Source organism: Arthrobacter sp. AG258 (genome assembly GCF_004364695.1).
Classification (GTDB): Bacteria; Actinomycetota; Actinomycetes; order Actinomycetales; family Micrococcaceae; genus Arthrobacter.
This window is the reverse complement of the sequence record NZ_SOBI01000010.1, coordinates 56748-113252: the sequence shown is the minus strand read 5'-3', so window position 1 is coordinate 113252 and position 56505 is coordinate 56748. Positions and strand designations below refer to the sequence as shown.

Sequence of the window (56505 nt, the reverse complement as noted above, 5' to 3'; positions counted from 1 at the left end):
GTCTGCCCCACGTTCACGATGGACATGTACAAAAGCCACAGGGCAAGGAACGCCAGCAATGGAACCCAGGGCGGTCCGGCCTGGGGGAGCCCGGCGACGAGCAGCGCCGAGACCGCCAGGCCTGCGGCGCAGACACCGCGCAGCAGCCGGTCGGAATACCGCCAACGGAACAGCGTGGGCCGGGACAACCGGGAAAACGCGGCCAGGAAGTCCGGCACCGGAAGGAGGCCGCGCTCTCCGAGCAAGGCCGGGAACTGGTTCAGCGTGGACAGGAACGCAACGAAGTACAACGCTGCGACGCCCCGTTGCAGCACCTGCCGGGCAAATTCATACTCCGGCGCATCGAACCAGGTGAGCCAGTCCACGGTTTCCACGTTACGCCCGGCCGCCCGGCGGTCAAGGCGCAGCAGGCCCGGCCGCGTGCGGGATACTTAACGGATGCAGCCACGCAGAATCGTCCTCCTCGGATCCACCGGTTCCATCGGCACCCAGGCGATCGACGTCGTCGACGGCGCCCCGCACCTGTTCGAGGTGGTGGCACTCAGTGCCGGTGGCGGCAACCTTGAACTGCTGGCCCGCCAGGCGGTCCACACCGGCGCCGCCGTGGTGGGCATCGCCGCCGGTGACCCCGGCCGGCTGGAATCCCTTATCCGGGAAGCAGCAGCCGCCGCCGGCCGTCCCGGGTACCGCCCGGAAATCGCGGCCGGACCTGACGCCTCGGCCCGGATCGCCGCGGTGGAAGCGGATGTGGTCCTCAACGGCATCACCGGTTCCATTGGCCTGGCGCCCACCCTTGCGGCACTCCGCTCCGGGGCCACCCTGGCCCTGGCCAACAAGGAATCGCTGATCGTTGGCGGCAGCCTGGTCAAGGCTGCGGCCAAGGAAGGCCAGATTGTGCCCGTTGACTCGGAACACTCGGCGATCGCCCAGTGCCTGCGCGCAGGTACGGCAGCCGAGGTGGACCGGCTCATCCTGACCGCCTCGGGGGGGCCTTTCCGCGGCAGGAGCCGGGAGCAGCTGCATTCCGTCACGCCACGCGAGGCGCTGGCGCACCCCACCTGGGACATGGGGGTCATGGTCACCACCAATTCGGCCACCCTGGTCAACAAGGGACTGGAAGTCATCGAAGCCCACCTGCTGTTCGATATCCCGCTCGACCGGATCGATGTGGTGGTGCACCCGCAGTCCGTCGTCCATTCGATGGTCCAGTTCGTTGACGGCTCCACCATTGCCCAGGCCTCCCCGCCGGACATGCGGCTTCCGATTGCCCTTGGCCTGGGCTGGCCGGCCCGGGTACCCATGGCCGCGCCCGCCTGCGACTGGACCCAGGCCGCCACCTGGACCTTTGAACCCCTGGATGCTGCAGCCTTCCCGGCCGTTGACCTTGCCAAGGACGCCGCCAAGCAAGGCAGCACCTTCCCTGCTGTTTTCAATGCGGCCAACGAAGAGGCCGTTACGGCGTTCCATGCGGGCCGGATCCGGTTCACCGACATCGTCGATACCGTGGACGGGGTGCTCAGCGAACATTCAGGTTCCTCCGGGCTGACAGTGGAGTCGGTGCTGGATGCTGAAAGCTGGGCACGCGCCCGCGCCCACGAACGTTTAGCAGTCAGCAGTCTCTAGGAAGCAGCAGCACCTCCATGACCCCTGTCCTACTTTTCATCCTCGGCGTCGTCTTCGTGGCCGTCGGCATTGCCGTGTCCATCGCCCTCCACGAGGTGGGGCACCTGGTGCCGGCCAAGCTCTTCAAGGTGCGCGTCACCAAGTACATGATCGGCTTCGGGCCCACCCTCTGGTCACGCCGCAAGGGTGAAACCGAGTACGGCGTGAAAGCCGTTCCGCTGGGCGGCTACGTCTCGATGATCGGCATGTACCCGCCCAACAAGGAGGACGGCTCGGTCCGGCCCTCCAGTACCGGGATGTTCCAGACGCTGGCTACGGAAGCCCGGTCACTAGCCCACGAAGAGGTAGGACCCGGCGACCACGACCGCGTCTTCTACCGGCTGCCGGTCTGGAAAAAAGTGATCGTGATGCTGGGCGGGCCGGCCATGAACATGGTCCTCGGGGTGGTGCTGACGGCCGTCCTCCTGATGGGATTTGGCATTGCCACCGCCACCACCACCATCTCCGACGTCTCCAAATGCCAAGTGGCCGCAGGGCAAACCGTCGATCCCGACTCTGCCGACTGCCAGTTGACCCCCGCGGCAGCGGCGGGGCTCAAACCCAATGACACCATCACCTCCTTCGACGGCAAGGCCGTCACCAGCTGGGACCAGCTGACGGAGTGGATCCGCGCCTCTGCCGGCAAGGAAGTGGCCATCACCGTTCAGCGGGACGGCGCTGCCGTGTCAACCACGGTGACGCCGGTCCTGTCTTCCCGGCCCGTGATGGGCGCCGACGGGCGGCAGGTCACCGATGCTGCCGGCAACCTCCAGTACCAGGACGTCGGTTTCCTTGGCATCGGCGCGCAAACGGCGCTCGTGTCCCAGCCGGCGTCGTCCGTCCTGCCCATGGCCGGAGAGAACATCCGGCAGGTGGCCGGCGTGGTGTTCAACCTGCCCGCCCGTGTGGTGGGCGTAGCCAAGGCCGCTTTCAGCGAGGAACCCCGGGACCCCAACGGCCCCATCAGCGTGGTGGGCGTGGGCCGGGTGGCCGGCGAGGTTGCCGCCATGGAAGCTGTCCCGCTCCAGTCCCGGCTCGCCACCCTCGTGGGCCTGCTGGCTGGCCTGAACTTCGCACTGGCCGTATTCAACCTCATCCCGCTGCTGCCCCTTGACGGCGGCCATGTGGCCGGAGCCCTGTACGAAGGAGCGCGCCGCGCCGTAGCCAGGCTGCGCGGCCGGCCGGACCCGGGAGCGTTCGACATCGCGAAACTGCTGCCCGTGACCTACGTCGTGGCGGCTTTGTTGATGGGCATGAGCGCCCTATTGATCTACGCGGACATCGTCAAGCCCGTCAATCTGTTCTGACATCAGCCGATTTAGGCTGACTTTGCTAAATCAGTCAGATTTGATTGATTGTTATGAATCACCCGCCTATGGTTGATCTATGTTCGTAATGACGATCGACCAGCGTGGCAGCACGGGTGACCTGGACCGGGTCCCGGGTTTCATTGAGCAGATCGCGCGCCTCGAACCTGCCGGGGCCGGCAGGCCGGCTTTCGAGCGGTCGGTCGGCGACGAAGTCCAAGGGGTGGTGCGGGACGCTGATGCCGTCGTGGACATCGCCCTGTACGCGCTCCGCGAAGGGCACTGGTACGTCGGCATCGGCGTCGGAACCGTGACGCTGCCGGCGGGTGCCAGCCCGCGGGAAGGCACCGGTACCGCGTTCGTGGCTGCCCGGAAGGCCGTTGAGCGCGCCAAGGCCGCCGCTTCCCAAGTGCCGGTGTCAGTGGTGGCCGGCATCATGGCGGGGGAGGCGGGCGGGAATACCCCGGCCGGGGAAGGGGAGCGGACATGCGCCAAAGCCGAAGCGGTGCTCCGGCTGCTGGGCCGCCTGGTCCAAGAGCGGACGGAAGCCCAGTGGCGGGTGGTTGACGCGCTGCGGCACCTGGACGCCGGCGCGCCCGGAGCCGGCCGGCCTGGTCCGGCCCGGCACGGCAGCCAAAAGCAGGTGGCCAGGGAACTTGGAATATCGGAGCAGTCCGTGAGCCGTACCGTGCTTCGCTCCGGATGGCAGGAAGAATGGGCAGCACGGCCGGCCGCATCGCTGCTGCTTGATCTCGCCCAAGCACAGGTGGTCCCGGCCGTACAGGAAACCGGAGCCGGCGATGGAGGAGTCAAGTGACCGCAGTGTGGGTGGCCGTGGCCTTGGCGGTGGCAGGTTTCGTGGGATGGCCGGTGACGGCCTTGGTGTTCAAGCTCGCCAGGACCATTGACGACAAAACCGATGCCGCCACGACGGCAACGGACGCCGGCTCCGCTGCCCAGGACCCGTCCGCCGACGTCACGGTGGACGGCGAGCTGACGGCGCAACCCGGGCCGGCGACGTCGAACGGAACGGACGCAGCAGCGTCGGCTCCGGGCCAGCGCATCCTGCGCGGCGGCGCCATCATCGGCGTGCTGGAACGGCTCGGCGTATGCCTTGCCATCCTGGCCGGCCAGCCGGTCGCCATCGCCTACATCGTCGCGATCAAGGGCCTCGGCAGGTTCGCTGAACTCAAGGAGACCCCTGTGGCCGCGGAGCGCTTCATCATCGGAACCCTCACCTCCATGCTCTGGGCGGCAGGAATCGCAGCCACCGCCAAAGTCCTTTTCCTGCAGTAAACGTCCACCGCGTCCTCGAACCGGGACAGCCCGGATGGGTACGAAGGCAGGCATGGCGATAGGGTAGCCGTATGACAGTTTTTGCCGTTGAGTACGTTTACGCCGCCAACTCCACCGAAACCCGCAACGAGGTCCGGCCCGCGCACCGCGAATGGACAGGCGGCTTGGCGCAGGACGGTGTCATCGTGGCCAGCGGACCCTACGGCGACGGGGCCGGTGCCCTCCTGATCTTCACGGCAACAGACGAAGCTGCCCTGAACTCGATCCTTAAGCAGGACCCGTTTGCCGCGGCGGGCGTCATCGCCGGGACCCGCATCACTGAATGGTCACCGGTCACCGGCATGCTTGCCGGGCTCGCCGCGTAACCGCATCCCTACCCTTTCAACCCAAGGAGTCCACGTGACCTCGGTCAGCCTGGGAATGCCGTCAGCACCGCCGCCCGTCCTGGCACCCCGCCGCAAGACGCGCCAGATCAAAGTCGGCTCGGTAGGCGTGGGATCTGATTTCCCCATCAGCGTGCAGTCCATGACCACCACGCCCACCACGGACATCAACGCCACCCTCCAGCAGATTGCTGAGCTGACGGCGTCCGGCTGCGACATCGTGCGCGTCGCGTGCCCGTCCGCAGACGATGCCGAGGCGCTGCCCATCATCGCCCGCAAGTCCCAGATCCCGGTGATCGCAGACATCCACTTCCAGCCCAAGTATGTCTTCGCCGCCATCGAGGCCGGTTGCGCGGCAGTGCGCGTGAACCCCGGGAACATCCGGAAGTTCGATGACCAGGTCAAGGAAATCGCGGCCGCCGCGAAGGACCACGGCACCTCGATCCGGATCGGCGTCAATGCAGGCTCCTTGGAACCGGGCATCCTCAAGAAGTACGGCAAGGCCACCCCCGAAGCGCTCGTCGAGTCCGCTGTCTGGGAAGCGTCCCTTTTCGAGGAACACGGCTTCCACGACTTCAAGATCTCGGTCAAGCATAACGACCCCGTGATCATGGTGGCCGCCTACGAAATGCTCGCCGAAAAGGGCGACTGGCCGCTGCACCTCGGCGTCACCGAGGCCGGCCCCGCGTTCCAGGGGACCATCAAGTCCGCCACCGCGTTCGGGGCCCTGCTGTCCCGGGGGATCGGTGACACCATCCGGGTGTCCCTGTCCGCCCCGCCGGTGGAGGAAATCAAGGTGGGCAACCAGATCCTCCAGTCCCTCAACCTTCGTCCCCGCAAGCTGGAAATCGTCTCCTGCCCCTCCTGCGGACGGGCCCAGGTGGACGTCTACACTTTGGCCGAGCAGGTCACCGCCGGGCTGGAAGGGATGGAGATCCCGCTGCGCGTCGCTGTCATGGGCTGCGTCGTGAACGGTCCGGGCGAGGCCCGCGAAGCGGACCTCGGCGTTGCGTCCGGAAACGGCAAGGGCCAGATCTTTGTGAAGGGCGAGGTCATCAAGACTGTCCCTGAGAGCCAGATTGTTGAGACACTGATCGAAGAGGCCATGCGTATCGCGGAAGAGATGGGGGAGGCCGATGGCGAAGATGCTGTCAAGGGTAGCCCCGTGGTTAGCGTCTCGTAGGGACGATCCCGACCCTGCGGGTATTTCCGTCCGAACGCTTGACGGCCAGGACACCGCGGCGCTGACCAGTCTGGCGCAGCAGGATCCCGTTACCAACGTGTTCATCCTGGCGCATTTGCGCGCCACGGGCACCGCAGCACCCACTGCCGGAGGCGCCGGCGTTCTGGGCGTGTTCGACAACGGCGTCCTTTCCGGTGCCTGCTGGGCCGGGGCAAACCTGGTGCCGGTCCAGCTGGACCCCGCCCTTGCGTCGCTGGTAGCCGGGGCCGCGAACAGCTCCGGGCGCCGGTATGCGTCCGCCTTTGGGCCTGCGGAGGCAGTGCTGGCCCTTCATGCGGAACTCGCCCAACTGGGCCACCGTGCCCACGAAGTGCGGGCGGACCAGCCGCTGATGGTCATCGCGGAGCGGCCACGGGTCCAGCCCCACCCGGGTTTGGCCCAGGGCAACTTGGCCGACTTTGACCGTATCCTTCCGGCCTGCGCCGCCATGTTTGAGGAAGAAGTAGGATACTCGCCATACTTGGGCGGCCGGGAGTTCTACAGCCGCCGGGTGGAAGGCCTCATCCGGCAGGGCCACTCCCTGGTCCACCTGAACGAGGCACATGAAGTGGTTTTCAAGGCCGAACTGGGGGCCGTCACCGCGGACGTCACCCAGGTCCAGGGTGTGTGGATGAATCCCCGGTACCGCGGCCAGGGGCTGAGCTCCGGCTACATGTCCGCCGTGGTGGAAAGAGCGCAGAAGATCGCGCCCGTGACCAGCCTGTACGTCAACGGCTTCAACACCAAGGCCCGGTCCACGTACGAACGTGTCGGCTTCCGGCAGGTGGGTACGTTCGCTACAGTTCTTTTCTAGCGGCGTCCGCCGGAGGAGAACTGAAAATTGGGGGAAAAATGAAGAAGACCGTGCTGGGAACATTCGGGGCTTCTGCCCTCCTGGCCATGGCGGTATCCGGGTGCGGGGGACCGGCCGCCCCGCAGGCCGCGGATTCCCCGACCGCAGCGCCCGCGGCGTCACAGACCACAGCCGCCCCAACTCCCGCGGCAACGCCCACGCCTACCGCCAAGGCCTATACGTCCGAACAGCTTGCTGCCATCGTGGGGCAGGTCAGGGACTCGGCGGACCGCAGGCTGACAGTCCTGCCCGCCGTTGATATCACCAAGACGCTGGACCAGACCAAGACTATGCTCGCGTCGATCGACGTCAAGCCCGCGGAGTGCAAGGAACTCGCAGCTGCCAGCGCCGTGCCGAACGTCGATGGCGCCACCATGGCCATCGGCATGAGCACCGACGCCGGCACAGGTGCGGCGACCGCGCTATCGCTGATCGCCGGCCTGGACCAGAGCCTGCTGGGCAAGGTGGCCAGCTCCGCGGACCAGCTGGCCAAGTGCTCCTCCATGACCATGACGGCCTCGGGCATGGAGGTCTCGGTCACCGTGAAGGCCCTGCAGGGCGTGGGCTCTGTTCCCGGCGTCTTCGCATATCGTACGGACGCCACCTTGCCGGACGGCCGTACGCAGTCCACGGTCACGGCGCAGGCGGTGCAGCAGGGCGTGGTGCTCACTTCCGTCGCCTCCGGGGGCGCGAGCGAGGACGACGCCGTCCAACGGGCCGGTGCGCTCCTCGACTCGGCTGCTGCCCTGGTCAAATAGGGCCGGTGAGGTAGCGCTGCACCGTGGGTGCCACCAGCCGCACCACATCATCCGCGGGTGCTGACGCGAGCGGTTCCAGCCGCACCACGTAACGGACCATCATCAAACCCACGATCTGGCTTGCCACGAGGCTTCCGCGCAGCGCCACTTCCTGCGGCGGCCCGGGAACCGAAGCCGTGATCCTGGTGATCACCCGGCGTGCCACCGCCTCCCGAAGCTGCGACGTCCTGGCCGTGGACCCGATGGTTCCGCGCAGGAAGGCCAGGAGGCCGGCCTGGGCGGGGCTTTCCCAGAGCCGGAGGACCGTGCGGACCATCAACTCGGCCCGCTGGTCAGGGTCCGATTTCGCCATGCCCGCAAGGACCTGCTCCGGGTCGGCAGGCAGTTCCACGCTGAGGGCAAAGAGTTCGTCCTTGCCGTTGAAGAAATGGTGGATCATGGCCGGATCCACTCCCGCGGCGCGGGCCACCTGGCGCAGGCTGGTCCCGTCAAAGCCGTGTTCGGCGAAAAGCCTCCGGGCGGCGTCGAGGATGTGGTCGCGGGACGCGGTGGCGCCCACGCGGCGTCCGCGGCGCCCGAAGCCCGCCGGGCGCCCTGAAGCCTTCGAGCGGCCGGCGGAACCCGCCGGACTCCCTCCCGGATCCGCTGGCCCGGGAAAGGTCACGCTGTCCGCCGGCGGAGCGTCAACGCGGCAAGCACCAGCACGCCGAGTGAGATGCCGGCCATGGCCGCCGCGTCCTGCCACAACCGGCTGGTTGCCTCAGTATGGGCGGCGACCTCTTGGAGGGCGTCCACCGAGTACGTCAGGGGGAGCACGTTGGAGATGGCTTCCAGTACGTCATTCATCCGGTCCCGGGCAACGAACAGTCCACACAACAGGATCTGCGGCACCACCACTACCGGCATGAACTGGACGGCCTGGAATTCGGTCCTGGCAAAGGCCGAACAGAACAGGCCCAGCGCGACGCCCAGGACGGCGTTGATCACCGCGATCAGCACCACGTAGCCGGGGGCGCCGGCGATGTCCAGGCCAAAAATCCAGTAGGCCACCGCTGTAGCCACCAGTGACTGGAGTGCGGCCATCAGGGAGAAGGCCATGCCGTACCCGAACAACAGGTCCGCCTTGTGCACCGGCGTGGTGAGCAGCCGCTCCAAGGTCCCGGACATACGTTCCCTGAGCATGGTGATGGAGGTGACCAGGAACATCACCACGAACGGAAAGATCGCCAGCATCATCAGGCCAACCCGGTCGAACGTCCGGGGAACGCCCGGCGGCAGCACCTCATTCTCATAGAGGAAGTACACCGCCGTGAGCAGCAGCGCCGGGACCACCAGGATCAGGGCAATGCTGCGGTGGTCGTGGCGGAGCTGGCTGAGCACCCGGCGGGTGGTGGCGAGCATCATCAGGATATCCATCAGTGCACCGTCCCTTCCGGGCGGGACGATGCCACGGCTTCCGCTTCATCGGCTGTCCCGGCGTGGTCCGCGTTCCGGATAATGGCCAGGAAGGCCTGTTCCAGGTTGCTGCTGTGTCCGCGCCTGCTGAGCTCGTCCGGCGTGAGTTGGGCGAGGAGCCGGCCCTCCCGCAACAGCAGCAGCGTGTCGCAGCGGCTGGCCTCTTCCATGACGTGGCTGGAGACCAGGAGGGTTGTCCCGGCCCGTGCCATGGCCCGAAACCGTTCCCACAGGTCGGCCCGGAGGACAGGGTCCAGGCCGACGGTGGGCTCGTCCAGCACCAGCAGGCGGGGGTGGGCCACCAGTGCGCAGGCCAGGGAGACGCGGTTGACCTGGCCGCCGGAGAGGTCGGCGGCCTTGCGCCGTGCCAGTGCGTCGAGGCCGACGGCGGCAATCGCCTCGGCCACGTCGGCTTTCCCTTTCCGGTGCATGGCACCGAAATAGCGGACGTTCGCTTCGACGGTCAGGTCCGGATAGACACTGGGGGACTGGGTGACGTACCCAACCTGCCGCCGCAAGATGGCACTGCCCGCCGGCAGGCCCAGCACCTCGACGGTGCCGCCGGCTATGCGCTGCGCTCCCACGATGGTGCGCATGAGCGTGGTCTTGCCGCTTCCGGAGGGTCCCAGCAGACCGGTGATGCGTCCTGCGGGAATGCTGAAGTTCAGCCCGGCCAGCACGGTACGCCGTCCCAGTTTCACGGTCAGTGAGGACGCCGCGACGGCCGGGATGGCCTGCCGGCGGACCTCCGCCAGGGGTGCTTCCGGGTGGGCCATAACGCCTCCGTCACCGCGCAGGGCTTCCCCTGACGGATCCGCCGGGGAATTCATCACCTGGTGAATTAAATGTAGGCCGGGGTGGCCGAGGGGGCAAGGGAATCCTCCGGCGCCGAAACACTTGTCAAACGTGTTCACCATCACATAGGTTCAATCTAGCTGCGCTGGAAGTGGGGTGGGCGGTCTCACCAGTCCTCACCAGTACTTAGGCGATAACGGCGTTGGGCCACGCCCGGATGCGATGACCAGCCTCACTGGGGGGCCAGGGGCTTTGTATTTTCCGGGCGTGGCCCTACTGTTTCCCGGCGCAGCGGGCTTCCCGGCCCGGGCGGCCTGCCCCTCCAGTCAGTGCCGCAGGGTGTGTGCCGGTAGATTAGTACCCAGACGAATTGTCCGGCCCTGCTGACCCAGCACTTCCCCAGAAACGGATACCACCCGTGGTCCTACGACTGTCCCAGTTTTTCCTTCGCACGCTGCGCGAAGACCCCGTCGATGCCGAGGTTGCCAGCCACAAACTGTTGGTCCGCGCCGGCTACATCCGCCGCGCGGCTCCCGGAATCTACACGTGGCTTCCGCTGGGGCTGAGCGTCCTGCGCAAGGTCGAGGAGATCATCCGCCAGGAAATGGCCGCCATCGGCGCCCAGGAAGTGCACTTCCCGGCACTCCTCCCGCGCGAGCCGTATGAGGCCACCAACCGATGGACCGAGTACGGTGAGGGCCTGTTCCGGCTCCAGGACCGCAAAGGCGCCGACTACCTGCTGGCTCCCACGCACGAGGAAATGTTCACGCTCCTGGTCAAGGACCTGTATTCCTCCTACAAGGACCTCCCGCTGAGCCTGTACCAGATCCAGAACAAGTACCGCGATGAAGCACGCCCGCGTGCGGGCCTCCTGCGCGGCCGTGAGTTCATCATGAAGGACTCCTACTCCTTCGACGTCGACGACGCCGGCCTGGATGCCAGCTACGCAGCCCACCGGGGCGCCTACCTGAAGATCTTCGAACGCCTGGGCCTCGAGGTGGTTCCGGTGGCAGCCACCGCCGGTGCCATGGGCGGGTCCAAGAGCGAGGAATTCCTGTTCCCCACCGAAATCGGGGAGGACACTTTCGTCCGTTCCGCCGGCGGGTATGCAGCCAACGTTGAGGCCGTCACCACCGTGGTTCCCGACGAGATCGACTTCAGCAACGCCCCGGCCGCCGAAGTCCTGGACACCCCGGATACGCCCACCATCGAGACGCTGGTGGCGGCTTCGAACCAGATTGCCCCGCGGGCAGAGGCCGACGGCGGCGCCTGGAGCGCCTCTGACACGCTGAAGAATGTGGTCCTCGCCGTGACGCTGCCCACCGGCGAGCGGCAGCTGGTGGTCATCGGCGTTCCCGGTGACCGCGCCGTGGACCTCAAGCGCGTGGAAGCCAACATTGGTGCGTTCCTGCCGATCGCGGGCGAGATCGGCCTCGAGCAGGCCGGCGAGGAAGACCTCAAGAAGCAGCCCCTGATCGTCAAGGGCTACCTGGGCCCCGGCCTGTCGCTCGACCAGCCGCTCCTGGGTACCGAGAGTGCCACCAAGCTGCTGTACCTCGTGGACCCGCGCGTGGTCAGCGGAACAACGTGGATTACCGGCGCCAACCAGGCAGGCAAGCACGTCTTCGGCCTGGTGGCCGGACGCGACTTCACCTGGGACGGCGTCATCGAGTGCACCGAAGTCCGCGCAGGGGACCCCTCACCTGACGGTTCCGGCCCCCTGGAGACGGCCCGCGGCATCGAGATGGGCCACATCTTCCAGCTCGGCCGCAAGTATGCCGAAGCCCTTGACCTCAAGGTCCTGGACCAGAATGGCAAGCAGGTGGTGGTCACCATGGGCTCCTATGGCGTCGGCGTCACCCGTGCCGTTGCCGCGCTTGCCGAAGCCAACCATGACGAGCGCGGCCTGGTCTGGCCCCGCACGGTGGCTCCGGCCGACGTCCACGTCGTGGCCGTGGGCCGCGGGGACGAAATCTTCCAGGCAGCGGAAAAGTTGTCCGCAGAACTCGAAGAGGCCGGCCTCTCCGTGATCTACGACGACCGCCCCAAAGTCTCGCCCGGCGTGAAGTTTGGCGATGCCGAGCTTGTGGGCGTGCCCACCATCCTGGCCGTAGGCCGCGGACTGGTGGACGGCGTGGTGGAGATCAAGGACCGCCGCAGCGGCGAGGCCGAGAACGTTGCAGTGGACAAGGCCGTCGACTACGTGGTCAACGCCGTCCGCAACCGGTGATCTCCGGCTTCGAGTCGATCCAGCTCACCACCATCATCCTGATCGTGGTAGCTGGGTTCGCGGCCGGCTGGGTTGATGCGGTAGTGGGCGGGGGAGGCCTCATCCAGCTTCCGGCGCTGCTGCTGGTTCCCGGCATCGCGCCGGTGCAGGCATTGGCCACCAACAAGATGGGCTCCATCTTCGGAACCGCCACGAGTGCAGCGACGTACTACCGGCGGGTGGGACCAGACCTTCGGACCGCCGTTCCCATGGCAGCCATTGCCTTGGCAGGCAGTTTTGGCGGCGCCAGCCTGGCCGCTTCCCTGCCCGCCGGGGTGTTCAAGCCGATCATCGTGGTGGCGCTGGTCGCCGTCGCACTCTTCACCGCGCTGAAGCCCACTGTGGGCGAGCTGACGGCGCTGCGGCACGACGGCCACAAGCACTACGTCGTCGCCTGCCTCATCGGTGCCGTGATCGGCTTCTACGACGGACTCATCGGTCCCGGGACGGGGTCCTTCCTGGTCATCGCCCTGGTGTCCGCCATGGGCTACGCGTTCCTGGAGGCCAGCGCCAAAGCCAAGATCGTGAACATGGCCACCAACGCCGGTGCGCTGCTGTTCTTCCTGCCGCACGGGTCCATCCTGTGGGGCCTCGGCCTGCTGCTCGGGGCAGCCAACATGGCCGGCGGCTACCTTGGCGCCCGCACCGCTGTGAACCAGGGCAGCAAGTTTGTCCGGGTGGTCTTCCTGGTGGTTGTCGCCGCGCTGATCGTCAAGCTCGGCTACGACGTCTGGGAGGACAACTTCGCCTGACCGGTGCGCAAAACTGCTCCTCGTGGCGGAACCCGCCCGGGCGTAGCATGCAGGTATGGCACCCGGGGATGACGAGTACGCACCGGCACTCGCGGCCGCGGCTAGGCACACCCAAGCCTGGCTGGCCAGCCTTCCAATCCGGCCTGTGGGGCCCAGCCTGCACGCGTCCGAGCTTGCCGCAGCCTTTGGCGGGCCGCTCCCGGACGCCGGCATGCCGGCGGCAGAGGTCATCGACCTGCTTGCCGCCGCGGCCGAACCTGGACTCATGGCCATGCCCGCGGGCCGGTTTTTCGGCTGGGTGATCGGCGGCACCCTTCCCGCTGCCCTTGCCTCGGACTGGCTGGTCAGCGCCTGGGACCAGAATGCCGGCCTGCGCTATGCCACTCCGGCCACGGCTGCCATAGAGGAAGCCGCCGGCACCTGGCTGCTGGACTTGTTGGGGTTGCCCGGCGCCGCGGACGTCGGGTTCGTCACCGGCGCCACCATGGCGAATTTCACTGGCATGGCTGCCGCCCGGTGGCGGCTGCTGACCGGCGCAGGCTGGGACCTGGACCGCGACGGGCTGTCCGGCGCACCCCGGATCCGCTGCTTCGTGGGCAAGGAGCGCCACGACACCGTGGACCTCGGCCTGCGGTACCTTGGGCTGGGACAGCCGACGGCGGTGGACGCCGACGGTCAAGGGCGCCTGGTCCCTGCCGCGCTGGATGCCGCACTCGCGTCCGGCACGGGACCCGCCCTGGTGTGCCTCCAGGCCGGGAACCTGCACTCCGGCGCCTTCGACCCGTTTGCGGACGCCATCGCCGTCGCGCGCAAGCACGGGGCGTGGGTGCACATCGATGGTGCGTTCGGATTGTGGGCGGCTGCCGCGCCGGAACTGCGGCACCTCACCGCAGGCTTCGAGGAAGCAGACTCGTGGGGCACCGATGCCCACAAGACCCTGAACGTGCCCTATGACTGCGGCATTGCGATTGTCCGGGACGCCGCGGCGCTCCGGGCCGCCATGGGCCTGCACGCCAGTTACCTCGTGCACGACGCCGAAGGCCCGGGGGACCCGTTCGAGAAGGTCCCGGAGTTGTCGCGGCGCGCCCGCGGAGTGCCGGTCTGGGCAGCCCTGAAAAGCCTGGGCCGCGATGGGGTCGCAGCCCAGGTGGCCGGGCTGGCGGCTGCTGCCGCCGCGATCGCCGACGGCCTGGCAGCGCTGGACGGCGTGGAGGTCCTCAATGACGTCGGCTACACCCAGGTGTGCATCGCGTTCGGAGACGACGAGACCACCCGTGCGGTGACGGCCCGCATCATCGAGGACGGGAAAGTATGGATGTCCGGTTCGCGTTGGCAGGACCGCGACATCCTCCGCGTCTCCGTGAGCAACTGGCATACCGGCGGTGGGGACGTCGCCACCGCCGTGGAAGCTGTCCGCTCAGCCCTGGCCGCCGTGCGGAATTCGTGACCATTTCCGGGGCGGGACGTTCCGGCCGGCTGCCGGCTCCTATCCGCCCTGGCCCGGCTCCGGCAGGGCATGGGGGTGCGGCAAGCTCTCCAGGGTGCCCCCGGCCAGCGTGCTGGCAACCCAGAGCGACCGGGCCAGGTCGCCGTCGTGCCCGTGCGCGGCGTACCACAGCGCGTTGTCCACCTCCCTGGCGATGCCCCATTGCCGGGCCGCGTCCGGGTCGAGGCCGGCGGCCGTGCTGAAGTCGTGGCACCGCCGGAGCAGGGCGCGGCCGGCATCTTTTGCCGGCAGATCCGCCAGGCGGTTCCACAGCAGGGGCGCGACGGCGAATTCCGGCTCGCCGATCATTGGCTGCGGGTCGATGGCCGCGTAACCGTCCCGCCCGTGTGGCCCATCCGGTGCCGCAGTCCCGGGACGGGCCAGGACATTCAGGAAATGCAGGTCTGTGTGGACCAGCAGGTCCCGGGCAGACCTCCGCCCGACCACGCCGCGGGTCTGGCACACTTCCAGGGCGGCTTCCAGCAGCCAGCGGGGAAAAGGCCGTCCAAGCTGCTCCCAATCCGCGGGAAAGTCGTCGCTCCACTGCTCCGCCCGCGCTGCAATGTGGCCGAACTCCAGCCACTGCGGGCGCTTATCCGGGACCAGCCCCAACTGCCGGACCAAGGCACCCCACACCGGGACGGCGTCGTCCACCGGCAGGGCAGCCAGCGACCGCCCGGCGTCAAGGCGTTCCAGGAGCATGGCGCATGACCCGGTGTCCGAGGCCAGCAGGGTCACGGCGCCCAGCCCGTTCCAAAGCGCCAGCGCATGGCGCTCCACCATGGCCTCGTCGTGGGGAAAAGCGATCTTGAGCGCCGCAGGGCAGCCGTCCTCCTGCCGGACCGGGACCACCATGCCGCCGTGCCCGCTCCAGGGGAGGCTGGCGGGGGCCAGGTCGACCTCAAGGTGCCACTGCGCCAAGCGGTCCTCCAGCAGCCCGGTCAAGGCGCCGATCCAGGCCCGGCCGGCGCTGGTGCGTGCGTACCGGGACTCGAGGTCCGGAGGGATGGAGACTGCCTGCGCCCTGGTCACCGGATCAGACAACGCCCGAGGCGCCGAGCAGGTTGCCGATGAGGAACGTCGCAGCCAGCGCCAGGGCCCCGCCCACCACCACCCGGACGGCCGCCTTGGTTCTTGACCCCCCGCCAATCCATGCCCCCAGGGCTCCCGTCAACGCCAGGGCCACCAAAACCGACACGAACGTCAACGGGATCCGGAGCTCCGGCGGCGGAAGGAGAATAGCCAGCATGGGCAGGATGGCGCCGATGGTAAAGGCGAGCGCCGAGGCGAACGCCGCGTGCCAGGGACTGACGATATCCGTTTCGTCAATGTTCAGTTCCGCGGACAAGTGTGCTGCCAGGACATCATGGGCCGTAAGTTCCCGGGCCACCTTGGCTGCAGTCTCGGGGGTCAACCCCTTGGCCTGGTAGATGGCGGTCAACTCGGCCAGTTCCGCGTCCGGTTCTTCCGCCAGTTCCCGGCGTTCCTTCTCGATGAGGGCCCGCTGGCTGTCACTTTGGCTGCTCACGGAAACGTACTCGCCCAACGCCATGGACACCGCACCGCCCACCACGCCGGCGACACCCGCTGTGAGGATGGGGCCGGACGCGGCGGTGGCACCTGCCACGCCCACCACGATCGCCGCCACGGAGACGATGCCGTCGTTGGCGCCCAGGACACCGGCACGCAGCCAGTTCAGCCGGTGGGCTGTATCGTCGCCGTGGGGTTCGGTCTCACGGTGGCGGTTCAGCTCCGGGGTTTCCGGGGTGGTGCCCCGGGCGTCGGCCGGTTCGTCCGCGTTCATGCCTTCAGCAAACCACCCCGGACGCTCCGGTGCCACCCCTCCGGCGTGGTCCCCTGCGAGCCGGCGCCTTCGGGAGTCAACGGTGCACAGTTTGCGGTCAGGATGGTGTGGGGGATGCCGTGGCGGATTCGCCGCCACGAAGCGCAGGCAGTTGCCCCACGTCCAGGATGAGGCCTGGAACCGGTCCCGGGTCTGCGCCCCACCGCGCGGCCCGGACCGCCGTGGACTCGAGCGCCCCCAGGGCCCAGGCCCGGTCCTGGCCCTGGGTCAGTGCCACGGCATCGCCGTAGGCCGCCAAGGTTGACGCTTCGATCCGGCCCAGCCCCGCCACAGGTGCGGCCAGGAAGCCGCCATCGAGGATATAGCCCGGCTGCTGCGGCACGGGTGCTCCGCAGGCACGCCGGAAGCGTGCTTCCGCGGCCGCGGCAAGGCGTTTGTGCTGGCCCAGGAATTCAGACGCAGGGCCCGCCTCCGCCGGTGCGAGGCGGGGGAGGGCCGCCTGGTAGGCATAGATGGCCTGCTGCTCGGCGACAGTTACGGCTGCCAAGGCCTGGCGCGCGCCGGCAGGAGCGCCGGACCCGATGGACTCCGGCGCGGCCGCAGTGGCAGGTGGCGCCACGCAGGGTGACGCGCCGGCGGCAGCCCCGGAAGCATCCGCGTCGGGTAATGGTGCCGTGCCCTGCGGCGCCGGCAGCCCGGCCGCCGCAGCGAGCCTCCCGGCCGCGAGCAGCTGGGCTGTGCCGGTCCCGGCCAGGAGGCGGGCCAAGCCGCCGTCGGCCTCGCCTGCGTCCCTGATGCGGACGCGGCCGCTCGCGGCGAGTGCCTGGACCACCTCTGCCGCCCCCTTGGCAGGGGTGGCAGAGGCTGGCGACGGGGACCCCGACCCCTGCGCGCCAGCTTCGGGGGAAGGGGACTGGAGGGCCCTGGCCTGGATGGTCAGCAACGTCACAACGGCGTCCACCGTGGTCGAATCCACGGCGCCGTCGGCCGTCAGGCCCTGTCCCGCAGCCCGCAGTTCCAGGGCGTCCGTGAGCGCCGCCGCCCGGGCCTGCTCCGAAAAGGAAAGAACCGCCGGCGCGGGCTTTTCCGCGGGAACCATGGCGAAACCGAGGCTCAGGACAACCAGCGCCGCCAAGGCGAGGGCGGCAACACGGAACGGACGCAGGCTCGGGTGGCTGTCATGGCGGCGGTCATTCACAACAGACCATGGTGTCACGCTGCGGGGGAACCCCGGTGCACCACTGGGCCGGTAAAATAGCTACGCTAGTAAACACACATCATCTATAGGGAGGGCGGCCGGCATCGTGAGCAATGCAGAAGCCACGGCTTCACCAGACCACACCGGTACGGGAAGCGGATCCGCACCGGCCCACAACCCGGAAGCCGCCCGGCTCCGGGCTCTTTTGGAGCCCGCCGTCCTGGCCAACCGGCTCTACCTTGAGGACGTGGCCATCAACATCGCCGGCTCGCACCGGGTGGTCAACGTCGTGGTGGACCTCCCGCAGGAGGAAACGGGCGGTGTCAGCCTGGACGTCATTGCCGACATCTCGAAGGTGCTCTCCGACGTCCTGGACAACGACCCCAGCGCCGACACGCGCCCGTACGACCTCGAGGTGTCCTCGCCCGGCGTCGGGCGTCCCCTGACCGAACCACGCCACTGGCACCGTGCCCGTGGCCGGATGGTCAAGGTCAACGTGGTCCAGGGTGAGAACGTCACCGGGCGCATCCAGTCGGTGGACGACGACGGCGTGACCCTGGTCCCCGAGGTCGCCGTCAAGAAGGGCATGAAGCCCCGGCAGGGCGAACCCGTAAAGCTTCCTTTCGACAGGATCCGCAACGGAAAAGTCGAGATCGAATTCAGCCACCTCTCCGGGGATGGTCTGGAACCTGAACACAATGGACCTTCCGAGGAGGCCTGATGGATATTGACATGAGCGCACTGAGGCTTTTGGAGCGTGAGCGTGAAATCCCGCTGGACCTCCTGATCCCCACCATCGAGCAGGCGCTCCTGGTGGCCTACCACAAGTCGCCCGGCGCCTTCGAAAAAGCGCGTGCCGAGCTGGACCGCAAGAGCGGCCACGTGACCATCTGGGCTGTCGAAATTGACGACGACGGCGCTCCGATCGGCGAATTCGAGCACACCCCCGAAGGGTTCGGCCGGATCGCTGCCAGCACTGCGCGCCAAATCATCCTGCAGCGGCTCCGCGACGTCGAGGATGACAACGTCCTGGGCGAGTTCAAGGGCCGCGAGGGCGAGCTGGTGTCCGGCACCATCCAGCAGGGCAACAACCCGCACATGATCCAGGTCAACCTCGGATCGCTGGAGGCGCTGCTGCCGCCCCCGGAGCAGGTCCCCGGGGAAAAGTACATCCACGGCAACCGCCTGCGCGCCCTGGTGATCGACGTCCACCGCGGCACCAAGGGTCCGTCAGTCACGCTGTCCCGCTCGCACCCGGGCCTGGTCCGGAAGCTTTTCGAACTCGAAGTGCCCGAGATTGCCGACCACTCGGTGGAAATCGTGGCACTGGCACGCGAGGCCGGACACCGGACCAAGATTGCCGTGAAGGCGAACACTCCCGGGATCAACGCCAAGGGCGCGTGCATCGGGGAAATGGGATCGCGGGTCCGGGCTGTCATGACCGAACTCAACGACGAAAAGATCGACATCGTCGATTTCAGCGAGAACCCGGCGACCTTCATCGCCAGCGCCCTCTCGCCGTCGCGCGTGAATTCCGTCACCATTACCGACGAAGCAACCCGGTCCGCCCGGGTGGTGGTCCCCGACTACCAGCTGTCCCTGGCCATCGGCAAGGAAGGCCAGAACGCCCGCCTGGCGGCAAAGCTGACGGGCTGGCGGATCGACATCGTCTCCGACGCCGCGGCCCCCCGCGACAAATAACGTTCAAGGCAGGGTGGCTGCCGGACTCCGGCAGCCACCCGGTTTCGGGCAGAAGGGCCCAAAGGGGCTAGAATAGATAAGACCGCGCCTAACGGCCGGCAGCCGTGTGCCCTGTGCATGCCAGTTTTCCGGGACTCCGGAGGCGGGTATTCGAGGGCCAGCAGAATGAACGTCAGGACGATGACCGTGGCAGAAGTGCTTTCCACCGGGAGTCAGCCCGAACGTACCTGCATCGGATGCCGGAAGAAAGGCCTGCGGTCGCAGTTGCTCCGGCTCGTCGCCGAAGGCAGCGGGTTAACCGCTGTCCTGGTGGATGAACGACGCCGGATGTCTGGCCGGGGTGCATGGCTGCACCCCAGCCAATCGTGCCTGGCTCTGGCGATCAAGCGGCGAGCATTCGGACGTGCCCTTCCGGGCGCGACCGGAACAGCCGCCGTCGAACACTGGATCATGTCAGGTCCGAACGTTGACGCCGCCCCGGTGGCTGCAACACCAACCGTCCAACCTGAAAGCGGGTCAGAAATCTGATGGAAACCCGATGAGTTCCCAGCGATGAGTGCGTAACGATGACAACTTTGTTGCGCTCTGCAATGGGCCCCTTCGCATCAACAGCGGCTGGGGTCCGCAGTAAGAAGTAGACGGTTCGTGCCTGGCTCGGTGCGGACCGAGACAGGAGAAATGTGGCCAAGGTCCGCGTACATGAGCTCGCCAAAGAGCTCGGTATAACTTCCAAAGATGCAGTGACAAAACTGCAGGAACTGGGCGAATTCGTTCGCTCCGCCTCATCCACCATTGAGGCCCCCGTTGTGCGGAAACTGCGCAACGCCTTCCCCGACGCCGCTGCCAAGTCGGCAGCCCCTGCCGCGACGCCCGCAGCCGCCCCCAAGGCGCCCGCACCCGCAGCAGGATCACGTCCTTCAGCACCCGCACCCGGCCCGGCCGCGCCCAAGGCTCCGGCCCCCGCGGCACAAGCACCGGCAACGCCTGCCCAGGCTGCCCCGGCAGCTCCCGCAGCTGAAACCCCCGCGCCGGCCGCCCCCGCGGCTCCGTCCACGGGAGCCAAGCCCGGCGCCCGCCCTGCCCCGAAGGCAGAGACCCCGGCTCCCTCCACCCGTCCGGGTGGTTCCACGCCGGGTGCCTCCAGCCCCCGGCCCGGCGGTCCCCGCCCGGGCAACAACCCCTTCGCCACCTCACAGGGCATGCCCCGTGGCCGCGGCGGAGACGGTGAACGCGCTCCGCGTCCGGGCAACAACCCGTTCGCCACCTCACAGGGCATGCCCCGACCGGGCGGCGGCCGCGACGGCGACCGTCCCGGCGGTCCCCGTCCCGCAGCCGGTGCCGGTGGACCCCGTCCCGGTGGTCCGCGCCCCGCAGCCGGTGCCGGTGGACCCCGTCCCGCGGCAGGTGCCGGTGGACCCCGTCCCGGCGCCCCGCGCCCCGGCGGTCCCCGTCCCACTCCCGGCATGATGCCTAACCGCACCGAGCGTCCCGCACCCGCAGGTGCCGGCCGTCCCGGCGGCGGCCGCGGGCCCGGACGCCCCGGCGGCGCTCCCGGTACCGGTGGCCCCGGTGGCGGCGGCGGTGCTCCCGCCGGTGGCGGGTTCGGCAAGGGCGGCCGCGGCCGCGGTGGCACCCAGGGTGCCTTCGGCAAGGGCGGCGCAGGCCGTGGCAAGCAGCGCAAGTCCAAGCGCGCCAAGCGCCAGGAACTTGAGCAGATGAGTGCCCCGTCGCTGGGTGGCGTGAGCGTACCCCGCGGCGACGGCAACACTGTGATCCGGCTCCGCCGCGGCTCGTCCATCACGGACTTCGCCGACAAGATCGAGGCGAACCCCGCTGCACTGGTGACCGTACTGTTCCACCTTGGTGAAATGGCTACCGCCACCCAGTCCCTGGACGAAGACACCTTCGCCCTCCTCGGCGAGGAACTGGGCTACAAGCTCCAGGTCGTCTCCCCGGAAGACGAAGAACGCGAGCTGCTCTCCAGCTTCGACATCGACTTTGACGCCGAACTCGAAGCCGAAGGCGACGAGGAACTTGAGGCACGTCCTCCGGTAGTCACCGTCATGGGTCACGTCGACCACGGTAAGACCCGACTGCTCGATGCCATCCGCAAGTCCGACGTCATGGCGGGCGAACACGGTGGCATCACCCAGCACATCGGTGCCTACCAGGTCACGCACAACCACGAAGGCGACGACCGGAAGATCACCTTCATCGATACCCCGGGCCACGAGGCGTTCACCGCCATGCGTGCCCGAGGTGCCAAGGTCACCGACATCGCCATCCTGGTGGTCGCAGCGGACGACGGCGTCATGCCCCAGACCGTTGAGGCGCTCAACCACGCCCAGGCGGCCAACGTACCGATCGTCGTGGCAGTGAACAAGATCGACAAGGAAGGCGCCAACCCGGAAAAGGTCCGCGGCCAGCTGACCGAGTACGGACTGGTTCCCGAGGAATACGGTGGCGACACCATGTTCGTGGAAGTTTCTGCCCGCCAGAACCTCCACATCGACGAGCTGCTCGAGGCCGTCCTGCTCACCGCGGACGCTGCCCTGGACATGCGCGCCAACCCGAACAAGGACGCCCGCGGTATCGCGATCGAAGCCAACCTGGACAAGGGCCGCGGTGCGGTTGCCACCGTCCTGGTGCAGTCCGGCACCCTGCGCGTCGGCGACACCATCGTGGCAGGCACGGCCCACGGCCGCGTCCGTGCGATGTTCGACGACGACGGCAGCGCCCTGACCGAGGCAGGCCCGTCCCGCCCCGTGCAGGTGCTGGGTCTGTCCAACGTCCCGCGCGCCGGTGACACCTTCTTCGTGACCGCTGACGAGCGCACCGCCCGCCAGATCGCCGAGAAGCGTGAAGCCGCCGACCGCAACGCCGCCCTGGCCAAGCGCCGCAAGCGGATCAGCCTGGAAGACTTCGACCAGGCCGTCGCCGAAGGCAAGATCGACACCCTTAACCTCATCCTCAAGGGTGACGTGTCCGGTGCCGTGGAAGCCCTCGAAGACGCGCTGCTCAAGATCGACGTCGGCGAAGGCGTGCAGCTGCGCGTCATCCACCGCGGTGTGGGTGCCATCACCCAGAACGACGTCAACCTGGCAACGGTCGACTCCGCCGTCATCATCGGCTTCAACGTCAAGCCCGCCGAGCGGGTTGCCGAACTGGCAGACCGCGAAGGCGTGGACATGCGCTTCTACTCCGTCATCTACGCAGCAATCGATGACATCGAAGCAGCCCTCAAGGGCATGCTCAAGCCGGAGTACGAAGAAGTCCAGCTTGGCACCGCCGAGGTCCGCGAAGTGTTCCGCTCCTCCAAGTTCGGAAACATCGCCGGCTCGATCGTCCGCTCGGGCATCATCCGCCGCAACGCCAAGGCACGCGTCACCCGCGACGGCAAGATCATTGGTGACAACCTCACGGTCGAGTCGCTCAAGCGGTTCAAGGACGACGCCACCGAGGTCCGCACGGACTTCGAATGTGGTATCGGTCTTGGCTCGTACAACGACATCACCGAAGGCGACATCATCGAGACCTTCGAAATGCGCGAGAAGCCGCGCGTCTAACTCTTGTTAGTCCGTGGCCGGGGCCGTTGGATTTTTCCGGCGGCCCCGCCCCTTCGCTGGGCGGCTTGGGATCTTCGATCCCGCGCCGCCCAGCTTCGGCAGGCCCGATGCCACTCCCGGGCCGCCGGAAAAAATCCAACGGGTGCGTCATCGGCCCGCTTGGGTGCGTGGCATCCAGACCCTGGGCGCGTTGGCTGTCGTTTGCGCCGCCGTCGTACGTCCCAAATTTTTCTTCTTTAGGAGTTGTTCATGGCTGATCCGGCACGTGCTGCCAAATTGGCGCAGCGGATTAAGGTTGTTGTTGCTGAGGCTCTGGGCCGGAAGGCCAAGGATCCCCGGCTTGAGGGCATTACTGTTACCGACGCCCGGGTGACCAATGATCTGCAGCACGCCACTGTTTACTACACGGTCTTCGGTGACGAGGCTGTCCAGGCCGACGCCGCCAAGGGGCTTGAAAAGGCCAAGGGTGTGCTGCGGCAGGAAGTCGGCCGGAACATCACCGTCCGGTTGACCCCCACCCTGGAGTTCGTGGCAGACCAGATCCCGGTCAACGCTTCGAACCTCGAGGAACTCCTGCGGGAAGCCCGCAAGCGTGACGCCGAAGTGGCCGCGCTGGCCGCCAATGCGCAGCACGCCGGTGACGCCGACCCCTACAAGTCCGACGACGTCGACATCGACGAAGACGACTTCGACGAAGAGGAAACCGACCTCAGCAGCGACGGCGACGTCGACGAGGACAGCAACAAGTAAGACACCGGCCTCAGCAGCGACGGCGACGTCGACGAGGACAGCAACATGCAGGACGCCAGCAGGGCCCGGGAGCTGATCCCGGGCCCTGCTGCTTTTAACCCATCAGTGCTGCATCCCTAGTGCAGGTCAGCTTTGATGACCTTCCCGGACGGCGGCTGCGAGGGATCCCCGAGCGCGTCAGCCGTGGCGTAGAGCGTGTTGCCGCTGATGTCGACGTCCGCGGGCATGTTTACAGCCAGGAACTGGGAACGGCTGCCCTCACACGTGAACTTCAGGATCTCGCCGCCGAACAGGGACGCCACATACACATCACCATTGCCGGCGACCGCCAGGCCCGTGGGGCTGAGAATGTGGTCCGCCCAGAGGTCGGTGTCACCGTTCCACGGGTTGATCTTGAAAATCGCACCGCGGGCACCAAGCTCCGGTCCTTCCGGTCCGCCCGGCAGGGATGTCACATATAGCATCCCGTCCGGGCCGATCACCACATCGGTAGGCACGGGCTCGAAGGCGTACTTGTGCCCTACCACGCAGTCCGGAACCGTCATGGTGTTCCCCTCCATGTCCACAGGGATCTTCAAACCCGCCGGAATGGTGGCCGGCCGTGGCGGCAGGACGGCGATTGTATCGATGTCGCCGTTCTTCAGGTTCACCTTGAGCACGGCGTTCATCCCTGCGTCGGCCACATAGGCGGTGTCATCCTTGACCGCCAGGGCATAAGGGTGGGAGTCAACCGTGCCTTTGTACTTTGCCGGCGGGAACGCGGGCCAACCGGCCAGGCACTGATCGCTGACGTCACGGCCAAACCCGTAGCGCTGGTCTCCGTCCGGGTTGTGGCGCCGTTCGTAGTCGGCAAAATTGGCGATGGTGTCCACATCGCCCTTGGCGTCGATCGACTTGAGGTATCCGTGCAGTGCGGCGGGGTCTCCCTGGCCGGCGCCCACACTTTCAAGGTAATACGTGGTGCTGCCGTGGGTGTCGGAGCCGGCCACCTCCCAGCCCTGGGGCGTCTCGGTCGCCAGGTCCTTCGTGGCGCCGTCCCTGCTGATGCGGGTGAGTTTTCCGGCAAAGTCCTGGGACACCAGGACCGATTTTCCGGTCCCTGCAGCGACATGCAGGGGAGAGACGAGTTCATCTGCAAGGACATCGTAGTCGTGTGTGCGGGTGGATGCAGAGGCGGGGCCAGCGGACGCCATGGCGGCGGCGGTGGCCGCGATACAGGCTAAGAGTGCGAGTCTTTTTTTCATTGGGATCTCCGGGTGCGGGGCCCTTGACGGGCTGGATAGGAAGCCTCCGAGGAGGCGAAATGTTCCCCCGCGCGCAAGCGTAGGCTCCTACCAGCGGGTAGTCGTTGGGGGAATCCCCCCTGCGTTGCCCCCTTTCTATCCCCCAACAGCGCCCGCGTGGCTAGGATCGTGCTATGACCTCGGACGAGCACGGCATCCCCTCCACGTACCTCGAGCAGGCAGTGGACCTGGCAACGCGGAACGTCGGCCTGGGCGGGGGACCGTTCGCTGCCGTGGTGGTGACCCCCGACGGGAAAGCCCACGCCGGTGTCAACCGCGTCACCCGGGACAACGATCCCACCGCCCACGCGGAGGTCGTGGCCATCAGGGCAGCGGCGGCGGCAACGGCAAACTTCGACCTCACCGGATCCGTGCTCTACGCAAGCTGCGAGCCGTGCCCCATGTGCCTGGCCTCGGCCCTGTGGGCCAGGATCGGCCATGTCTACTTTGCCGCAGACCGGCACGGGGCGGCGGCTGCGGGCTTCGATGACGCCCTCTTCTACGACTACTTCAACGGCACCCGGCCGGACCTGATGCCGGTCACCCGTGGTGACATCCCGACGTCGGACCTCCCCTTCCAGGCGTGGGGCGCCTTCGCCGGCAGGAAGGACTACTAGCCATGGAAACCGCACTCATCGCCTGCCCTGCCTGCGGAAAGACCAACCGGGTGCCGGTCCGGGCAGTCGGTCATCCGCGCTGCGGCAACTGCAAGGCTGACCTTCCGTGGATTGTGTCTGCCGGCGACCCGGACTTTGCCGCGGTCGCCGAGCAATCGGCAGTGCCGGTGCTGGTGGACTTCTGGGCCGCATGGTGCGGGCCCTGCCGGATGGTCAGCCCCGTCCTGGACAAGCTGGCGCGGGAGCGGCCGGGAAAGATCAAGCTTGTCAAGGTGGACGTGGACAGGTCTCCCGGTTTGTCGCGGCGGTTCGATGTCCAAGCCATTCCGACACTGATGGTGATCGTGGACGGCAAGGTGGTGGCCCGCCAAGCCGGCGCCGCACCGGCGGACGTCTTGCGTTCCTGGCTGGACCGGGCTCTCGCCGGCGCGCAAACCTGACGCCGGCCGCCAGGTCTTGCGGGCGCCGCTACCGGGACGCGGCAGGAAGCCGCGACACGCCCTCAAGGAGTTCCTGCTTCCGGCCGCACAACGCGATCCGCACCCAACCCTCGCCAATGGAGCCGAATGCGGTCCCCGGCGCCAGCGCCACACCGGCGTCCGCCAGGAAGCGCCGCACCCAGGCCCGCACATCGCCGCCGGTCGCGTGGGACAGATCGGCCCACAGGTAGAACGCACCCTGCGCCGGGAGGAAACGGATCCCCTTGGCAGCCAGTACCGCTGAGGCGGCATCCCGGTTCTCCCGGTAATGCCGATGTGCGTGCCGGACGTAGTCCTGCGGCCCGGTCAGGGCGGCGAGCGCCGCATACTGCGGGGCGGACGCCACACACGACACGATCGACTCCATGACGTTGTCCATTTTCTGCTTGAGGCCCGGCGGGCAGATGAGCGCGCCAATCCGCAGTCCGGTGAGGCCGTACGTTTTCGACAGCGTCAGGGAGGCGAACACGCGGGCCCCCTCCGGGGAGCCGGCGTCGAACCGTGCCGGGCTCACGTGCGGCACATCGTAGGTGAACGCCTCGTAGCACTCGTCGGAGATGACCCAGAGATCGTGCCGGCGGGCCAGGTCCATCAGGTCCCGGACCAGGTCCTCGCCCAGCACGGCCCCCAGCGGGTTTGACGGTGAGTTGAGCACCAGCACCCGGGTGCGGCCGGTAATGAGGGCCTCGACGTCGGCCACCCGGGGTTGGAAGTTGTGGTCCGGGTGCAGCGGGTACTGCACGGGCACGGCATTGAGCAGCCGGCTGGTCATGGCAAAGGTGGGATAGCCCGGGTTGGGGATCAGGATCTCGTCGCCCGGGGAAAGCAGCAGGCTCATGGCCAAGTGCAGGCCCTGCTGCGCGCCGGACACCACGTATACCTGGTCGGCCCCGACATCGACGCCCTGGTCCTGGCGGAACCTGGCCGCGAACGCCTCCCGCAGGGCCGGGATCCCCGCGTTCGGCGTGTAGTTGGTTTCATCGCGGTCCAGGCAGGCAATGCCGGCGTCCAGGACGTGGCGGGGGAGCGGGAAGCCGGGCTCGCCGATGCTCAGCACCAGCGCGTCCGGGGTGCGCCAGGCGGCCTCGGTGATCTCGCGGATCTGGTTGACGGGCACGTCGCGGACGTGGGCGGCAAGCTCGGGCATGCCAGCCATCCTAGCCGTCCATGTCCGCCCTCCGCATGGCGTGCGGGCGCCCCAACCTGCGCCGATATACTGGGAGGCGTGCTTTCTGGACTGGTGATAGTGGACAAGCCGCAGGGATGGACCAGCCATGACGTGGTTGGCCGGATGCGGCGCCTCGCAGGTACCCGGAAAGTGGGGCACGCGGGAACCCTCGACCCCATGGCCACCGGCGTCCTGGTTCTCGGTATCAACAAGGCCACCCGGCTGCTGACCTATATCGTGGGCACCTCCAAGACCTACACGGCCACCATCCGGCTGGGCCAGTCCACCGTGACGGACGACGCCGAAGGGGAGGTCACCGCCACGGCCGGCACGTCCGGGGTGGGCGAGCAGGCAATTTACGACGGCGTCGCAGCCCTCACCGGCAGGATCGAGCAGGTGCCCAGCAGCGTCAGCGCCATCAAGGTCAACGGCGAACGCGCCTATGCACGGGTGCGCTCCGGCGAGGACGTCAAGCTGGCCGCCCGCCCCGTCACCATCCACCGGTTCGAGGTCCATGCCGTCAGGCGGGATCCGGACGCGGACGTCATCGACCTCGATGTCACGGTTGAATGCTCCTCCGGCACCTACATCCGTGCCCTCGCCCGGGACCTCGGCAACGCCCTCGGCACCGGCGGGCACCTCACCGCCCTCCGGAGGACCCAAGTGGGCCCCTACTCGCTGGACCAGGCGCGGACCCTCGAAGAGCTCGCCGAAGAACTCACCATCCTGGAAATGTCGCACGCCGCCCGGGCCCTGATGCCCAACCGTGAGCTGACCGCGGAGGAAACCACGGAAATCTCCTTCGGCCGGCGGATCGCTGCCGGGGCCGCCCCCGGCACCGCGGGCACCGCCACGGCGGAACACCCGGCCGCAGCCTTCGCCCCGGACGGCACCTTGGTGGCCCTCCTCGCCGATGCGGGCAGCTACGCCAAACCGGTGCTGGTCTTTGCCCCCGGCACCGGCCCGGCCGCGACCGCCGCCGCGGAGGCATAGGCGTGGATGCATACTTCTGGATCATCCTGGTGGTCGGCCTAGTGTCCACGGTGCTCTGCCTCGGTGCCGGAATCCTGAAGAAAGCGCCCAACGACGTCACCATCCTCTCCGTCGCCGCGGTTGAACTGGCTCTCGTGGTCTACCTGGTGGGTTCCATCGTGCGGGTCATCGCCGGCGAACACATCGCAGGCGAAGCCTGGGAATTCTGGGGCTACATGGCCACCGCCATGCTCCTGCCCCCGGCAGCGGCGTACTGGTCCATCCTGGAACGGACGCGGTGGAGCAACTTTGTCCTGGCCGCCGTCGGCGTCACCGCACTGGTGATGGCCGCGCGGATGAACCAGATCTGGTACTGAAGTGGAAGAAGCAAAACAAATGAAAGACCAGCAGGCCCGCCCGGCCGAGGACGCACCCGCCCGCAACACCCGCAATACCGGGCCCGGCAGGCTGCTGATCGCGGTCTATGGGGTGTTCGCGATCTCCGCCACGGCCCGCGCCGGGTACCAGATCCTCACCAAATTCTCCGAGGCCCCGCTGGCCTACCTGCTCTCGGCCTTCGCCGCCCTGGTCTACGTAGTGGCCACCGTCTCCTTGGCCAAAGCAGGCAGCACCTGGTTCAAGGTCTCCGTAGCGGCCGTCCTGGTGGAACTGGCGGGTGTCCTGGTGGTGGGGACCCTGAGCGTCCTGGACTCCGTGCAGTTCCCGCACGAGACCGTCTGGTCGCTGTTCGGCCGCGGCTACGGCTTCATCCCGCTGCTGCTGCCCATCCTCGGGCTGGCGTGGCTGTACCGCCGCCGCCCGTCCCAGGCCAAGGCCGCGCAGTGAATCCGGGTAACCTTGAAGAGTTCCGCGGCCGGCCTGGCTCCGGGACACAGATTTTGCAGGCAGCTTAAGGCGAGGGTGATGGTCTACATCTGGAACGATCCGTCCGATGTCCCGGCGGACTTCGGCCCATCCGTTGTCACGTTCGGCAATTTCGATGGCGTTCACCGCGGCCACCAGCAGGTGCTCTCCCAGTTGATCCGCTCGGCCCGCCTCGCGCACGCCAAGGCCGTGGCCGTCACCTTCGACCCCCACCCTGCGCTGATCCACCGCCCCGAGGCCGCGCCGGAACTGATCATGGGCCTGGAGGACAAGCTGGAGGCCCTGGGCGAGCTCGGCCTGGACGCCGTCCTCGTGGTCAAGTACTCCCTGGACCTCGCCAGCCTGACGGCCGAGGAATTCGTGGAGCAGTACCTGGTGGACTGCCTGCACGCGAGCCACGTTGTCATCGGCCACGATGCCCGCTTCGGCCGCGGCAACTCCGGTGACCTGGACACCATGAAGGCGCTGGGCAAAAAGTTCGGCTTCGATGTCCAGGTGATCAGCGAATTCGGCTCAGAGGGCTACCCGCTGCACGGCGACGAAGCCACCGACCGGCGCTGCTCGTCCACCTGGGTGCGCGAGGCGCTGCAGGAGGGCGACGTCGCCACCGCTGCCGCGGTGCTGGGCAGGGCCCACCGGATGCGCGGCGAAGTGGTCCACGGTGCCGCCCGCGGCAGGGCGCTCGGTTTCCCCACCGCAAACCTCGCCTCCAATGCCTCGGGACTGATCCCGGCCGACGGCATCTACGCAGGCTGGCTGGTGGACCAGGCCGGAACGCGCTGGCCGGCGGCGATTTCGGTGGGCTCCAATCCCACGTTCGACGGCGTCAGCCGGCAAGTCGAGGCACACGTCATCGACCGGCCCAAGGAAGCCGTGGAGGACTTCGATCTGTACGGCCAGACAGTGATCGTGGAATTCGTCGAACGGTTGCGGGGCATGGTGGCCTATCGTGGCCCTGAGGCCCTGGTGGAACAGATGCGGCTGGATGTGGCGCAGGCCCATCAACTCCTCGCCGCCCGCTGACAGCACTGCCGGGGCCCTAACAACGAAAGGCAGTGCGTGTCCGTCGAAAAGAACACCCGCAAGCTCGATGAAGGGATTGTCCGCGACTTCAGCTCGCGGATGAGCTACGCCTCCTACCTGCAGTTGCCCACGCTGCTTAGTGCCCAAAAGCCGGTCAGCGAGCCGGAACACCACGACGAGATGCTGTTCATCATCCAGCACCAGACCACCGAGTTGTGGCTGAAGCTGGTCCTGCACGAGCTGCGCAGCGCCGCCGCCTGGCTGCGGGCCGACGACCTCGGTTCGGCGCTGAAGGGCATTGCCCGGGTCAAGCACATCCAGAAGACCCTCACCGAACAATGGTCCGTACTGGCCACCCTGACCCCCACCGAGTATTCGCAGTTCCGCGGCTTCCTGGGGAATTCCTCGGGCTTCCAGTCCGCCCAATACCGGGCGGTCGAATTCGTGCTGGGAAACAAAAACCGCAAGATGCTGCCGGTCTTCGAATCCGATCCCGAGGCCCACGCCATGCTGGCGGAACTGCTTGCGGCCCCCAGCATCTACGACGAGTTCCTCGCCTATCTGTCCCGGCACGGATTCGACGTGCCCGCTTCCGTCCTGGACCGGGACGTGACGCGCGCCCATGAGTTCACCCCGGACCTGGTCCCACTCTTCAAGCACATCTACGAAAACGCGGCAGAGAACTGGGCCGCTTACGAGGCGTGCGAGGAACTGGTGGACCTGGAGGACAACTTCCAGCTCTGGCGGTTCAGGCACCTGCGAACCGTTCAGCGGACCATCGGCATGAAGACAGGCACGGGTGGTTCCAGCGGGGTCACCTTCCTGCAGAAGGCGCTGGAGCTGACATTTTTTCCGGAACTATTTGCCGTCAGGACGGAGATCGGACAATGAGCATCCACCAGGACGGCCCCACCGGCGTGACCACTGAGGCGCTCCACCGCCGGGCGGCGGAGCTGGACCGCCAAGACCCGCTGGCAACGTACCGGGACCATTTCATCGGAACGGACACCCCGCTGTCCTACCTTGACGGCAACTCCCTGGGCCGGCCCCTGAAACGGACCGCCGACGACGTCGCCGCCTTCGTCCGGAACGAATGGGGCGGCCGGCTCATCCGCGGCTGGGACGAACAGTGGCTCGCCATGCCGCAGGCCATCGGAGACCAGCTGGGCCGCGCCGTCCTGGGCGCGGCCCCGGGACAAACGATCATTGCCGATTCCACCACCGTGGTGCTCTACAAGCTGCTCCGCGCCGCGCTGGCCGCCGTGCCGGACCCGGACCGCAACGAGCTTGTGCTCGATACCGGGAACTTTCCCACGGACCGCTACCTGGTGGAGGGCATTGCCCTGGAAGAGGGGCTGACCCTCCGGTGGATCGACCCCGATCCGGCAGCCGGGGTGACCCTTGACCAGGTGCGCCAGGCCACCGGGCCGCGGACCGCCGTCGTGCTCCTCAGCCAGATCGCCTACCGTTCAGGGCACCTGGCTGACCTGCCCGGAATCACCGCGGCAGTGCACGACGCCGGCGCCTTGGTGGTGTGGGATCTTTGCCACTCCGCGGGGTCGGTAGAGATCGGCCTGGACGGCGCGGACGTGGACTTCGCCGCCGGCTGCACCTACAAGTACCTCAACGGCGGCCCGGGCTCACCCGCCTTCGCGTACGTCAACGCCCGCCACCTGCCGGCGCTCAACCAGCCCATCTGGGGTTGGATGGGCCGCAAGGACGCTTTTGAGATGGCCGCCGGCTATGAACCGGCGGCAGGCATCCGCGGCTTCCTCAGCGGCACCCCCGCCATCTTCGGCATGATCGCCATGCAAGGCACCCTGGACCTCATCGAGGAAGCCTCGATGGCTGCCATCCGGACGAAGTCAGTGGCACTGACCGCCTTCGCCATCGATGTCTTCGACGCCTGGCTCGCCCCGCTGGGTGCCGAACTGGCTTCGCCCAGGGACGCGGGGGAGCGGGGCGGCCACATCACCGTGGACCACCCGGACTTCAGCAAAGCCACCGTGGAAGCGCTCTGGGACGGCGACGTCATCCCGGACTTCCGCTCACCGCACGGGATCCGGGTGGGGTTGTCGCCGCTGAGCACCAGCTTCGCCGAGGTCCTCGACGGCATGGCCGCCATCCGGGACCGGCTGCAGGGCTGACGCCCGGCGCCGGAGCGGGCCGCGTGTCCGCCCGGACTGTTTCGACAAGGTTAGGCCCGGCCCGGTAAACTGGACGATGGATCCGGCTGCAGTCCGTGGCGGCTGGGTCCTGTCGTTGCGGCTTTCCCGGGTTTCCGGGACAGGACGTGCATGGCAGACCCGGCAGTGAACTTCTGACCTGGGCCCTCACGGCACATTCCCAAGGAGTTATTGTGGCACTTGACGCCGCTGTAAAGCAGTCCATCATCAAGGAATACGCAACCGCCGAAGGCGACACCGGTTCACCCGAGGTCCAGGTTGCCGTCCTGACCCAGCGGATCAAGGATCTGACTGAGCACATGAAGGAGCACAAGCACGACTACCACACCCAGCGCGGTCTGCTGGCCATGGTTGGTCGTCGCAAGCGTATGCTGAGCTACCTCAAGAAGACTGACATCGCCCGCTACCGTACGCTCATCGAGCGTCTCGGCCTGCGCCGCTAGTCTGGCTTTGGGGCGGCCCTTTCCCTCCGGAACGGGCCGCCTTCTTCAAATGAAAAACTAAACAGGAGGATCAACCGCATCACGCATTCGCGGTCCTCGGTAGTGATCCCCGGGAACGGCTTCGTTGACTGAAGCCGGCGGCCCGTGGGTCTCGATCGATGACCGGGTGCAAGGGCCAGTAGACAGATGCTGGGCTGGGTTGATGCGGCTGGACTTCCGTGAAACAGAAACGGAGGTGACTCTCTTGGAGGGTCCCGAAATCCAGTTCTCAGAGGCTGTCATTGACAATGGCCGCTTCGGCAAGCGTGTAATCCGCTTTGAAACCGGCCGCCTCGCCAAGCAGGCCGCCGGCGCAGCCATGGTGTACATCGACGACGACACCGCCCTGCTGTCCGCCACCACCGCAGGCAAGCACCCGCGTGAAGGCTTCGACTTCTTCCCGCTGACGGTCGACGTCGAAGAGCGCATGTACGCTGCCGGCCGCATCCCGGGCTCGTTCTTCCGCCGCGAAGGCCGCCCGTCCACCGAAGCCATCCTGGCCTGCCGCCTGATGGACCGCCCGCTGCGCCCGGCCTTCATCAAGGGCCTGCGCAACGAGGTCCAGATCGTCGTCACCGTCCTGGCCATTAACCCGGACGAGCTCTACGACGTTGTGGCCATCAACGCCTCGTCCATGTCCACCCAGCTCTCCGGCCTGCCGTTCTCCGGCCCGATCGGCGGCGTCCGCGTTGCCCTCGTCGCCGACGAGCACGGTTCGCAGTGGGTTGCGTTCCCCAAGCACTCCCAGCTGGAGAACTCGGTCTTCAACATGGTGGTTGCCGGCCGCGTTGCCGGCGACGACGTCGCCATCATGATGGTTGAAGCCGAAGCCACCGACAACTCCTGGAACCTCATCAAGGAACAGGGCGCCACCGCCCCCACCGAAGAGGTCGTGGCCGAAGGCCTCGAGGCCGCCAAGCCGTTCATCAAGGCTCTCTGCGACGCCCAGGCCGATCTCGCCGCGCGCGCCGCAAAGCCCACGGTCGAGTTCCCGGTCTTCCTGGACTACGAGGACGACGCTTACGCCGCCGTCGAATCCGCTGCCGCCGACAAGCTGGCAGCTGTCTTCCAGATCGCCGACAAGCAGGAACGCGACAACGCCTCCGACGCGCTCAAGGACGAAGTCCTGGCCGGCCTGGCCGGTCAGTTCGAAGGCCGCGAAAAGGAGCTGTCCGCTGCTTTCCGCTCGGTCACCAAGCACGTTGTGCGCCAGCGCATCCTCAAGGACCAGATCCGCATTGACGGCCGCGGCCTGACGGACATCCGCCAGCTGACTGCCGAGGTCGAGGTCCTGCCCCGCGTCCACGGTTCGGCCATCTTCGAGCGCGGCGAGACCCAGATCATGGGTGTCACCACGCTGAACATGCTCAAGATGGAACAGCAGATCGACTCGCTGTCGCCGGTAACGCGCAAGCGCTACATGCACAACTACAACTTCCCGCCGTACTCCACCGGTGAAACCGGCCGTGTGGGCTCGCCCAAGCGTCGCGAAATCGGCCACGGCGCCCTGGCCGAACGCGCCCTGGTGCCCGTCCTGCCGTCGCGCGAGGAGTTCCCCTACGCCATCCGCCAGGTATCCGAGGCCCTCGGTTCCAACGGCTCGACGTCGATGGGTTCCGTCTGCGCATCCACCCTGTCCCTGCTGAACGCCGGTGTGCCCCTGAAGGCCGCCGTCGCCGGTATCGCCATGGGCCTGGTGTCCGACCAGGTTGACGGCCAGACCCGCTACGCGGCACTGACCGACATCCTCGGCGCCGAAGACGCCTTTGGCGACATGGACTTCAAGGTTGCCGGTACGGCCGAGTTCGTCACCGCCATCCAGCTGGACACCAAGCTCGACGGTATCCCCGCCTCGGTGCTGGCTGCAGCGCTGAAGCAGGCCCGCGAAGCCCGCCTGCACATCCTCGAGGTCATCAACTCGGCCATCGACACCCCGGACGAGCTCTCCGAGTTCGCACCGCGCGTCATCGCCGTCAAGATCCCCGTGGACAAGATCGGCGAGGTCATCGGCCCCAAGGGCAAGATGATCAACCAGATCCAGGAAGACACCGGCGCCGACATCTCCATCGAGGACGACGGCACGGTCTACATTGGCGCCACCAACGGTCCGTCTGCAGACGCAGCACGCTCCGCCATCAACGCCATCGCCAACCCGCAGGTCCCGGAAATCGGCGAACGCTACCTGGGTACGGTCGTCAAGACCACCACCTTCGGTGCCTTCGTGTCGCTGACCCCGGGCAAGGACGGCCTCCTGCACATCTCCGAACTCCGCAAGCTGGCCAACGGCAAGCGCGTGGACAACGTCGAGGACGTCGTCTCCGTGGGCCAGAAGGTCCAGGTTGAGATCACCAAGATCGATGACCGCGGCAAGCTCTCGCTCGCCCCGGTGGTCGCCGAGGAAGAGGCTCCGGCCGACACCGAGCGCGTCCACGCCACGGAGCCGGCTGAAGGCGCTGACGTCTAACAGCCCTCGCTTGGCACCAGCATGAATCGGCGGGACCGGTGGATGATCCACCGGTCCCGCCGCTGTTACGATGGCAGCCAGATCCGGCTGCCCGTCCTGAAAGGCTTCAATGACTGTTGTACCCCTGCCGCTTGAGCAGAACCACGCCGGCGACACCCTGGTCCATGGCTCCGACGGCGGGTCCGAAGTCCGCCGTTCCGTGCTGCCCGGGGGAGTGCGGGTACTGACGGAAGCGATGCCGGGCCAACGGTCGGCCACGATCGGCTTTTGGGTGGGCGTCGGATCCCGTGACGAGGCGCCCGGCCAGCACGGTTCCACGCACTTCCTTGAGCACCTCCTGTTCAAAGGCACCCGCCGGCGCACCGCCCTGGAGATCGCCTCGGCGTTTGACGAGGTGGGCGGAGAATCGAATGCCGCCACCGCGAAGGAAAGCACGTGCTACTTCGCCCGTGTCCTGGATTCGGACCTGCCCATGGCCATCGATGTCATTGCGGACATGATCACCGGCGCCGTCCTGGACCCGGATGAGATGGAGCAGGAACGTGACGTCATCCTTGAGGAAATCGCCATGGACAGCGACGACCCCACCGACGTTGCGCACGAACACTTTGTGGCCGCCGTCCTGGGCAGCCACCCCCTGGGACGGCCGATCGGCGGGACCCCCGCAGCGATCAAAGCCGTGGCCCGCGACTCCGTGTGGGACCACTACCGCAAGTACTACAAGCCGCAGGAACTGGTCATCACCGCCGCGGGCGGCCTGGACCACGACGTTGTCTGCGGACTCGTGGTGGACGCCCTCGAATCCGCAGGATGGTCGCTTGAGCCGGATGCGGCCCCGGTCAGCCGGCGCCCCACCGAACGCGCCCAGATCACCGGAACGGCGGGACTGCACGTGGTCAAGCGCGCAGTGGAACAGGCCAACATCATCATGGGGTGCCCCACCATCGTTGCCACGGATGAGCGCCGCTACGTCATGAGCGTCCTGAACGCCGTCCTGGGCGGCGGCATGTCCTCCCGGCTTTTCCAGGAAATCCGCGAGAAGCGCGGTTTGGTGTACTCCACCTACTCCTTCGCCTCGTCCTACGCCGACGCCGGCTACTTCGGGATGTACGCCGGCTGCACTCCGTCAAAGGTCCGCCAGGTGCTGGACCTGCTGGGCGTGGAGTTGGACAAGCTCGCGGAGCACGGTATTTCAGGCGATGAATTGCGCAAGGCCGTGGGACAACTCGGCGGCGGGATCGTCCTGGCGCTGGAAGACACCGGGTCCCGGATGTCCCGGCTGGGCCGCGCCGAACTGGTCTCCGGCGAATACCAGGACATCGACGAAACCCTGCGCCAGATCAAATCCGTCACCGCGGAGCAGGTCCAGGAACTCGCCGCCGAACTCGCCGCCGCGCCGCGCACTGTCACCGTGGTGGGCCCGTTCGACGAAGACGAGACGTTCGGGTTGTAGCCGCCGCGCCGCGGACCGTCACCGTTGAGGGCCTTTCGACGAGCGCACCGTCACCTTGGTGGGCCCGTTCGACGAGCGCACCGTCACCGTGGCTGGCCCGTTCGACGAGACCGAAACCTTCGGCCTGTGGCACCCTGCGCCGCGGAGACGCTGGCGGCCCGGCTCTGCAGAGTACATCCTGAGTAGGAGTGATCTTCGGCAGGGGAGGGCGGAACGGTGAACGGGCCAGGAGCGAAGCACGGACATCCGGATTTAACGAACCTGCTGGGTCACTGGGAGGGCTACACACACGTTGCTGCCGGCCCTTGGGGGCCGGAACACCGCGTGAGCGCCCAAGTGTCCTACACGCAGGTTGCCGGGGGTCTCGGCGTGGTGCAGAGCTACCGGCACGTCGAACCGGACGGCAGCCACTTCGAGGGCCACGGCATCTTCACGATCGATCCGGTCCACAACGACGTGCTGTGGTATTACGTTGACAGCACCGGCGTGCCGCCCGGCAACGCCGCCCGCTGCACCTCGCGCGACGGTGTCATCCGTGTTGAACGCCGCAATGCCGGAGGCTGGACGCGCCACTCGATCGAGGTGGCGAACGGTGTCCTGACACACGTCACCGAATTGCGTTCGCACGGGCGTAACGACGGCGACGATGCCCCGGAGGCGGGTGTGGACGGCAAGGCTTCGTCCTACTCACCATTCATGCGCTCGGAATTTCACCGCGCCGGAGGCGGGGGCTAGAACGCCGCCTCGAGGATGCGCGATTTTGGCGCGCCGGCGAGCGCAGGGGCGTCCGCCGGCGAACGCCATACCTGTGTTTGGAGGTTCGAGAGCAACTGCTCTGCCTGGGCCAGGTCCGCGAAGTCGAGTTCCACAACAACATATTGCGGTTCGCCCACGGGCCGGCCTATCCGGTGCGCGAGAACCCCTGACGCGGACCGGCCAACCGGATCCCGGTCGAATGCCGCCTTCCATGTGCTGAAATCTGTGATTCTGTGTTCGATCTGCAGGGTGAACATTCCAGTCTCCTTACTCGTCCCGCCAGGTTGGAGGACGCTCCACGCTGCTAAAGCTAGATGGTCCGGGCTGCGGCGGGTATCCCAGAATTCTGGGTGGCAGCGCCGCCGGGTCGCGCAGGATTGCCGGAGCATACTTGGAACATGACCAAGGGCTGGGCTGCAGACCGGAGCCAGGAGCGCATCCGACTCCTGGCAGGCTCGGACCTGGATCACCAAGCCCTCCGGACAGCGATTCTGGCAGAAGTGGCCACCATGGTGCCTTTCGATGCATTCGTTTGGCCGTTGTGTGATCCCGTCACGACGGTGGGGATGGCGCCGAGGGCCAGGACTCCCTGCCCCCAGGAATTGCCCACACTTATCCGCCTCAAGTACCTCTCCCGGGCGGGCCGCTGGACCGAGCTGATGCGTTGGCCGGAGCCGGCGGAATCCCTCCTGAAGGCAACGCAGGGAGAGCCCTCCCGCAGCCCGGTGTGGAGTGGCGTGTTGCAACGCTATGGCGTCCGCGATGTCCTGTCCGCCGTGTTTGCCGACAAGTATGGGTGTTGGGCCTGGCTCGATTTGTGGCGGACCGGCGATTCGGTCCCCTTCACGGACGAAGAATCTGCCTACCTGGGCGAGCTGGCAGCGGTAGTGACCGCCGGCCTGCGGAGGTCCGTAGCCAGGCAATTTTGGATTCGACCGGATCCGGAACCTGGCCCGGACCAGGCATCCGGGACAGGATCCGGGCAGCCCGGATTGCCGGAGCAGGCTGTCCTCACCCTGGACGACGATCTGGCGATAGCTGGCCGAACGGCGTCCGTGCACGACTGGCTCAAGCTGCTTCAGCCTGGTCCGGTCCCTCACCATCAGGTGCCGGCTGAGGTGTTGAACGTTGCGGCCCAGCTGGCGGCACGGGAAGCGCTGGTGGACACCCACCCCGCGGAATGCAGGGTCTACGTCGGGGCGGGCCGCTGGGCCTCCCTGCGGGCCAACCGCATGGAGTCGGAGGTGTCCGGACCCACTCCACCGGTGGCCGTGACGATTCAGGCCAGCACGCCTGCCGCGAGGCTTGACATGTTTGCCCGGGCGTTTGGCCTGTCACCCCGGCAGGGGGAACTGCTCTGGCTCACTGCGGCAGGGGCCGATACGGCAGCCATGGCGGACGCCCAGGGCGTGACGCCGTACACGATCCAGGACCAATTCAAGCAACTCTTCCAGACATGCGGAGTCCACAGCCGGGTGTCCCTGCTGGCCATGGCCCTGGGCACGGGAGCCAGGGCCTAGCGGTGGGCTGTTGGCTTCCGGAGCCACCGCCTGAGACACATTCGTTCATCGGAAGTTCCTACCACAAGACGACGTCCCATCGCCTCGCCGGGTCTGGCGGCAGGAGGAACGGCATAGCGTAGAAGTCGTCCCACACAGGATCTGTTGGAGGGAGTTGATCCGGCTCAATCAAGTTCCCGTCAGGCTCCTCCGTTTCCGGATCCGGGCACGTTGGGAGTTCGGCAAGCGGGAGGGTTTCTGGTGGCCAGTGGGTTGGTTGGGGGTCGTGTTGTTCGGGTTTGTAGTGTCGGCCGGTGGGTGAGGTCCAGCCGGGTGGTTTGTTTTTGGTGGCTGGGTCGGGGGTCCAGGTGGTGTGGTGTTTGAGGCGGTGGTGTCGGGGGCAGAGTTGGGCCAGGTTGTGGGTTCCGGTGGTGCCGCCGTGGTGCCAGGGGTTGAGGTGGTCGGTGTCGTTGTCGGGGGTGTGGTTGGTGCAGCCGGGGAAGGTGCATGTGGTGTCCCGCAGCCGGAGCCATTTCTTGAGGGTCTCTGGGAGCCGGTAGCGGGTGCGGCCTATTTCCAGGGGTGCCCCGTCGCGGGGGTCGACCAGGACCCGGTAGAACGATTCCGCGCCGCCGGCGACGAGCTTGCGTGCCATGGATGCCGGGACCGGCCCGAATCCGTCCAGCACGGCCGGCTCCTCGGTGAGGCCGAGCAGGGAGAACACCGGGACCGTGACCAGGACATCGGCCCGCGGCGTGGGGATCTTGCCGATGTCAGTGGAAGCACATCCCGGACTTGCGTCATTACCGGAACCCGCAGCTGCGGCGGCGGGTTCGGTGTCGGCGGCCGCGGCGGTGTGCTTGGTGGTGGGCTGCAGCCCGGCGCCGAGGAGCAGGGACGCGGCGGCGTCGGCGCGCAGCTGGGTGAGGGTGCGGGGCTCGTCGGGGTTTTGGAGGCCGCGGGCGGTGGCGGTGCTGCGGTTCCAGATCGCGCACGCGGTGTCCCCGGGCAGGTAGAGCGAGAGCCAGGCCATCCCGTCGTGGTCCGGGGCGTAATCCATCCGCCGGTCCGCCACCCCCTTGGCATGGCGTTTCTCCAAGGACCCAGGGTGGTGGCGTTCCCGCCAGGCCCGGACCTTCGCCCGGAACCGGGACGGGACAAGGTCACCGGGGGCCGCGCCGCGGGCGGGTTTGGGTGCGTCGGGGTCGAAGAAGTGCGCCACCAACCCGTCCGCCCCTGCGGGGGTGAGGCCTTCGGTTTCGTCGGCCACGATCCGGGCGTGCTGCCACGACATGTCACCCGTGGACAGGGCCTCGACCACAGGCGGCAGGGAGCAGACCCGGCGGGACTGCTCCACCAGTGCCCCGGCGGCGGCGGAGCTGATGGTGAGGATCCCGGCGATCTCCTCCACCGCGGACATCTCCGCGAACGTGCGCTCCTCCACCGGGGCGTCCGGCGGAAGCAGAGCATGCTGGATCTCAACGGCATCCGCCACGTCTTGGGCTTTCACCGCCGCCAGCTGGGCCTCCAACCGGGCCACCACCTCCAGCCGTTCCAGGCACAGCCTATACCGCCGCTGCAGCACGTCCACTTCAGCACCAACGTCGGCGCCGGAACAAAGCGCAGCATCCTCCAGAACCAGCCCGCTGAGCGCAGCAACAGAGGCAGAAACACCCTCCATCACCACCGCCAGATCCGCACCGATTCCCATGGAAACATCATCCAACAGGGGTCCGACATTCAAGGCTGCGGCAGCGTTGGCAAGGCCAGGCAGGAGGCCACCCCCCGAATGCTGCCAGTCGCCTGGGTGTTACGGAATACCTACCCGCCGGCGAACGGGGGAAGTACGTCAACCACGTCGTCGGCCCCAAGAACCGTTGACTGGTCCCGGACAGCCACCTCGTTGAGCAGGAAGCTGCTGCGGGACAGGAGCCGGGGGAGTGGAGGGGTGCCTGCCGGCGGTTCGGCACGGGGCACCGCAAGCACAGCCTCCAGGAGATGGGCGACCGTGGAACCGTCGGGCAGGTCGAACTTTTCTTCCTCCCGGCCGGCGGCAGCGCGTGCGGCAGCGAAGTAACGTACAAGCATTCCGGTCAGCCCCCGATGGCGCTCATGCTGCGGTCCGGCTGGACGAAGTCCGGAGCGTCCAGTCCCACGTGGTCCATGCCGTGGGCTTTTGGCTTGAGCCACATGGCATCCTGCCACCGCTGCGCCAGCTCGTCATCAGCCGCGCCGGAGCGCAGCAGGCCCAGCAGGTCGAATTCCTCGCGGGAGAACAGGCAGCTCATGATCTTGCCCTCGGCGGTGATCCGGGTGCGCCGGCAGTCCGCGCAGAACGGCTCGGTGACGGAGGCGATGATCCCCACTGTTCCCAGCACCGGACCGTCAGCTTCCAATGAACCTGCCGCCCGTCGTCGGACGTCAAAGCGCTCGGCGGGGGCACCGTCACGGGCCCGGGCATCGGGGCTGAGCACATAGTCCTTGGACAGCAGGTCGCGGATCTCGGCGGCCGTGATCATGTTGCGGCGGGTCCAGCCATGGTCGGCGTCCAGCGGCATTTGTTCGATGAACCGAAGTTCGTATCCCCGCTCCAGGGCCCAGGCGAGCAGCTGCGGCGACTCGGTATCGTTGATGCCGCGCATGAGGACAGCGTTCAGTTTCACCGGGCCCAGGCCTGCCGCCCATGCGGCGTCCACACCCGCCAGGACCTGGTCCAGGAACGGCCGCCTGGTCAGTTTGGCGAACGTTTCCTCGTGCAGCGAATCCAGTGAGACATTGATCCGTGTCAGCCCGGCCGCTTTGAGCGGGGCCGCCTTCCTGGCCAGGCCAACACCGTTGGTGGTCATCGAGATGGGCAGGTCCGGATGGTTGTTCCGCAGCGCCGAGATGATCTCCACGAGGTCGTGCCGGACCAGCGGCTCACCGCCGGTCAGCCTCAGTTCCCGCACCCCCAGCTGCTCCACGCCGACGCGGACAATCCGGACGATCTCCTCAGCAGACATGACGGCCTGCTTCGCGAGCCATTCCAGGCCCTCCGCCGGCATGCAGTAGGTGCAGCGGAGGTTGCACTTGTCCGTCAGGGACAGCCGCATATCCGTGGCGCGGCGGCCGTAGCGGTCCACCAGCCCGTCCGGTGCATCCTCGGGACGGCGTGCGGGAACGCCGGGCAGCTCCGATGCTGCTTCCTCCCGCGGCTGCGGCATGCCTAGCTGGACAGTCATGGATTCAGGCTACGCCACCTTGAGCCGTGCATCACACCGTGACTGCACGGGTTCCGGTCACACCTGGGGGCCAGTGCCGGCGGGCGGTGGCAAACCTATGCTGGAGGGGTGAACGATTCCCGGGTTTCGAAGGCGGCGGACGACGACGGCGGGCGCCGTGGGGAGCAGCCGGACCGTCCCGTCCCGCACAAGGCTGCCACGGGCGCCACGGGCAGGTGGGCCGCCGCCGCGGGTGCAGCCGCCGTCGCCGGCGGCGTGGCCGTGGGGGAGTTGCTCGCAGGATTTGCCAGTCCTTCCGTCTCGCCGCTGACGGCCGTTGGCGGTGCGGTCATCGACGCCGTCCCGCCGGGCGTCAAGGACTGGGCGGTATCCGTCTTCGGGACGGCGGACAAGGCTGCCCTCCTGGCGGGCATGGCGCTGGTCATTGCCGTCCTGGCCGCGCTGGCAGGGGTGCTGGAGTTCCGCCGCGGCTACCGGGGTGCGGCCGTGGTGGGAATCTTCGGAGCCGTGGGAGCCGCCGCTGTACTCACCCGCGCCCAAATGACGCCAATCGCCGTGGCACTCCCGCTCGTGACCGCGGTGGTGGCCGTGGTGCTGCTGCGATTCCTCATCGGAAAGCTTCGCGAATGGAACGCGGGCGCCCCTGAACCGGGCGGACCGGGAAGTTCCCGTCGGAGCTTCCTCCAGGCCCTTGCCGGCACGGCGGCCGTGTCCGCGGTGGCAGGTGTGCTGGCCGGGGCGTGGCGCGGGGCAACCAATGCCGTCAGCGAGGCCAGGGCACGGATCACCCTGCCAGTCCCGGCGTCACCCGCACCGCCGGTTCCGGCGGGCGCCGACCTGGACGTGGCCGGAGCGACGCCGTTGGTGACGCCCAACCGCGAGTTCTACCGGATCGACACCGCACTGTCCGTCCCGGCAGTCAACCCGGACAATTGGACCCTGAGGGTCACAGGCATGGTGGACCGGGAGATCCAGTTGTCCTACGGGCAACTCCTGGCCAAGCCGCTGACGGAGCGCCACATCACTATCGCCTGCGTGTCCAACGGCGTGGGCGGCGACCTGATCGGGAATGCCCGCTGGCTGGGCTGGCCGGTCCGCGAATTGCTGGCCCAGGCGGGCCCCCACCCCGGAGCGGACATGGTGCTGTCCAGGAGCATGGACGGCTGGACTGCAGGGACGCCCCTGGAAGTCCTCACCGACACCAGGGACGCCCTGCTTGCCGTCGGAATGAACGGGGAACCCCTGCCGCTCGAGCACGGCTTTCCCGTCCGGATGATCGTCCCGGGACTCTACGGCTACGTGTCCGCCACCAAATGGGTCACCGAACTCAAAGTCACCACGTTCGCGCAGGACGCCGGATATTGGACCCCCCGGGGCTGGTCCGAGCGCGGCCCGGTCAAGACGTCCTCCCGGATCGACGTGCCCCGCAGCGGGCGTCCGGTCAGTGCAGGGTCCGTGGTCTTCGCGGGCGTCGCCTGGGCCCAACACACCGGGATCGGGAGGGTTGAACTGAGGATCAACCGTGGGCCGTGGCGGGAGGCCGAACTCGCTGCGGGCCTGTCAGCGGACACCTGGTACCAGTGGAAACTGGCAGTGGACCTCACCCCGGGGCAGTACGAGGTCCAGGTCCGCGCCACGGACCTCACGGGCAAACCCCAGGAGGAAACGGAGCGGCCGCCCCAACCTGACGGTGCCACCGGATTCCACACGGTTAGAGTGGACGTGAAATCCTGAAGTCCGCGACCGAAGGCGTACCCATGACCAGCCCCACCCCGCACGGCCACCCGCCGGAGAGCCGTGCCCGGCACCCGCATGAACATGCCCGCTCGGTTGCCGACCACGCCGCCGCCGTCGCAGCACTCCTGCAGCCGCTCCGGGCGGCGGGACGCACCGAAACGCTCCCACTCAGCAGGGCCCTGGGCCGTGGGCTGGCGGCCGATGTGACAGCGCCCGTCAGCCTGCCGCCATTCGCCAATTCGCAGATGGACGGTTACGCCGTCCACTCCGGCGACATCCCCGACGGCGGCGCGGACCTGGAGACCATGCCCCCGGTAGCCGCCGGATCAAGGCCGCCCGCGCTCGAACCGGGGACGGCGGCGCCCATCATGACAGGTGCCGTGATCCCGGCCGGGGCGGACGCCGTCGTACCCATTGAACGGGCCGTGCCGGACCACTTCCTGGAACCCGGCCGGGGCGGCACCGTCAGGCTGCCCGCCACCGGACCCGGCGCGTACGTGCGGTCCGCCGGCAGCGACATCGCGGCGGGGGAGCTGGCTCTGGCCACCGGGACCTGCCTGGGGCCGGCCCAGCTGGGGCTGCTCGCCGCGTTGGGCCTGGCCGAGGTGCCGGTCTACCGGGCGCCCACCGTCCTGCTGGTCACCACCGGGGACGAAGTGGTGGAACCCGGCCGGCCCCTCCCGCCCGGGAAGATCTACGATTCCAACGGAACCCTCCTCGAAGCCGCCATGACGCAGGCCGGCCTCACCGTCCGGCGGGCCGGTATCTCCACCGACAATCCCGATGAACTGCGCGGCCTGCTGCGTTCCGAGGGCCAAGGCGCCGATCTCATCGTCACCACCGGCGGGGTCAGCAAGGGCGCTTACGAAGTGGTGCGGCAGGCGATGGTGGATCAGCCCGTCGATTTCCTGCACGTGGCCATGCAGCCCGGCGGCCCCCAAGGCCTGGGAACGTTCGACGGCCTCCCTTTCCTCGGGTTCCCCGGTAACCCCGTCAGCTGCCTGGTGTCCTTCGAAATGTTCCTCCGCCCCGCGCTGTCCGGACTCCTGGGCGCACCGGCGGCCAGGCTGCCGCTGCGGGCACGCCTTGCCCACCCGCTCACGTCCCCCGGCCACAAACACCAGGTCCGGCGGGGCAGCCTGCAACCCGGCGGCACCGTGCGGCTTGAGGGTGGTGAGAGTTCCCACCTGATGCATGCGCTCGCGGGCTCGAACGTCCTGGTCCACGTCCCCCACGGCGTCACGGAACTCGGCGCCGGCGATGAGGTGGAAGTATGGATGCTGTGAACGCAGAACAGACCCCCGCCCTGACGCACCTGCGCCAGGACGGCAGTGCCCAGATGGTGGACGTCTCAGCCAAAGCCGAGACCACCCGGGAAGCCACGGCCACAGCTACCGTCCGGACCACCTCGGAGGTCATGGAACTCCTGGGGGCCGGGGGCCTGCCCAAGGGCGACGCGCTGGCCGTGGCCCGGGTGGCCGGCATCATGGCTGCGAAGAAGACGCCCGACCTCATTCCGCTCTGCCACCCGTTGCCCCTGGCCAAAGTCACCGTCGATTTTGACCTCGGCCCCGATACCGTCACCATCAGTTCCACCGTGAAGACCCGCGGCGTCACCGGCGTGGAAATGGAGGCCCTGACTGCTGCGTCCGTTGCGGCCCTGAGCGTTTACGACATGATCAAGGCCGTGGACAAGCACGCCGTCCTGACGGATATCAAGGTGCTGGCCAAGAGCGGCGGCAAGAGCGGAGACTGGGCGCTGTGACCAACACCAAGCCCCTCGGCGCCCCCGAGCCGCACCGGCACGGCGACGCCCAGGGACGGAAAGCCGGCGTGGTGATCGCCTCCACCCGCGCCGCAGCCGGAATCTACGACGACGAGACCGGCCCGGTGATCAGCGATTGGCTGGCCGAGCACGGCTTCGATGTCTTTCCGCCGATGGTGGTCCCGGACGGTGAGCCCGTGGGCGCCGCCATCAGGGCGCTCCTGACCCAGCGTCCCGCCGTCGTGATCACCAGCGGCGGGACAGGCCTGAGCCCGGACGACCGGACTCCGGACGTTACGCTGCCCCTGCTGGATCGGGAGATCCCGGGCATCATGGAAGCCATCAGGCGGGCCGGCGCCGCAAAAACCCCGCTGGCCGCCCTGAGCAGGGGCCACGCCGGGGCCGCCGGCGCAACCTTTATTGTGAACCTGCCCGGCTCACCCAAGGGCGTCATGGACGGGCTCACCGTCCTGGACCCGGTGATCGGGCATCTCTGCGACCAGCTGGAAGGCGGACATGGGCACTGACGCGGCATTCGAGGTGGTCCGGGCAGTCCTCAGCGCGGACCCCATCTCCGTCGACCAGGCGATCGCAGCGGTGGAAAGCGACACCGCGGGAGCCGTGGTCAGCTTCAGCGGCGTAGTACGCAACCACGACGCCGGCAAGGCAGTCGAGCGGCTCAGCTACAGTGCGCACCCCACGGCACACCAGGTGATGGCCGACGTCGTGGCCCGCCTGGTTGCCGAACAGGACGCTGCGCCGGGCGCAGGCGGCGACGCCGTCCGGCAACCCGTCCGGATCTGGGCGGCGCACCGGATCGGGATGCTGGAAATCGGCGATCCCGCCTTGGTGTGCGCGGTCTCCGCGGCGCACCGCGGCCAGGCTTTCGCGGTCTGCTCGGAGCTGGTGGACCGGATCAAGGAGCAGGTTCCCATCTGGAAGGAACAGTTCTTTTCCGACGGCACCGTCGAATGGGTCGGCGCGGACGGCTGATGCCTGCTGCGTCCGCGCACCGGCCCGGCCAAGCCGGCGTGGTTGTCCGCTCCGTTGCGAGGTAACGCACAGTGACCGGTTCCTGCGGCAACCGGTCCCGCCGGTAGGCTGGATGGCATGACCGAACAACACTCCGCCCCCAAACTGGTAGCCGTCCTGGGCGCCAACGGACGCATGGGCGCCGAGGCCTTAAAAGCCATTGACGCCGCGCCCGACATGAAGCTCGTCGCAGCCCTGGGGCGGGGTGACTCGCTGGAGCAGCTGACGTCCTCCGGTGCGCAGTACGTAGTGGACCTCACGGTTCCCGAGAGCACCGAAGCGAATGTCCGGTTCGCCGTTGAACACGGCATGCACGCCGTGGTGGGCACCACGGGCTGGGACGCGGACAAGCTGTCCGCGCTGGAGTCCGTCCTGGCCCGGCACCCGGAGACCGGAGTGCTCATCGCACCGAACTTCGCCCTCGGGTCCGTCCTGGCCTCGGCCTTCGCAGCCAAGGCCGCCCAATACTTCGAGTCCGTGGAAATCATCGAGCTGCACCACCCGGACAAGGTGGACGCCCCGTCCGGCACCGCCGTCCGGACTGCCCAGCTCATCGCTGCCGGGCGCAGCGCAGCGCAGGTGCCGCCCAGCCCTGATGCCACCACCAGCGAACGTGCCGGTGCCCGCGGCTGCGACGTGGATGGCGTCCGGGTGCACAGCGTGCGGCTCCGCGGTCTTGTGGCGCACCAGGAAGTGCTGCTGGGCGGCCCCGGCGAGCAGCTGACCATCCGCCACGACTCTTTCGACCGTGCGTCCTTCATGCCCGGCGTTCTCCTGGGCGTTCGGCAGGTAGCCTCGCACCCCGGCCTGACCGTGGGGCTGGACGGTTACCTGGACCTGGGGCTCTGAGAATGAACGGGTTCGTTGCCGGCTTTCGGAAGAACCGCACCAAGATCTGGGTGGGAGCGGTGACGCTGCTGCTGGTCTTTTACCTGGTGGTGTCCTTCCAGCGCTCACTCCTGCTCCTGGCCGACAGCAACCTCACGGCAAAAGCCATTGGCGCGGCGTACCTGGTGCTGCCCGTGGTGGGCGCGTGGGCCCTGATCCGCGAACTGATGTTCGGTGCCCGCACCGAGCAGATGGCCAAGGTCCTGGAAGCCGAAGGCGGGTTGCCGGTGGATGAGCTGCCACGGACGCCCGGCGGCCGGATCGTCCGGGCGGCGGCAGACGCCGAGTTCGAAAAGTACCGTATCGAAGCCGAATCGGCTCCGGACGACTGGCGCTCATGGTTCCGGTTGAGCTGCGCTTACGACGCCGCCGGAGACCGCAAGCGGGCCCGGGCCTCCATGCGCGACGCCGTCCGGCTGTTCACAGCCGCGTCCTAGCAGCGGCCCTTCCCGTGGCCGGCCAAACGGCCGGCGCCTGCATGTGATTCTTGCGATGGGCATTTCTGCCCATCGCAGCCGCATGCCGCCCGCGGTATGTTCGTCTGGCAACAATTTCCGGCCTGGGGGCGGAGATGGGGTGGGCGGGTTCTCCGCCACGGTCGTCCTTCGAAACCCCGTTTGCCTGCACCGATCCCGCACGAAGGACGATCAATGAGCCAGCCGCCTTACCCCCAGCCCCAATACCCCCAGCCGCCCCACAGCGGACCGGCCGTGCCCCCGGTCCCGCCGGCACCCTCCCCGTTTGGCGGGCCGTACCCAACGAGCCCCCAGGGGGAATACCAGCCGGGCGCCTACCCGCAGGTTCCCTACGACGACGGGCCGCGCAAGTCCTTTCTTGCCACCTGGCTCCTGTCCCTGCTCCTGGGCACCTTCGGGGCGGACCGGTTCTACCTCGGCAAGACCGGTTCCGCCGTGGCCAAGCTGCTGACGGCGGGCGGCCTGGGTATCTGGGCCATCGTGGACCTGGTCATGACCTTGACCGGGAACACCAAGGACATCCATGGCCGCCCGCTGGAGGGGTATCCGGAGAACAAGAAGAAGGCCTGGATCATCACCGCCGTCGTCTGGCTTGTGGGCGCTGTTACGGGAACGGTCCTGGCCATTGCCTCCATCGCCGTGGTTTCCGCTGCCGTTGAGGGCTTCAACGTCCCGGCCCAGGCGCCCCTCCCGGCCTCCCAGGCCGCACCGGCGCCGTCACCGGGCACGTCCACGGAAGCGAACTCCTCGGTGGTGACCATGTCCGAGGGCAACACGGTCAGGGTAGGAGTGCTGGATTCCATCTACACCGCCGAGATTCCCGGCATGTCCTACCTGGAACCAAAGAACGGCGGATTCCTGGCTGTGCAGGTGTCCTGGGAGACGGTGAGCGGTACCAGCTTTGCCACGCCGTCGAACTTCAGCGTCTTTGACGCGGACGGCAAGGAGGGCGAGCTGATCTACCTGGACAAGGAAATCGGTGGCCTGCAGACCGACGAGGTGGGCGCCGGTGATTCGCGCCAGGGCGTTATCGCTTTCGACGTCAAGGAGGGCCCCGTCACGGTGGTGGTCACCAATGACTACGGCGACCAGGCGTCCAGTTTCACCGTGACCCCGCAGTAGCAGGCCTCGGCAGCACGCCGCGGCCCAGTTGGCCCGCGGCGTGGCCCAGCCATTCCAGCGGGCCGCGCCACGCCAACCTGGCAAACACCACGCCAACGGTGATGGCAACGGCGGCGTGTGCAAAGTACATGCCGTCCTCGGTCCAGCCGGCCGGCAACGGCTTCAGGTAGAAGTTCGACAACACCCAGACGTGGACCGTGTACAGGGTCAGGGTCATGGCCCCTGCGCCGCGCAGGGGCAGCAGCAGGTCCAGGTCAATCCACTCGGCGAGCCGCCCCAGCAGGAGGCACGCGCCGATGACGGCCGCCGCCACCGCCGAGGTGTGGAGCAGGTCAAGGGGGGTCCCGGAGTGCGGAGCAGCTGATGCCAGCCACCACCAGGAGCCGTCCTGCGGGAGCCCCGCCAGGTTTACCTGCAAGACACTGCCCAGCGGATAGCCGGGGGCGTTGACGACTTTCTCCAGGGCGGCCAGGCCACCCCAATCCTCGATCGCGGCCACCCCGATGGCCTTGGCGGTGACGGCCACCACCGTTCCGCCCACCAGCAGGAGGACAGGGACCAGTGCCTTGGCAAGGACCAGGCGGCCGATGGCCAGGCCCACCAGCAAGTAGGCAAGCCACTGCACCACCGGGTAGTAGCCGGTCAGGAAGAGGTCGCCCAGCAGCTGGCCCGGGGTGCCCAGGTCCTCCCACCGCGGGTTGTGGCCCAGCTTCAGTGGCGGCTCAGCGGCAAGGAGCCAGGGGCGCAGCAGGTAGGCCAGCGCGGGTGACGCAAGGATCCAGCCCGCGGCCCAGGCGCACAGGCTTTTGGCGCCCAGGCCCAGGAATGGCAGTACGCACAGGAACAACACGGCGTAATGGACCAGGATGACGGCCACGTTCACTTCCAGGCCGCCGAGGGTAAGTCCGACGGCGGCAATCACCAGGGCCCGCAGCGCCACACCGCGGCGGGCCTTCGCGAGATCGGGACCGGACAGCGGCTGGTGCTTTCCGGTGGACAGGGCAAGTCCCACCCCGGCCAGCACGGCGAAGAGGGCCGCGGCCCGTCCGGAGAAGGTGAGGCCGATCCAGGTCGGGGTGAGGTTGGCGTTCGACTCGAACGTTGGCAGCAGGTGCGTGGCCATCATGCCCAGAAGGGCGAGGCCCCGCGCTGCATCGATGCCGCGAAGACGGCCCGGCTGGTTCGGCCCGGGGGCCTTTCGCGACCGGGTGGCCGGGGTGCGGGACGTCATGACCCGATCGTCTCACATGCCCGCGCGGCGCGGCTTGCCGGTGAGGTGACGGGTGGCCGCCGGCGGACTATCGTGCCGATGCGGTGGCGGCGCACCCTTGTGTTCGAATATATGTTCGAATAACATGGCGGAATGGACACGCCATCATCCGGAATCCCCGCCCGGCGGGAAAGCCTGCAGCCGGCACATACCCACTCAGTCAACCTGCCGCTGAGGGCAATGAGCCCGGGCGTGGTGGACTACCTGTTCCGGCAGCTGGTGTCCGGGCGGCCGTCAGAGGACCTCCAGTGGGAGCGGGAAGGCATCGCCCTCTCGGCCCAGCCGGAGGGGGCGGAACTCGCCCGGCGGCTGTCCGAGACGGATATCGATGCCCTGACGCCCACCGAGCTGTTCCATTACGTGCGGGCCGCGCAGCGGCTCGCTGCCTGGGCGGAGGACCTCCGGCAGGCCGCCGTCGGCCGCTATTGCCACGCCGGAACAGACGCGCCGGGGCCCGGCAGCCAGGCTGTTTGACGCTCGTCACGCCCGTGGCATTGTCCTAACCAGCCGGGGACAGGGTAACGTTTTTTCCATGGCTGATTCTTCCGCGCACATCCCTGCCCTCGGTACCCTCCTGACCGCCATGGTCACGCCGTTTACCAAGGACGGCGCAGTGGACTACGACCAGGCGGCGGCGCTGGCCAGCAAGCTCGTCGACGACGGCTGCGACGGGCTGGTGGTCACCGGCACCACCGGTGAGACCTCAACCCTGACCGACGAAGAGAACCTCGGCATGTTCCGCGCGGTGAAAGACGCCGTCGGTGGCCGCGCCGCGATCATTGCCGGTACCGGCACCAACGACACAGCCCACTCGGTCCACCTGTCCAAGCAGGCTGCTGCCCTCGGCGTCGACGGACTGCTCCTGGTGACCCCTTACTACAACAAGCCGAGCCAGGCCGGTGTCCGCGCCCACTTCGAGACCGTCGCCTCCGCCGTGGACGTTCCGGTCATGCTCTACGACATTCCGGGCCGGTCCTCCATCGCGATCGAACCCGACACCATGATCCGGCTGGCCCAGCACCCCAACATTGTGGCCGTCAAGGACGCCAAGGCGGACCTCGTGGCGGCAACCCGGGTCATGGCCGAAACCGACCTCCTCTTCTACTCCGGCGACGACGGACTGACCCTGCCGTGGATGGCGCTGGGCGCCGTCGGACTGGTGGGCGTCACCACCCACGTGGCCACCCGCCGCTTCCGCGAACTCATCGACGCCGTCAACGCCAACGACCTCGGCACCGCCCGGAAGATCAACGTTGAACTCCAGCCGGTGGTCCGGGCAACCATGACCCGCGTCCAGGGGGCCGTGGCGGCCAAGCAGATTCTTAAATGGCAGGGAGTCCTGCCCAACTCGATTGTCCGTTTGCCCCTCGTGGAGCCGGACGAAACCGAGATCGAAACCATCCGCGGGGATTTGGCGGAAGCTGGGCTGGTCTTCTCCTGAGGCTAAGACCGGCACCCTTCCGCCTGGAAAGTAGTGCATTATGACCCAAACTGCCCTTACCGGCCTTGTCACCCCTCCGCGCCTGCCCCAGGGCACGCTGCGGATCGTTCCGCTGGGCGGGCTGGGGGAGATCGGCCGGAACATGGCCGTGTTCGAAATCGACGGCAAGCTGCTGATCGTGGACTGCGGCGTCCTCTTCCCTGAGGAAACCCAGCCCGGCGTCGACCTGATCCTGCCCGACTTCTCCTACATCGAGGACCGGCTGGATGACGTCGTGGCTGTCGTCCTCACGCACGGCCACGAGGACCACATCGGCGCCGTGCCGTACCTGCTGCGCCTGCGCAACGACATCCCGCTGGTGGGTTCGCAACTGACCCTTGCCCTGATCGAGGCCAAGCTGCAGGAACACCGCATCCGGCCCTATACGCTCACCGTGGAGGAGGGCCAGGTGGAGAAGTTCGGCCCCTTCGAATGCGAGTTCGTGGCCGTCAACCACTCCATCCCGGACGCCCTGGCCGTCTTCATCCGCACTGCGGGCGGAACGGTCCTGCACACCGGCGACTTCAAGATGGACCAGCTGCCCCTTGACGGCCGGATCACCGACCTCCGGCACTTCGCCAAGCTGGGCGAGGAGGGCGTGGACCTTTTCATGTCCGACTCCACCAACGCCGACGTGCCCGGATTCACCACGGCCGAGAAGGAAATCGGCCCCACCCTGGAGCGCCTCTTCGGCCAGGCCACCAAACGCATTATCGTGGCGTCCTTCTCCTCCCACGTCCACCGCGTGCAGCAAGTCCTCGACGCCGCCGCCAAGCACAACCGCAAGGTGGCCTTCGTGGGCCGCTCCATGGTCCGCAACATGGCCATCGCGGAAAAGCTTGGCTACCTGGATGTTCCCGCCGGATTGATCGTGGACATCAAGAACATCGACAACCTGCCGGACAACCGCGTGGTGCTGATGTCCACAGGTTCCCAGGGCGAGCCCATGGCCGCCCTGTCCAGGATGGCCAACGGCGACCACCGCGTGGTGGTGGGCGACGGCGACACCGTGATCCTGGCCTCCAGCCTCATCCCGGGCAACGAGAACGCCGTGTTCCGGATCATCAACGGCCTCCTGAAGCTCGGCGCCGATGTCATCCACAAGGGCAACGCCAAGGTCCACGTCTCCGGCCACGCCGCCGCGGGTGAGCTGCTGTACTGCTACAACATCCTTGAGCCCTTGAACGCCATGCCCGTGCACGGCGAAACCCGGCACCTCATCGCCAACGGCAAGATCGCCATCGAGTCCGGCGTGCCCGAGGCGAGCGTCATCCTTGCCGACAACGGCACAGTCATCGACCTCCGCGACCACCAGGCAGACATCGTCGGCCAGGTGGAGGTGGGCTTTGTCTACGTTGACGGGTCCAGCGTGGGTGAAATCACCGATGCCGACCTCAAGGACCGCCGCATCCTGGGTGACGAAGGATTCATTTCGATCATCACGGTCATCCACCGCGCCACCGGCAAGGTGGTGTCCGGTCCGGAAATCCACGCCCGCGGAGTCGCCGAGGACGATTCCGTCTTCGACGACATCATCCCCAAGATCAACGCGGCGCTGGAGGAAGCAGTCCAGAACCACGCCGACCACACCAGCCACCAGCTCCAGCAGGTGGTGCGCCGCGTCGTGGGCACCTGGGTCAACCGCAAGCTGCGCCGCAAGCCCATGATCATCCCGGTGGTGCTCGAGGCCTGAGCGCCCCGCGCGGCCCGGCTGCGACACTGAGCTGGACAACGTCGCTGCACCTCCGATAAGGCCCGGTTCCCTGTGGACCGGGCCTTTTCGTGCGTCCGGCCATGCGCATCCGCAAGCGCATCGGCAAGCCCCGGCGGGCGGCCCGGCAGCCCCGATATCCCCGGAATCACAGCATGCTTCCGGTACCGTGGCTACTATGGCCACACGTACTACTTCCGCGCCCAAAGGTACCGGCAGGGGCAGCTCCGGCAGCAAAGCCGGAAGCTCCACAGGCCGCGGAACCGGCTCCACAGCCGGCAAGACAGGGCGCGGCGGCTCAACCAGCACCGCACGCACCCGACAGCTTCCCGCCGTCGAACACCACCAGCCTTGGCTCCTGCGCGTCGTGGCCGGGGCATGGCTCGGAGTCGGGCACCTGGTGGGCGGGGGAGTGCGCCGGATCGGCTACGACGTCAGCGACCTCCCCGCGGACGAACGCCGCGACGGTGCCGCGCTGTTCAACCTGGCCCTGGGTGTGTTCATTGCCACGTTCGCCTGGTGGGGCCTGACGGGCTGGTTCCCGGACGCCGTCTACGCCGTGGTTAACGGAACCTTCGGCTGGCTCTCCCTGCTGCTCCCGCTCATGCTCTTTGTCTGCGCGTTCCGCCTGTTCAGGCGCCCCTCGGACGGCCGGGGCAACAATCGGGTGGGCATCGGCTTCCTCATCATGACCTTCGCCGGGTGCGGCCTGGCCCACATCCTCGGCGGCCAGCCCACGGTTGCCGATGGCTTCGACGGCCTCCGCAAAGCCGGCGGCATGCTCGGCTTCCTGGCCGCCAGCCCGTTGGCGGCCATCCATCCCGCCGTGCCGGCGGCACTCTACGGGCTGCTGGCCTTCGTTTCCCTGCTGATCATCACGGCCACCCCGTTCACGGCCATCCCGCGCCGCCTTCGCGGAGCCTACGAGCACCTCATGGGCATCGACCTGATGGACCAGGACCTGACCGCGGACACCCACGACCGCAGCTACCTCGAACGCCCCGCAGCCGCTGAGCCCAAAAAGAAGAAGCGCAGGTTGTTCGGCAAGGACCAGGAGCCCGATGCCGGCCTGGAAGGCTACGTGGGCGACGAAGCTTTCGAACACGCGGTCATCGACGACGACGAGCCGGAGCCCGCGCGGCCCGCACCGGGCGTCCGGCGCCCCACCCAGGCGGAGATCGCCGTCGAAAAAATCAAGGCCGCGCAGGGCCTGGGCGCCGGCTCGGCCCCTCCCGCGGAGAACGCCACCGAGGCCATCCCGCTGGTCATTCCCGGCGCCGCGGCTCCCGGGAAACCGGCCGCCGCACCCACGGTGCCCTCGAACCCGGTAGCGCCCGCTCCGCCACCTGTGCCCATCCCGCAGCGGACCGAACAACTCTCCCTCGCCGGGGACGTCACCTACACCCTCCCTGCCTCGGACTACCTGACCCCCGGGTCCATCCCGAAGGAACGTACCGAGGCCAATGACGCCGTCGTCGCCGCCCTGACCGACACCCTGACGCAGTTCAACGTCGATGCCACCGTCACCGGGTTCAGCCGCGGCCCCACGGTCACCCGGTACGAAATCGAACTCTCGCCCGGCACCAAGGTGGAACGCGTCACCGCGCTGTCCAAGAACATCTCCTACGCGGTCGCCAGCTCCGACGTCCGGATCCTCAGCCCCATCCCCGGCAAGTCCGCGATCGGCATCGAGATCCCCAACACCGACCGCGAAACCGTCTCCCTGGGCGACGTCCTCCGCAGCCAGAACGCCCGCCGCACGGACCACCCCATGGTGATGGGCGTGGGCAAGGACGTCGAAGGCGGCTACGTGGTGGCCAACCTCGCCAAGATGCCGCACCTCCTGGTCGCCGGTGCCACCGGTGCCGGTAAGTCCTCGTTCGTGAACTCGATGATCACCTCGATCCTGATGCGCGCCACCCCGGACGAGGTACGCATGGTCATGGTGGACCCCAAGCGCGTGGAATTGACCGCCTACGAGGGCGTCCCGCACCTGATCACCCCCATCATCACCAACCCCAAGAAGGCCGCCGAGGCGCTGCAGTGGGTGGTCCGCGAGATGGACGCCCGCTACGACGACCTCGCCAACTACGGCTTCAAGCACATCGACGACTTCAACAAGGCCGTCCGTGCCGGCAAGGTCCACCCGCCGGTGGACTCCAAGCGCGTCATCCGGCCGTACCCGTACCTGCTGGTGATCGTGGACGAACTCGCCGACCTGATGATGGTCGCCCCGCGCGACGTCGAAGACTCCATCGTCCGCATCACCCAGCTCGCCCGTGCCGCCGGCATCCACCTGGTGCTGGCCACCCAGCGGCCCTCCGTGGACGTGGTGACCGGCCTCATCAAGGCCAACGTGCCCTCCCGCATGGCCTTCGCCACCTCCTCGGTCACCGACTCCCGCGTTGTCCTCGACCAGCCCGGCGCCGAAAAACTCATCGGCCAAGGCGACGCGCTCTTCCTGCCGATGGGTGCTTCCAAGGCGATGCGCGTCCAGGGCGCCTGGGTCACCGAGTCGGAGATCCACAAGGTGGTGGAGCACGTCAAGGGACAGCTCCAGGCCGTCTACCGGGACGACGTCGCCCCCGAGGCGGAAAAGAAGCAGATCGACGACGACATCGGCGATGACCTCGAGGTGCTGCTGCAGGCCACGGAACTCGTGGTCACCACGCAGTTCGGCTCCACCTCCATGCTGCAGCGCAAGCTCCGGGTGGGGTTCGCCAAGGCCGGCCGGCTCATGGACCTGCTCGAGTCCAGGGGAGTGGTGGGCCCTTCCGAGGGCTCCAAGGCCCGCGACGTGCTGGTCAAGCCGGACGACCTCGCGGCCGTGCTGGCCGCGATGAAGGGCCAGGACGCACCGGCCGCCCCGGATTCGCAGACAGCCGCGCTCAGTGACAATGCCAACGCCAACATCGCCCAGGGCGGCTACGCAGAGGACCTGGTGGCCGCGGACCTGGACAAACGGAAGCAGAACGTTGAGTACTACGACGGCTCCGATTCCGCTCCCGGCGGGTACGGCGATGACGACGACGGCTCCGAGGACGCCTGGTCGCTCACCGGACGGTAGGGCCGCGCCGGCGTTGCGGCAGCCCCGGGAAGGTAGCCTAGGAACGTGACTAGCACCGATGCCACCGCCGCAGGCCCGCGCCGTGCCGGGGTCTGGAACCTTCCCAACGTCCTGACCATGATCCGCATCGCGCTGGTCCCGTTCTTTGTGTGGTTCCTTGTGGCGGATGCCCCCGGCCTGCGCAGTGGGGCCGGGCCGTGGCGTTGGGCCGC

Annotated in this window: 56 protein-coding genes (2 of these 56 running past the window's edge); 42 read left to right on the top strand and 14 right to left on the bottom strand. The window is 67.7% G+C overall.

Annotated elements, in window-relative coordinates; translation table 11 throughout:
- Positions 1 to 365, bottom strand: partial view of a lipase maturation factor family protein gene (locus DFO47_RS18875; RefSeq protein WP_133832614.1) — the start only. The gene continues 1102 nt to the left of window position 1, outside the view; the window shows 365 of its 1467 coding nt (coding positions 1-365); it begins with the start codon at positions 363 to 365; its stop codon lies beyond the left edge, outside the window.
- Between the two features lie 73 nt (positions 366 to 438).
- On the opposite strand from DFO47_RS18875, the gene dxr reads away from it, so the two are divergent.
- The 8 genes from dxr to DFO47_RS18835 all read left to right on the top strand — a co-directional run bounded on the left by dxr (position 439) and on the right by DFO47_RS18835 (position 7481).
- On the top strand, positions 439 to 1623 hold the full coding sequence (gene dxr, locus DFO47_RS18870) for a 1-deoxy-D-xylulose-5-phosphate reductoisomerase (RefSeq protein ID WP_133832613.1): 1185 nt from the start codon (positions 439 to 441) through the stop codon (positions 1621 to 1623).
- A gap of 17 nt (positions 1624 to 1640) precedes the next feature.
- The gene (locus DFO47_RS18865; protein ID WP_133832612.1) at positions 1641 to 2969 is read left to right on the top strand and encodes a site-2 protease family protein; all 1329 of its coding nucleotides are present in this window, start codon (positions 1641 to 1643) and stop codon (positions 2967 to 2969) included.
- Between the two features lie 79 nt (positions 2970 to 3048).
- Positions 3049 to 3786 (top strand): hypothetical protein, encoded by a 738-nt coding sequence (locus DFO47_RS18860; RefSeq protein WP_026265062.1) that lies wholly within the window; start codon positions 3049 to 3051, stop codon positions 3784 to 3786.
- Positions 3783 to 4265 (top strand): hypothetical protein, encoded by a 483-nt coding sequence (locus DFO47_RS18855; protein WP_133832611.1) that lies wholly within the window; start codon positions 3783 to 3785, stop codon positions 4263 to 4265. Before DFO47_RS18860 ends, DFO47_RS18855 begins: the two co-directional genes overlap by 4 nt.
- Before the next feature lie 71 nt (positions 4266 to 4336).
- Positions 4337 to 4630: a YciI family protein gene (locus tag DFO47_RS18850; RefSeq protein ID WP_018763461.1), complete on the top strand. Its 294-nt coding sequence runs from the start codon at positions 4337 to 4339 to the stop codon at positions 4628 to 4630.
- A gap of 34 nt (positions 4631 to 4664) precedes the next feature.
- Positions 4665 to 5831: a flavodoxin-dependent (E)-4-hydroxy-3-methylbut-2-enyl-diphosphate synthase gene (ispG, locus tag DFO47_RS18845; protein WP_018763462.1), complete on the top strand. Its 1167-nt coding sequence runs from the start codon at positions 4665 to 4667 to the stop codon at positions 5829 to 5831.
- Complete coding sequence (locus tag DFO47_RS18840) at positions 5794 to 6684, top strand: DUF4081 domain-containing GNAT family N-acetyltransferase (protein ID WP_133832652.1); 891 nt, start codon at positions 5794 to 5796, stop codon at positions 6682 to 6684. Before ispG ends, DFO47_RS18840 begins: the two co-directional genes overlap by 38 nt.
- A gap of 38 nt (positions 6685 to 6722) precedes the next feature.
- Complete coding sequence (locus DFO47_RS18835) at positions 6723 to 7481, top strand: hypothetical protein (protein WP_133832610.1); 759 nt, start codon at positions 6723 to 6725, stop codon at positions 7479 to 7481.
- On the opposite strand, the gene DFO47_RS18830 is transcribed toward DFO47_RS18835, so the two are convergent.
- The 3 genes from DFO47_RS18830 to DFO47_RS18820 all read right to left on the bottom strand — a co-directional run bounded on the left by DFO47_RS18830 (position 7474) and on the right by DFO47_RS18820 (position 9712).
- Entirely contained in the window at positions 7474 to 8040 is a 567-nt protein-coding gene (locus DFO47_RS18830) for a TetR family transcriptional regulator (protein ID WP_133832609.1), read from the bottom strand. The genes DFO47_RS18835 and DFO47_RS18830 overlap by 8 nt on opposite strands.
- Before the next feature lie 101 nt (positions 8041 to 8141).
- A complete protein-coding gene (locus DFO47_RS18825) occupies positions 8142 to 8897 on the bottom strand; it encodes an ABC transporter permease (protein ID WP_166651756.1) in 756 nt (251 codons plus the stop codon).
- The gene (locus DFO47_RS18820; protein ID WP_133832608.1) at positions 8897 to 9712 is read right to left on the bottom strand and encodes an ABC transporter ATP-binding protein; all 816 of its coding nucleotides are present in this window, start codon (positions 9710 to 9712) and stop codon (positions 8897 to 8899) included. The genes DFO47_RS18825 and DFO47_RS18820 overlap by 1 nt, the downstream gene beginning before the upstream one ends.
- A gap of 437 nt (positions 9713 to 10149) precedes the next feature.
- On the opposite strand from DFO47_RS18820, the gene DFO47_RS18815 reads away from it, so the two are divergent.
- The 3 genes from DFO47_RS18815 to DFO47_RS18805 are packed head-to-tail and all read left to right on the top strand — an operon-like array spanning position 10150 to position 14199.
- Positions 10150 to 11961 (top strand): proline--tRNA ligase, encoded by a 1812-nt coding sequence (locus DFO47_RS18815; RefSeq protein ID WP_133832607.1) that lies wholly within the window; start codon positions 10150 to 10152, stop codon positions 11959 to 11961.
- Positions 11958 to 12752, top strand: a complete 795-nt coding sequence (locus DFO47_RS18810; RefSeq protein WP_133832606.1) for a TSUP family transporter — start codon at positions 11958 to 11960, stop codon at positions 12750 to 12752. The genes DFO47_RS18815 and DFO47_RS18810 overlap by 4 nt, the downstream gene beginning before the upstream one ends.
- 55 nt (positions 12753 to 12807) lie before the next feature.
- Positions 12808 to 14199, top strand: a complete 1392-nt coding sequence (locus DFO47_RS18805; RefSeq protein ID WP_133832605.1) for a pyridoxal-dependent decarboxylase — start codon at positions 12808 to 12810, stop codon at positions 14197 to 14199.
- Between the two features lie 39 nt (positions 14200 to 14238).
- On the opposite strand, the gene DFO47_RS18800 is transcribed toward DFO47_RS18805, so the two are convergent.
- The 3 genes from DFO47_RS18800 to DFO47_RS18790 all read right to left on the bottom strand — a co-directional run bounded on the left by DFO47_RS18800 (position 14239) and on the right by DFO47_RS18790 (position 17240).
- Positions 14239 to 15270 carry an aminoglycoside phosphotransferase family protein gene (locus tag DFO47_RS18800; RefSeq protein WP_133832604.1) on the bottom strand — a complete coding sequence of 344 codons (1032 nt, stop codon included), beginning with the start codon at positions 15268 to 15270 and terminating at the stop codon, positions 14239 to 14241.
- Between the two features lie 4 nt (positions 15271 to 15274).
- Positions 15275 to 16042, bottom strand: a complete 768-nt coding sequence (locus DFO47_RS18795) for a VIT family protein (protein WP_018763472.1) — start codon at positions 16040 to 16042, stop codon at positions 15275 to 15277.
- Between the two features lie 97 nt (positions 16043 to 16139).
- Positions 16140 to 17240: a DUF4439 domain-containing protein gene (locus tag DFO47_RS18790; protein WP_133832603.1), complete on the bottom strand. Its 1101-nt coding sequence runs from the start codon at positions 17238 to 17240 to the stop codon at positions 16140 to 16142.
- Between the two features lie 106 nt (positions 17241 to 17346).
- On the opposite strand from DFO47_RS18790, the gene rimP reads away from it, so the two are divergent.
- The 5 genes from rimP to rbfA all read left to right on the top strand — a co-directional run bounded on the left by rimP (position 17347) and on the right by rbfA (position 23257).
- Positions 17347 to 17961 (top strand): ribosome maturation factor RimP, encoded by a 615-nt coding sequence (gene rimP, locus DFO47_RS18785; protein ID WP_109044919.1) that lies wholly within the window; start codon positions 17347 to 17349, stop codon positions 17959 to 17961.
- On the top strand, positions 17961 to 18941 hold the full coding sequence (gene nusA / locus DFO47_RS18780) for a transcription termination factor NusA (RefSeq protein WP_018763475.1): 981 nt from the start codon (positions 17961 to 17963) through the stop codon (positions 18939 to 18941). Before rimP ends, nusA begins: the two co-directional genes overlap by 1 nt.
- 117 nt (positions 18942 to 19058) lie before the next feature.
- Entirely contained in the window at positions 19059 to 19469 is a 411-nt protein-coding gene (locus tag DFO47_RS18775) for a YlxR family protein (protein WP_347876409.1), read from the top strand.
- A 152-nt stretch (positions 19470 to 19621) separates the two neighbouring features.
- Positions 19622 to 22507 (top strand): translation initiation factor IF-2, encoded by a 2886-nt coding sequence (gene infB / locus DFO47_RS18770; protein ID WP_018763477.1) that lies wholly within the window; start codon positions 19622 to 19624, stop codon positions 22505 to 22507.
- Between the two features lie 249 nt (positions 22508 to 22756).
- On the top strand, positions 22757 to 23257 hold the full coding sequence (rbfA, locus tag DFO47_RS18765) for a 30S ribosome-binding factor RbfA (protein ID WP_133832601.1): 501 nt from the start codon (positions 22757 to 22759) through the stop codon (positions 23255 to 23257).
- A gap of 116 nt (positions 23258 to 23373) precedes the next feature.
- Here the strand turns inward: rbfA and DFO47_RS18760 are convergent, their stop codons facing one another.
- Positions 23374 to 24501, bottom strand: a complete 1128-nt coding sequence (locus DFO47_RS18760; RefSeq protein ID WP_133832600.1) for a ScyD/ScyE family protein — start codon at positions 24499 to 24501, stop codon at positions 23374 to 23376.
- A gap of 173 nt (positions 24502 to 24674) precedes the next feature.
- Here DFO47_RS18760 and DFO47_RS18755 point away from each other — a divergent pair, with 173 nt between their 5' ends.
- Together DFO47_RS18755 and trxA are read left to right on the top strand one after the other, a co-directional pair.
- Positions 24675 to 25157, top strand: a complete 483-nt coding sequence (locus DFO47_RS18755; RefSeq protein ID WP_018763480.1) for a nucleoside deaminase — start codon at positions 24675 to 24677, stop codon at positions 25155 to 25157.
- 2 nt (positions 25158 to 25159) lie between these two features.
- Entirely contained in the window at positions 25160 to 25597 is a 438-nt protein-coding gene (trxA, locus tag DFO47_RS18750) for a thioredoxin (RefSeq protein ID WP_133832599.1), read from the top strand.
- A 28-nt stretch (positions 25598 to 25625) separates the two neighbouring features.
- Here the strand turns inward: trxA and DFO47_RS18745 are convergent, their stop codons facing one another.
- The gene (locus DFO47_RS18745; protein ID WP_208294433.1) at positions 25626 to 26783 is read right to left on the bottom strand and encodes an aminotransferase class I/II-fold pyridoxal phosphate-dependent enzyme; all 1158 of its coding nucleotides are present in this window, start codon (positions 26781 to 26783) and stop codon (positions 25626 to 25628) included.
- A gap of 78 nt (positions 26784 to 26861) precedes the next feature.
- On the opposite strand from DFO47_RS18745, the gene truB reads away from it, so the two are divergent.
- From truB to DFO47_RS18695, 10 genes are all read left to right on the top strand, one after another.
- Entirely contained in the window at positions 26862 to 27797 is a 936-nt protein-coding gene (gene truB, locus DFO47_RS18740; RefSeq protein ID WP_133832597.1) for a tRNA pseudouridine(55) synthase TruB, read from the top strand.
- Between the two features lie 2 nt (positions 27798 to 27799).
- Entirely contained in the window at positions 27800 to 28153 is a 354-nt protein-coding gene (locus tag DFO47_RS18735) for a hypothetical protein (protein ID WP_133832596.1), read from the top strand.
- A 19-nt stretch (positions 28154 to 28172) separates the two neighbouring features.
- On the top strand, positions 28173 to 28622 hold the full coding sequence (locus DFO47_RS18730) for a hypothetical protein (RefSeq protein WP_018763485.1): 450 nt from the start codon (positions 28173 to 28175) through the stop codon (positions 28620 to 28622).
- Positions 28623 to 28700: 78 nt separating this feature from the next.
- Positions 28701 to 29684, top strand: coding sequence for a bifunctional riboflavin kinase/FAD synthetase (locus DFO47_RS18725; RefSeq protein ID WP_018763486.1), 984 nt, complete (start codon positions 28701 to 28703; stop codon positions 29682 to 29684).
- 36 nt (positions 29685 to 29720) lie between these two features.
- The gene (gene kynA, locus DFO47_RS18720; protein WP_018763487.1) at positions 29721 to 30575 is read left to right on the top strand and encodes a tryptophan 2,3-dioxygenase; all 855 of its coding nucleotides are present in this window, start codon (positions 29721 to 29723) and stop codon (positions 30573 to 30575) included.
- Positions 30572 to 31831, top strand: coding sequence for an aminotransferase class V-fold PLP-dependent enzyme (locus tag DFO47_RS18715; RefSeq protein ID WP_018763488.1), 1260 nt, complete (start codon positions 30572 to 30574; stop codon positions 31829 to 31831). The genes kynA and DFO47_RS18715 overlap by 4 nt, the downstream gene beginning before the upstream one ends.
- Before the next feature lie 212 nt (positions 31832 to 32043).
- Positions 32044 to 32313, top strand: a complete 270-nt coding sequence (gene rpsO / locus DFO47_RS18710; RefSeq protein ID WP_018763489.1) for a 30S ribosomal protein S15 — start codon at positions 32044 to 32046, stop codon at positions 32311 to 32313.
- A 244-nt stretch (positions 32314 to 32557) separates the two neighbouring features.
- Positions 32558 to 34816, top strand: a complete 2259-nt coding sequence (locus DFO47_RS18705) for a polyribonucleotide nucleotidyltransferase (RefSeq protein ID WP_026265073.1) — start codon at positions 32558 to 32560, stop codon at positions 34814 to 34816.
- A gap of 109 nt (positions 34817 to 34925) precedes the next feature.
- The gene (locus DFO47_RS18700) at positions 34926 to 36269 is read left to right on the top strand and encodes a pitrilysin family protein (protein ID WP_133832595.1); all 1344 of its coding nucleotides are present in this window, start codon (positions 34926 to 34928) and stop codon (positions 36267 to 36269) included.
- 216 nt (positions 36270 to 36485) lie between these two features.
- A complete protein-coding gene (locus DFO47_RS18695) occupies positions 36486 to 37004 on the top strand; it encodes a DUF1579 family protein (RefSeq protein ID WP_133832594.1) in 519 nt (172 codons plus the stop codon).
- Here DFO47_RS18695 and DFO47_RS18690 read toward each other — a convergent pair.
- Positions 37001 to 37282: a hypothetical protein gene (locus DFO47_RS18690; RefSeq protein WP_133832593.1), complete on the bottom strand. Its 282-nt coding sequence runs from the start codon at positions 37280 to 37282 to the stop codon at positions 37001 to 37003. The two genes, DFO47_RS18695 and DFO47_RS18690, sit on opposite strands and share 4 nt — an antisense overlap.
- Positions 37283 to 37423: 141 nt before the next feature.
- Here DFO47_RS18690 and DFO47_RS18685 point away from each other — a divergent pair, with 141 nt between their 5' ends.
- Positions 37424 to 38545 carry a LuxR family transcriptional regulator gene (locus DFO47_RS18685; RefSeq protein WP_133832592.1) on the top strand — a complete coding sequence of 374 codons (1122 nt, stop codon included), beginning with the start codon at positions 37424 to 37426 and terminating at the stop codon, positions 38543 to 38545.
- A 58-nt stretch (positions 38546 to 38603) separates the two neighbouring features.
- Here DFO47_RS18685 and DFO47_RS18680 read toward each other — a convergent pair whose 3' ends face one another.
- The 3 genes from DFO47_RS18680 to moaA form a co-directional block, all read right to left on the bottom strand.
- Positions 38604 to 40235 (bottom strand): HNH endonuclease signature motif containing protein, encoded by a 1632-nt coding sequence (locus DFO47_RS18680; protein WP_166651754.1) that lies wholly within the window; start codon positions 40233 to 40235, stop codon positions 38604 to 38606.
- A gap of 110 nt (positions 40236 to 40345) precedes the next feature.
- On the bottom strand, positions 40346 to 40612 hold the full coding sequence (locus tag DFO47_RS18675) for a MoaD/ThiS family protein (RefSeq protein ID WP_133832591.1): 267 nt from the start codon (positions 40610 to 40612) through the stop codon (positions 40346 to 40348).
- Between the two features lie 5 nt (positions 40613 to 40617).
- Positions 40618 to 41745, bottom strand: a complete 1128-nt coding sequence (gene moaA, locus DFO47_RS18670) for a GTP 3',8-cyclase MoaA (RefSeq protein ID WP_208294432.1) — start codon at positions 41743 to 41745, stop codon at positions 40618 to 40620.
- A gap of 255 nt (positions 41746 to 42000) precedes the next feature.
- On the opposite strand from moaA, the gene DFO47_RS18665 reads away from it, so the two are divergent.
- The 8 genes from DFO47_RS18665 to DFO47_RS18630 all read left to right on the top strand — a co-directional run bounded on the left by DFO47_RS18665 (position 42001) and on the right by DFO47_RS18630 (position 48765).
- A complete protein-coding gene (locus DFO47_RS18665) occupies positions 42001 to 43479 on the top strand; it encodes a molybdopterin-dependent oxidoreductase (RefSeq protein WP_133832648.1) in 1479 nt (492 codons plus the stop codon).
- A gap of 23 nt (positions 43480 to 43502) precedes the next feature.
- On the top strand, positions 43503 to 44768 hold the full coding sequence (gene glp / locus DFO47_RS18660) for a gephyrin-like molybdotransferase Glp (protein WP_133832590.1): 1266 nt from the start codon (positions 43503 to 43505) through the stop codon (positions 44766 to 44768).
- Positions 44756 to 45247 (top strand): cyclic pyranopterin monophosphate synthase MoaC, encoded by a 492-nt coding sequence (moaC, locus tag DFO47_RS18655; protein WP_018763645.1) that lies wholly within the window; start codon positions 44756 to 44758, stop codon positions 45245 to 45247. Before glp ends, moaC begins: the two co-directional genes overlap by 13 nt.
- Complete coding sequence (locus tag DFO47_RS18650; protein ID WP_133832589.1) at positions 45244 to 45774, top strand: MogA/MoaB family molybdenum cofactor biosynthesis protein; 531 nt, start codon at positions 45244 to 45246, stop codon at positions 45772 to 45774. The genes moaC and DFO47_RS18650 overlap by 4 nt, the downstream gene beginning before the upstream one ends.
- On the top strand, positions 45764 to 46240 hold the full coding sequence (locus tag DFO47_RS18645) for a molybdenum cofactor biosynthesis protein MoaE (protein ID WP_018763643.1): 477 nt from the start codon (positions 45764 to 45766) through the stop codon (positions 46238 to 46240). Before DFO47_RS18650 ends, DFO47_RS18645 begins: the two co-directional genes overlap by 11 nt.
- A 117-nt stretch (positions 46241 to 46357) precedes the next feature.
- Entirely contained in the window at positions 46358 to 47128 is a 771-nt protein-coding gene (gene dapB, locus DFO47_RS18640) for a 4-hydroxy-tetrahydrodipicolinate reductase (protein ID WP_018763642.1), read from the top strand.
- Positions 47129 to 47130: 2 nt separating this feature from the next.
- A complete protein-coding gene (locus DFO47_RS18635; RefSeq protein ID WP_018763641.1) occupies positions 47131 to 47604 on the top strand; it encodes a hypothetical protein in 474 nt (157 codons plus the stop codon).
- A 213-nt stretch (positions 47605 to 47817) separates the two neighbouring features.
- On the top strand, positions 47818 to 48765 hold the full coding sequence (locus DFO47_RS18630) for a TM2 domain-containing protein (RefSeq protein ID WP_133832588.1): 948 nt from the start codon (positions 47818 to 47820) through the stop codon (positions 48763 to 48765).
- Here the strand turns inward: DFO47_RS18630 and DFO47_RS18625 are convergent.
- Complete coding sequence (locus DFO47_RS18625; protein WP_133832587.1) at positions 48746 to 49996, bottom strand: heparan-alpha-glucosaminide N-acetyltransferase domain-containing protein; 1251 nt, start codon at positions 49994 to 49996, stop codon at positions 48746 to 48748. The genes DFO47_RS18630 and DFO47_RS18625 overlap by 20 nt on opposite strands.
- Positions 49997 to 50128: 132 nt before the next feature.
- Between DFO47_RS18625 and DFO47_RS18620 the strand changes: the two genes are divergently transcribed.
- From DFO47_RS18620 to pgsA, 5 genes are all read left to right on the top strand, one after another.
- Positions 50129 to 50509 (top strand): hypothetical protein, encoded by a 381-nt coding sequence (locus DFO47_RS18620; protein ID WP_243835540.1) that lies wholly within the window; start codon positions 50129 to 50131, stop codon positions 50507 to 50509.
- Between the two features lie 58 nt (positions 50510 to 50567).
- The gene (gene dapA, locus DFO47_RS18615) at positions 50568 to 51476 is read left to right on the top strand and encodes a 4-hydroxy-tetrahydrodipicolinate synthase (RefSeq protein ID WP_018763637.1); all 909 of its coding nucleotides are present in this window, start codon (positions 50568 to 50570) and stop codon (positions 51474 to 51476) included.
- Positions 51477 to 51516: 40 nt separating this feature from the next.
- Positions 51517 to 53208 carry a ribonuclease J gene (locus DFO47_RS18610; protein ID WP_018763636.1) on the top strand — a complete coding sequence of 564 codons (1692 nt, stop codon included), beginning with the start codon at positions 51517 to 51519 and terminating at the stop codon, positions 53206 to 53208.
- Positions 53209 to 53404: 196 nt separating this feature from the next.
- Complete coding sequence (locus DFO47_RS18605; protein ID WP_133832586.1) at positions 53405 to 56293, top strand: DNA translocase FtsK; 2889 nt, start codon at positions 53405 to 53407, stop codon at positions 56291 to 56293.
- Positions 56294 to 56338: 45 nt separating this feature from the next.
- Positions 56339 to 56505, top strand: partial view of a CDP-diacylglycerol--glycerol-3-phosphate 3-phosphatidyltransferase gene (pgsA, locus tag DFO47_RS18600; RefSeq protein ID WP_133832585.1) — the start only. The gene runs 472 nt beyond the window's last position; the window shows 167 of its 639 coding nt (coding positions 1-167); it begins with the start codon at positions 56339 to 56341; the stop codon falls past the right edge of the window.

Bases quoted from the DNA above. Each gene is read 5' to 3' on its own strand.
- dxr (WP_133832613.1), top strand. From the start codon at position 439: ATGCAGCCACGCAGAATCGTCCTCCTCGGATCCACCGGTTCCATCGGC.
- DFO47_RS18865 (WP_133832612.1), top strand. From the start codon at position 1,641: ATGACCCCTGTCCTACTTTTCATCCTCGGCGTCGTCTTCGTGGCCGTC.
- DFO47_RS18860 (WP_026265062.1), top strand. From the start codon at position 3,049: ATGTTCGTAATGACGATCGACCAGCGTGGCAGCACGGGTGACCTGGAC.
- DFO47_RS18850 (WP_018763461.1), top strand. From the start codon at position 4,337: ATGACAGTTTTTGCCGTTGAGTACGTTTACGCCGCCAACTCCACCGAA.
- DFO47_RS18840 (WP_133832652.1), top strand. From the start codon at position 5,794: ATGCTGTCAAGGGTAGCCCCGTGGTTAGCGTCTCGTAGGGACGATCCC.
- DFO47_RS18835 (WP_133832610.1), top strand. From the start codon at position 6,723: ATGAAGAAGACCGTGCTGGGAACATTCGGGGCTTCTGCCCTCCTGGCC.
- DFO47_RS18825 (WP_166651756.1), bottom strand. From the start codon at position 8,897: ATGGATATCCTGATGATGCTCGCCACCACCCGCCGGGTGCTCAGCCAG.
- DFO47_RS18820 (WP_133832608.1), bottom strand. From the start codon at position 9,712: ATGGCCCACCCGGAAGCACCCCTGGCGGAGGTCCGCCGGCAGGCCATC.
- DFO47_RS18805 (WP_133832605.1), top strand. From the start codon at position 12,808: ATGGCACCCGGGGATGACGAGTACGCACCGGCACTCGCGGCCGCGGCT.
- DFO47_RS18795 (WP_018763472.1), bottom strand. From the start codon at position 16,042: ATGAACGCGGACGAACCGGCCGACGCCCGGGGCACCACCCCGGAAACC.
- nusA (WP_018763475.1), top strand. From the start codon at position 17,961: ATGGATATTGACATGAGCGCACTGAGGCTTTTGGAGCGTGAGCGTGAA.
- DFO47_RS18775 (WP_347876409.1), top strand. From the start codon at position 19,059: ATGCCAGTTTTCCGGGACTCCGGAGGCGGGTATTCGAGGGCCAGCAGA.
- rbfA (WP_133832601.1), top strand. From the start codon at position 22,757: ATGGCTGATCCGGCACGTGCTGCCAAATTGGCGCAGCGGATTAAGGTT.
- DFO47_RS18760 (WP_133832600.1), bottom strand. From the start codon at position 24,501: ATGAAAAAAAGACTCGCACTCTTAGCCTGTATCGCGGCCACCGCCGCC.
- DFO47_RS18755 (WP_018763480.1), top strand. From the start codon at position 24,675: ATGACCTCGGACGAGCACGGCATCCCCTCCACGTACCTCGAGCAGGCA.
- trxA (WP_133832599.1), top strand. From the start codon at position 25,160: ATGGAAACCGCACTCATCGCCTGCCCTGCCTGCGGAAAGACCAACCGG.
- DFO47_RS18745 (WP_208294433.1), bottom strand. From the start codon at position 26,783: ATGCCCGAGCTTGCCGCCCACGTCCGCGACGTGCCCGTCAACCAGATC.
- DFO47_RS18730 (WP_018763485.1), top strand. From the start codon at position 28,173: ATGAAAGACCAGCAGGCCCGCCCGGCCGAGGACGCACCCGCCCGCAAC.
- DFO47_RS18725 (WP_018763486.1), top strand. From the start codon at position 28,701: ATGGTCTACATCTGGAACGATCCGTCCGATGTCCCGGCGGACTTCGGC.
- DFO47_RS18715 (WP_018763488.1), top strand. From the start codon at position 30,572: ATGAGCATCCACCAGGACGGCCCCACCGGCGTGACCACTGAGGCGCTC.
- DFO47_RS18700 (WP_133832595.1), top strand. From the start codon at position 34,926: ATGACTGTTGTACCCCTGCCGCTTGAGCAGAACCACGCCGGCGACACC.
- DFO47_RS18690 (WP_133832593.1), bottom strand. From the start codon at position 37,282: ATGTTCACCCTGCAGATCGAACACAGAATCACAGATTTCAGCACATGG.
- DFO47_RS18685 (WP_133832592.1), top strand. From the start codon at position 37,424: ATGACCAAGGGCTGGGCTGCAGACCGGAGCCAGGAGCGCATCCGACTC.
- DFO47_RS18680 (WP_166651754.1), bottom strand. From the start codon at position 40,235: ATGGGAATCGGTGCGGATCTGGCGGTGGTGATGGAGGGTGTTTCTGCC.
- DFO47_RS18675 (WP_133832591.1), bottom strand. From the start codon at position 40,612: ATGCTTGTACGTTACTTCGCTGCCGCACGCGCTGCCGCCGGCCGGGAG.
- moaA (WP_208294432.1), bottom strand. From the start codon at position 41,745: ATGACTGTCCAGCTAGGCATGCCGCAGCCGCGGGAGGAAGCAGCATCG.
- glp (WP_133832590.1), top strand. From the start codon at position 43,503: ATGACCAGCCCCACCCCGCACGGCCACCCGCCGGAGAGCCGTGCCCGG.
- moaC (WP_018763645.1), top strand. From the start codon at position 44,756: ATGGATGCTGTGAACGCAGAACAGACCCCCGCCCTGACGCACCTGCGC.
- DFO47_RS18645 (WP_018763643.1), top strand. From the start codon at position 45,764: ATGGGCACTGACGCGGCATTCGAGGTGGTCCGGGCAGTCCTCAGCGCG.
- dapB (WP_018763642.1), top strand. From the start codon at position 46,358: ATGACCGAACAACACTCCGCCCCCAAACTGGTAGCCGTCCTGGGCGCC.
- DFO47_RS18635 (WP_018763641.1), top strand. From the start codon at position 47,131: ATGAACGGGTTCGTTGCCGGCTTTCGGAAGAACCGCACCAAGATCTGG.
- DFO47_RS18630 (WP_133832588.1), top strand. From the start codon at position 47,818: ATGAGCCAGCCGCCTTACCCCCAGCCCCAATACCCCCAGCCGCCCCAC.
- DFO47_RS18625 (WP_133832587.1), bottom strand. From the start codon at position 49,996: ATGACGTCCCGCACCCCGGCCACCCGGTCGCGAAAGGCCCCCGGGCCG.
- DFO47_RS18620 (WP_243835540.1), top strand. From the start codon at position 50,129: ATGGACACGCCATCATCCGGAATCCCCGCCCGGCGGGAAAGCCTGCAG.
- dapA (WP_018763637.1), top strand. From the start codon at position 50,568: ATGGCTGATTCTTCCGCGCACATCCCTGCCCTCGGTACCCTCCTGACC.
- DFO47_RS18610 (WP_018763636.1), top strand. From the start codon at position 51,517: ATGACCCAAACTGCCCTTACCGGCCTTGTCACCCCTCCGCGCCTGCCC.
- DFO47_RS18605 (WP_133832586.1), top strand. From the start codon at position 53,405: ATGGCCACACGTACTACTTCCGCGCCCAAAGGTACCGGCAGGGGCAGC.